The organism is Planktotalea frisia (assembly GCF_001890925.1).
GTDB lineage: Bacteria > Pseudomonadota > Alphaproteobacteria > Rhodobacterales > Rhodobacteraceae > Planktotalea > Planktotalea frisia.
This window is the reverse complement of the sequence record NZ_MLCB01000021.1, coordinates 1-55,452: the sequence shown is the minus strand read 5'-3', so window position 1 is coordinate 55,452 and position 55,452 is coordinate 1. Positions and strand designations below refer to the sequence as shown.

At 54.0% G+C, this 55,452-nt stretch carries 60 protein-coding genes, 1 tRNA gene, 1 pseudogene and 1 riboswitch (1 of these 63 only partly in view); of the genes and pseudogenes, 30 read left to right on the top strand and 32 right to left on the bottom strand.

What is annotated here, in order from left to right; all coding sequences use genetic code 11:
* The 9 genes from PFRI_RS01540 to PFRI_RS01495 all read right to left on the bottom strand — a co-directional run.
* Positions 1-411, bottom strand: the beginning of a protein-coding gene (locus tag PFRI_RS01540; RefSeq protein ID WP_072629003.1) for a 3-hydroxyacyl-CoA dehydrogenase NAD-binding domain-containing protein. 1,794 nt of this gene lie to the left of the window's left edge; the window shows 411 of its 2,205 coding nt (coding positions 1-411); the start codon lies at positions 409-411; its stop codon lies off the left edge, out of view.
* On the bottom strand, positions 408-761 hold the full coding sequence (locus PFRI_RS01535) for a hypothetical protein (RefSeq protein WP_072629002.1): 354 nt from the start codon (positions 759-761) through the stop codon (positions 408-410). The genes PFRI_RS01540 and PFRI_RS01535 overlap by 4 nt, the downstream gene beginning before the upstream one ends.
* 9 nt (positions 762-770) lie before the next feature.
* Positions 771-1,982 (bottom strand): acetyl-CoA C-acetyltransferase, encoded by a 1,212-nt coding sequence (locus PFRI_RS01530; protein ID WP_072629001.1) that lies wholly within the window; start codon positions 1,980-1,982, stop codon positions 771-773.
* A 223-nt stretch (positions 1,983-2,205) separates the two neighbouring features.
* Positions 2,206-2,850 carry a glutathione S-transferase family protein gene (locus PFRI_RS01520; RefSeq protein WP_072628999.1) on the bottom strand — a complete coding sequence of 215 codons (645 nt, stop codon included), beginning with the start codon at positions 2,848-2,850 and terminating at the stop codon, positions 2,206-2,208.
* 288 nt (positions 2,851-3,138) lie between these two features.
* The gene (locus PFRI_RS01515) at positions 3,139-4,278 is read right to left on the bottom strand and encodes an acyl-CoA dehydrogenase family protein (protein ID WP_072628998.1); all 1,140 of its coding nucleotides are present in this window, start codon (positions 4,276-4,278) and stop codon (positions 3,139-3,141) included.
* Positions 4,279-4,291: 13 nt separating this feature from the next.
* Positions 4,292-4,504, bottom strand: a complete 213-nt coding sequence (locus PFRI_RS01510; protein WP_072628997.1) for a hypothetical protein — start codon at positions 4,502-4,504, stop codon at positions 4,292-4,294.
* Positions 4,505-4,552: 48 nt separating this feature from the next.
* Positions 4,553-6,334, bottom strand: coding sequence for an acyl-CoA dehydrogenase C-terminal domain-containing protein (locus tag PFRI_RS01505; RefSeq protein WP_072628996.1), 1,782 nt, complete (start codon positions 6,332-6,334; stop codon positions 4,553-4,555).
* A 97-nt stretch (positions 6,335-6,431) separates the two neighbouring features.
* On the bottom strand, positions 6,432-6,818 hold the full coding sequence (locus PFRI_RS01500; protein WP_072629009.1) for a MerR family transcriptional regulator: 387 nt from the start codon (positions 6,816-6,818) through the stop codon (positions 6,432-6,434).
* A gap of 253 nt (positions 6,819-7,071) precedes the next feature.
* Positions 7,072-7,440 (bottom strand): MerR family transcriptional regulator, encoded by a 369-nt coding sequence (locus PFRI_RS01495; RefSeq protein WP_072628995.1) that lies wholly within the window; start codon positions 7,438-7,440, stop codon positions 7,072-7,074.
* 113 nt (positions 7,441-7,553) lie between these two features.
* Between PFRI_RS01495 and PFRI_RS01490 the strand changes: the two genes are divergently transcribed.
* The 3 genes from PFRI_RS01490 to PFRI_RS01480 are packed head-to-tail and all read left to right on the top strand — an operon-like array spanning position 7,554 to position 9,800.
* Positions 7,554-7,976 (top strand): PaaI family thioesterase, encoded by a 423-nt coding sequence (locus PFRI_RS01490; RefSeq protein ID WP_072628994.1) that lies wholly within the window; start codon positions 7,554-7,556, stop codon positions 7,974-7,976.
* Between the two features lies 1 nt (position 7,977).
* Positions 7,978-8,490 carry a PaaI family thioesterase gene (locus tag PFRI_RS01485; protein ID WP_072628993.1) on the top strand — a complete coding sequence of 171 codons (513 nt, stop codon included), beginning with the start codon at positions 7,978-7,980 and terminating at the stop codon, positions 8,488-8,490.
* Positions 8,487-9,800: an MATE family efflux transporter gene (locus PFRI_RS01480; RefSeq protein ID WP_072628992.1), complete on the top strand. Its 1,314-nt coding sequence runs from the start codon at positions 8,487-8,489 to the stop codon at positions 9,798-9,800. The genes PFRI_RS01485 and PFRI_RS01480 overlap by 4 nt, the downstream gene beginning before the upstream one ends.
* Here PFRI_RS01480 and PFRI_RS01475 read toward each other — a convergent pair.
* Genes PFRI_RS01475 through PFRI_RS01460 form a run of 4 tightly spaced genes read right to left on the bottom strand, consistent with a single transcriptional unit; the run spans position 9,797 to position 12,355 of the window.
* Positions 9,797-10,858: a quinone-dependent dihydroorotate dehydrogenase gene (locus PFRI_RS01475; RefSeq protein ID WP_072628991.1), complete on the bottom strand. Its 1,062-nt coding sequence runs from the start codon at positions 10,856-10,858 to the stop codon at positions 9,797-9,799. The two genes, PFRI_RS01480 and PFRI_RS01475, sit on opposite strands and share 4 nt — an antisense overlap.
* Complete coding sequence (locus tag PFRI_RS01470; protein ID WP_072628990.1) at positions 10,855-11,289, bottom strand: DUF1330 domain-containing protein; 435 nt, start codon at positions 11,287-11,289, stop codon at positions 10,855-10,857. The genes PFRI_RS01475 and PFRI_RS01470 overlap by 4 nt, the downstream gene beginning before the upstream one ends.
* On the bottom strand, positions 11,286-11,624 hold the full coding sequence (locus PFRI_RS01465) for a DUF952 domain-containing protein (protein ID WP_072629008.1): 339 nt from the start codon (positions 11,622-11,624) through the stop codon (positions 11,286-11,288). The genes PFRI_RS01470 and PFRI_RS01465 overlap by 4 nt, the downstream gene beginning before the upstream one ends.
* A 32-nt stretch (positions 11,625-11,656) precedes the next feature.
* A complete protein-coding gene (locus PFRI_RS01460; protein ID WP_139292066.1) occupies positions 11,657-12,355 on the bottom strand; it encodes a gluzincin family metallopeptidase in 699 nt (232 codons plus the stop codon).
* Positions 12,356-12,475: 120 nt separating this feature from the next.
* On the opposite strand from PFRI_RS01460, the gene PFRI_RS01455 reads away from it, so the two are divergent.
* Positions 12,476-14,035, top strand: a complete 1,560-nt coding sequence (locus tag PFRI_RS01455) for a bifunctional metallophosphatase/5'-nucleotidase (protein ID WP_072628988.1) — start codon at positions 12,476-12,478, stop codon at positions 14,033-14,035.
* Between the two features lie 35 nt (positions 14,036-14,070).
* Here the strand turns inward: PFRI_RS01455 and PFRI_RS01450 are convergent, their stop codons facing one another.
* Entirely contained in the window at positions 14,071-14,607 is a 537-nt protein-coding gene (locus PFRI_RS01450; protein WP_072628987.1) for a flavodoxin family protein, read from the bottom strand.
* Positions 14,608-14,720: 113 nt separating this feature from the next.
* Between PFRI_RS01450 and PFRI_RS01445 the strand changes: the two genes are divergently transcribed.
* Positions 14,721-15,386 carry an SOS response-associated peptidase gene (locus PFRI_RS01445; RefSeq protein ID WP_072628986.1) on the top strand — a complete coding sequence of 222 codons (666 nt, stop codon included), beginning with the start codon at positions 14,721-14,723 and terminating at the stop codon, positions 15,384-15,386.
* Here PFRI_RS01445 and PFRI_RS01440 read toward each other — a convergent pair.
* Positions 15,383-15,769, bottom strand: a complete 387-nt coding sequence (locus tag PFRI_RS01440) for a cupredoxin domain-containing protein (protein ID WP_072628985.1) — start codon at positions 15,767-15,769, stop codon at positions 15,383-15,385. The genes PFRI_RS01445 and PFRI_RS01440 overlap by 4 nt on opposite strands.
* A gap of 197 nt (positions 15,770-15,966) precedes the next feature.
* On the opposite strand from PFRI_RS01440, the gene PFRI_RS01435 reads away from it, so the two are divergent.
* The 3 genes from PFRI_RS01435 (at position 15,967) to lysM (ending at position 18,483) form a co-directional block, all read left to right on the top strand.
* Positions 15,967-16,041: transfer RNA gene (locus PFRI_RS01435), tRNA-Gly, on the top strand.
* A gap of 107 nt (positions 16,042-16,148) precedes the next feature.
* Positions 16,149-17,969 carry an ABC transporter transmembrane domain-containing protein gene (locus PFRI_RS01430; protein ID WP_072628984.1) on the top strand — a complete coding sequence of 607 codons (1,821 nt, stop codon included), beginning with the start codon at positions 16,149-16,151 and terminating at the stop codon, positions 17,967-17,969.
* A gap of 67 nt (positions 17,970-18,036) precedes the next feature.
* Positions 18,037-18,483 (top strand): peptidoglycan-binding protein LysM, encoded by a 447-nt coding sequence (gene lysM / locus PFRI_RS01425; RefSeq protein WP_072628983.1) that lies wholly within the window; start codon positions 18,037-18,039, stop codon positions 18,481-18,483.
* Between the two features lie 52 nt (positions 18,484-18,535).
* Here the strand turns inward: lysM and PFRI_RS01420 are convergent, their stop codons facing one another.
* Both PFRI_RS01420 and PFRI_RS01415 read right to left on the bottom strand, forming a co-directional pair.
* Entirely contained in the window at positions 18,536-18,949 is a 414-nt protein-coding gene (locus PFRI_RS01420) for a serine hydrolase domain-containing protein (protein WP_072628982.1), read from the bottom strand.
* Positions 18,950-19,338: 389 nt separating this feature from the next.
* Entirely contained in the window at positions 19,339-19,617 is a 279-nt protein-coding gene (locus PFRI_RS01415; protein ID WP_072628981.1) for a hypothetical protein, read from the bottom strand.
* A 156-nt stretch (positions 19,618-19,773) separates the two neighbouring features.
* On the opposite strand from PFRI_RS01415, the gene PFRI_RS01410 reads away from it, so the two are divergent.
* On the top strand, positions 19,774-21,648 hold the full coding sequence (locus PFRI_RS01410) for an acyl-CoA synthetase (RefSeq protein WP_072628980.1): 1,875 nt from the start codon (positions 19,774-19,776) through the stop codon (positions 21,646-21,648).
* 79 nt (positions 21,649-21,727) lie between these two features.
* Here the strand turns inward: PFRI_RS01410 and PFRI_RS01405 are convergent, their stop codons facing one another.
* The 3 genes from PFRI_RS01405 to PFRI_RS01395 all read right to left on the bottom strand — a co-directional run bounded on the left by PFRI_RS01405 (position 21,728) and on the right by PFRI_RS01395 (position 25,331).
* Positions 21,728-22,960: a mandelate racemase/muconate lactonizing enzyme family protein gene (locus PFRI_RS01405; protein WP_072628979.1), complete on the bottom strand. Its 1,233-nt coding sequence runs from the start codon at positions 22,958-22,960 to the stop codon at positions 21,728-21,730.
* A complete protein-coding gene (locus PFRI_RS01400; RefSeq protein WP_072628978.1) occupies positions 22,957-24,042 on the bottom strand; it encodes a zinc-binding dehydrogenase in 1,086 nt (361 codons plus the stop codon). The genes PFRI_RS01405 and PFRI_RS01400 overlap by 4 nt, the downstream gene beginning before the upstream one ends.
* 77 nt (positions 24,043-24,119) lie before the next feature.
* The gene (locus PFRI_RS01395; RefSeq protein ID WP_072628977.1) at positions 24,120-25,331 is read right to left on the bottom strand and encodes a TCR/Tet family MFS transporter; all 1,212 of its coding nucleotides are present in this window, start codon (positions 25,329-25,331) and stop codon (positions 24,120-24,122) included.
* Between the two features lie 132 nt (positions 25,332-25,463).
* Between PFRI_RS01395 and PFRI_RS01390 the strand changes: the two genes are divergently transcribed.
* Entirely contained in the window at positions 25,464-26,294 is an 831-nt protein-coding gene (locus tag PFRI_RS01390) for a tryptophan 2,3-dioxygenase (protein WP_072628976.1), read from the top strand.
* On the opposite strand, the gene PFRI_RS01385 is transcribed toward PFRI_RS01390, so the two are convergent.
* The 9 genes from PFRI_RS01385 to miaB all read right to left on the bottom strand — a co-directional run bounded on the left by PFRI_RS01385 (position 26,285) and on the right by miaB (position 34,781).
* On the bottom strand, positions 26,285-26,680 hold the full coding sequence (locus tag PFRI_RS01385; protein WP_072628975.1) for a SpoIIAA family protein: 396 nt from the start codon (positions 26,678-26,680) through the stop codon (positions 26,285-26,287). The two genes, PFRI_RS01390 and PFRI_RS01385, sit on opposite strands and share 10 nt — an antisense overlap.
* Before the next feature lie 137 nt (positions 26,681-26,817).
* Positions 26,818-27,999, bottom strand: a complete 1,182-nt coding sequence (metK, locus tag PFRI_RS01380) for a methionine adenosyltransferase (RefSeq protein ID WP_072628974.1) — start codon at positions 27,997-27,999, stop codon at positions 26,818-26,820.
* 6 nt (positions 28,000-28,005) lie between these two features.
* A riboswitch (SAM-SAH riboswitch) is annotated at positions 28,006-28,054 on the bottom strand.
* A 30-nt stretch (positions 28,055-28,084) separates the two neighbouring features.
* Positions 28,085-29,545: an apolipoprotein N-acyltransferase gene (gene lnt, locus PFRI_RS01375; RefSeq protein WP_072628973.1), complete on the bottom strand. Its 1,461-nt coding sequence runs from the start codon at positions 29,543-29,545 to the stop codon at positions 28,085-28,087.
* Positions 29,546-29,548: 3 nt separating this feature from the next.
* On the bottom strand, positions 29,549-30,451 hold the full coding sequence (locus tag PFRI_RS01370; protein ID WP_072628972.1) for a hemolysin family protein: 903 nt from the start codon (positions 30,449-30,451) through the stop codon (positions 29,549-29,551).
* 49 nt (positions 30,452-30,500) lie between these two features.
* Positions 30,501-30,989 carry an rRNA maturation RNase YbeY gene (gene ybeY, locus PFRI_RS01365; RefSeq protein WP_072628971.1) on the bottom strand — a complete coding sequence of 163 codons (489 nt, stop codon included), beginning with the start codon at positions 30,987-30,989 and terminating at the stop codon, positions 30,501-30,503.
* A gap of 92 nt (positions 30,990-31,081) precedes the next feature.
* On the bottom strand, positions 31,082-32,107 hold the full coding sequence (locus tag PFRI_RS01360) for a PhoH family protein (protein WP_072628970.1): 1,026 nt from the start codon (positions 32,105-32,107) through the stop codon (positions 31,082-31,084).
* A 116-nt stretch (positions 32,108-32,223) separates the two neighbouring features.
* Entirely contained in the window at positions 32,224-32,529 is a 306-nt protein-coding gene (locus tag PFRI_RS01355; RefSeq protein WP_072628969.1) for a hypothetical protein, read from the bottom strand.
* An 11-nt stretch (positions 32,530-32,540) separates the two neighbouring features.
* Positions 32,541-32,939 carry an OmpA family protein gene (locus PFRI_RS01350; protein WP_425439433.1) on the bottom strand — a complete coding sequence of 133 codons (399 nt, stop codon included), beginning with the start codon at positions 32,937-32,939 and terminating at the stop codon, positions 32,541-32,543.
* A gap of 519 nt (positions 32,940-33,458) precedes the next feature.
* A complete protein-coding gene (gene miaB / locus PFRI_RS01345) occupies positions 33,459-34,781 on the bottom strand; it encodes a tRNA (N6-isopentenyl adenosine(37)-C2)-methylthiotransferase MiaB (RefSeq protein ID WP_072628968.1) in 1,323 nt (440 codons plus the stop codon).
* Between the two features lie 144 nt (positions 34,782-34,925).
* Between miaB and PFRI_RS01340 the strand changes: the two genes are divergently transcribed.
* A complete protein-coding gene (locus tag PFRI_RS01340; protein ID WP_072628967.1) occupies positions 34,926-35,795 on the top strand; it encodes a hypothetical protein in 870 nt (289 codons plus the stop codon).
* Between the two features lie 94 nt (positions 35,796-35,889).
* Here PFRI_RS01340 and PFRI_RS01335 read toward each other — a convergent pair whose 3' ends face one another.
* Positions 35,890-36,681, bottom strand: a complete 792-nt coding sequence (locus PFRI_RS01335; protein WP_072628966.1) for an enoyl-ACP reductase FabI — start codon at positions 36,679-36,681, stop codon at positions 35,890-35,892.
* Between the two features lie 6 nt (positions 36,682-36,687).
* Positions 36,688-37,917, bottom strand: a complete 1,230-nt coding sequence (locus PFRI_RS01330; protein WP_072628965.1) for a beta-ketoacyl synthase N-terminal-like domain-containing protein — start codon at positions 37,915-37,917, stop codon at positions 36,688-36,690.
* Positions 37,918-38,032: 115 nt separating this feature from the next.
* Here PFRI_RS01330 and PFRI_RS21580 point away from each other — a divergent pair.
* The 4 genes and pseudogenes from PFRI_RS21580 to PFRI_RS01305 all read left to right on the top strand — a co-directional run.
* A pseudogene (locus PFRI_RS21580) lies at positions 38,033-38,689 on the top strand (oxidoreductase); the annotation flags it as partial.
* Positions 38,690-38,863: 174 nt separating this feature from the next.
* Positions 38,864-39,670 (top strand): crotonase/enoyl-CoA hydratase family protein, encoded by an 807-nt coding sequence (locus PFRI_RS21575; RefSeq protein ID WP_072629007.1) that lies wholly within the window; start codon positions 38,864-38,866, stop codon positions 39,668-39,670.
* Positions 39,671-39,781: 111 nt separating this feature from the next.
* A complete protein-coding gene (locus PFRI_RS01310) occupies positions 39,782-40,873 on the top strand; it encodes a Hint domain-containing protein (RefSeq protein ID WP_084649552.1) in 1,092 nt (363 codons plus the stop codon).
* A gap of 87 nt (positions 40,874-40,960) precedes the next feature.
* A complete protein-coding gene (locus PFRI_RS01305) occupies positions 40,961-42,013 on the top strand; it encodes an alcohol dehydrogenase family protein (RefSeq protein ID WP_072628963.1) in 1,053 nt (350 codons plus the stop codon).
* Between the two features lie 47 nt (positions 42,014-42,060).
* Here the strand turns inward: PFRI_RS01305 and fabA are convergent, their stop codons facing one another.
* Positions 42,061-42,570 (bottom strand): bifunctional 3-hydroxydecanoyl-ACP dehydratase/trans-2-decenoyl-ACP isomerase, encoded by a 510-nt coding sequence (gene fabA, locus PFRI_RS01300; RefSeq protein WP_072628962.1) that lies wholly within the window; start codon positions 42,568-42,570, stop codon positions 42,061-42,063.
* A gap of 149 nt (positions 42,571-42,719) precedes the next feature.
* On the opposite strand from fabA, the gene irrA reads away from it, so the two are divergent.
* From irrA to PFRI_RS01225, 15 genes are all read left to right on the top strand, one after another.
* Entirely contained in the window at positions 42,720-43,151 is a 432-nt protein-coding gene (gene irrA / locus PFRI_RS01295; protein WP_072628961.1) for an iron response transcriptional regulator IrrA, read from the top strand.
* Positions 43,152-44,138 (top strand): NADPH:quinone reductase, encoded by a 987-nt coding sequence (locus PFRI_RS01290; protein ID WP_072628960.1) that lies wholly within the window; start codon positions 43,152-43,154, stop codon positions 44,136-44,138.
* Positions 44,139-44,199: 61 nt separating this feature from the next.
* Positions 44,200-44,886, top strand: a complete 687-nt coding sequence (locus PFRI_RS01285) for a haloacid dehalogenase type II (protein ID WP_072628959.1) — start codon at positions 44,200-44,202, stop codon at positions 44,884-44,886.
* The gene (locus PFRI_RS01280) at positions 44,886-45,713 is read left to right on the top strand and encodes an alpha/beta fold hydrolase (RefSeq protein WP_072628958.1); all 828 of its coding nucleotides are present in this window, start codon (positions 44,886-44,888) and stop codon (positions 45,711-45,713) included. The genes PFRI_RS01285 and PFRI_RS01280 overlap by 1 nt, the downstream gene beginning before the upstream one ends.
* Positions 45,710-46,681, top strand: a complete 972-nt coding sequence (locus tag PFRI_RS01275; protein ID WP_072628957.1) for a threonine ammonia-lyase — start codon at positions 45,710-45,712, stop codon at positions 46,679-46,681. Before PFRI_RS01280 ends, PFRI_RS01275 begins: the two co-directional genes overlap by 4 nt.
* Positions 46,682-46,686: 5 nt before the next feature.
* Positions 46,687-47,880, top strand: a complete 1,194-nt coding sequence (locus tag PFRI_RS01270; RefSeq protein WP_072628956.1) for an endonuclease/exonuclease/phosphatase family protein — start codon at positions 46,687-46,689, stop codon at positions 47,878-47,880.
* Between the two features lie 11 nt (positions 47,881-47,891).
* Positions 47,892-48,692 (top strand): 3-oxoadipate enol-lactonase, encoded by an 801-nt coding sequence (pcaD, locus tag PFRI_RS01265; protein WP_072628955.1) that lies wholly within the window; start codon positions 47,892-47,894, stop codon positions 48,690-48,692.
* Complete coding sequence (locus PFRI_RS01260; RefSeq protein ID WP_072628954.1) at positions 48,685-49,398, top strand: alpha/beta fold hydrolase; 714 nt, start codon at positions 48,685-48,687, stop codon at positions 49,396-49,398. The genes pcaD and PFRI_RS01260 overlap by 8 nt, the downstream gene beginning before the upstream one ends.
* Before the next feature lie 10 nt (positions 49,399-49,408).
* Complete coding sequence (trmB, locus tag PFRI_RS01255) at positions 49,409-50,134, top strand: tRNA (guanosine(46)-N7)-methyltransferase TrmB (protein ID WP_072628953.1); 726 nt, start codon at positions 49,409-49,411, stop codon at positions 50,132-50,134.
* A gap of 137 nt (positions 50,135-50,271) precedes the next feature.
* Positions 50,272-51,624, top strand: coding sequence for a 3-phosphoshikimate 1-carboxyvinyltransferase (gene aroA, locus PFRI_RS01250; RefSeq protein ID WP_072628952.1), 1,353 nt, complete (start codon positions 50,272-50,274; stop codon positions 51,622-51,624).
* Positions 51,621-52,130, top strand: coding sequence for a hypothetical protein (locus tag PFRI_RS01245; RefSeq protein WP_072628951.1), 510 nt, complete (start codon positions 51,621-51,623; stop codon positions 52,128-52,130). Before aroA ends, PFRI_RS01245 begins: the two co-directional genes overlap by 4 nt.
* Positions 52,130-52,738: a (d)CMP kinase gene (gene cmk / locus PFRI_RS01240; protein ID WP_072628950.1), complete on the top strand. Its 609-nt coding sequence runs from the start codon at positions 52,130-52,132 to the stop codon at positions 52,736-52,738. The genes PFRI_RS01245 and cmk overlap by 1 nt, the downstream gene beginning before the upstream one ends.
* A gap of 72 nt (positions 52,739-52,810) precedes the next feature.
* On the top strand, positions 52,811-53,326 hold the full coding sequence (locus PFRI_RS01235; protein WP_072628949.1) for a polysaccharide deacetylase family protein: 516 nt from the start codon (positions 52,811-52,813) through the stop codon (positions 53,324-53,326).
* A gap of 57 nt (positions 53,327-53,383) precedes the next feature.
* The gene (locus tag PFRI_RS01230) at positions 53,384-53,914 is read left to right on the top strand and encodes a CIA30 family protein (RefSeq protein WP_072628948.1); all 531 of its coding nucleotides are present in this window, start codon (positions 53,384-53,386) and stop codon (positions 53,912-53,914) included.
* Between the two features lie 390 nt (positions 53,915-54,304).
* On the top strand, positions 54,305-55,452 hold a 1,148-nt coding region (locus tag PFRI_RS01225), incomplete at its 3' end, for a hypothetical protein (protein ID WP_139292064.1).

The window sequence follows — 55,452 nt, the reverse complement described above, 5'->3', positions numbered from 1 at the left end:
GCGGTGCGTACAAAGTGGCAGCTCAAGGCCAATGCCAACAGCCGTGCCTGGAAGCACAGAAGCAATCGGCTTGCCGCCTTTGTTGGTCTTGGGGTCCATGCCCGCGCGCTCGATTTTGCGCATCAGCGTGTGGATTTGCATGATGCCCTCGAACAGACCTTTTGCAGCATCCTCGCCAGCGGCGGCTTTCATGTCTGCAAGCACGTTCAAGTCCATTCCGCCCGCAAAGCTGTCAGGCTTGCCGGACGTGAGGATAATACCCTTGACGGTCTCATCACCTAGCGCGTCGTCGATATGCGCCTCGAGGTCGATGAAACCCTGTTGGTTCATCACGTTCATGGTCTTGCCAATGGCATCCCATGTGATTGTGGCGATGCCATCGGCATCTTTGATCATAGTAAAATCGGTCATGTATCTCTCCTGATACGCGAAGGGCTGCTCATTGGCGCGCTCTTGGCGGCAAAGGGTTTCTTTTTCTGCGAAGCGGTCGAGGCAATTTCGCTTTTGATTTGGTCTAGCATTTCGGCAGGGTCCGCGGCTTTGAGGGTCACATGTTTGTGGTAGTCAAAGCGTTGACGATCCATGGCAGAGCCGGGATCACCCTCAAGCCGAAACACGATATCGTGGCTGGATGTGTAGAGCCGGATCAACTCGCCTTCATAGATGTTCACTATTTCGAGCACATCAAAACCGCTCGCAACTGCAAGAGCTTTGATCGCTACAAAAGGATGTGCATCTCCTATGGGGCGGTTTTGATCCATCTGCTTGTGTTACACTCGCTCGATGATCGTGGCAGCGCCCATGCCGGACGCGATGCAAAGCGTGGCAAGGCCAACGCCTTTGCCTGTGCGCTCTAGCTCGTCCAAAAGCGTGCCGATGATGATCGCGCCCGTCGCACCCAATGGGTGACCCATCGCGATAGAACCGCCGTTCACGTTGACCTTGTCGTGATCCACATTGAACGCCTGCATAAATCGCATAACGACAGAGGCGAAGGCTTCGTTCACCTCAAAAAGATCGATATCAGAGATGCTCATGCCGTTGTCCGCGAGGATCTTCTCGGTCACAGGAACAGGGCCTGTGAGCATGATCGTCGGGTCTGTGCCAATCTTCGCCGTCGCACGGATTTTTGCGCGTGGCTTAAGGCCATGACGAATGCCGAACTCTTTGTTACCGATCAAAACAGCTGCTGCACCGTCTACGATACCGGACGAGTTACCTGCGTGGTGGATGTGATTGATCCGCTCAAGATGTGGGTATTTCATCAGCGCGATCTTGTCGAAACCGGGCATGACTTCGCCCATCGCTTGGAACGCAGGATTGAGCGAGCCAAGGCTTTGCATGTCCGTCTGTGGACGCATGTATTCGTCATGCTCAAGAATCGGAATGCCGTTTTGATCGTTGATGCCGATCACAGCCTTGCTAAAACGGCCTTCGTCCCAAGCAACCTTGGCGCGGCGCTGGGATTCAACCGCGAGCGCGTCTGCTTCGTCGCGTGTGAAACCATATTCTGTTGCGATAATGTCGGCAGAGATACCTTGCGGTACAAAGTACTGATCCATCGCGATGCTTGGATCGACTGCAATTGCAGCACCGTCGCTGCCCATTGCAACACGGCCCATCATCTCTACGCCGCCTGCGATATAGCCGTCGCCTGCGCCGCCTTTGACTTGGTTCGCGGCGAGGTTAACGGCTTCCATGCCGGACGCGCAAAAACGGTTGATCGCGAGACCCGGGATGCGTTCATCGAGATCGGAGGCGAGCACGGCAGAACGCGCAAGACAGCCGCCTTGCTCCATCACTTGCGTGACGTTGCCCCAGATCACATCTTCGACGGCGTGGCCGATCAGATTGTTGCGCTCTTTAACTGCGTTTAACGTTTGCGCAGAAAGGCGCAGCGATGTGACTTCATGCAAAGCGCCGTCTTTGCGGCCCTTGCCGCGCGGTGTGCGCAACGCGTCATAGATATAAGCTTCGGTCATTTATAGGCTCCTGTTTTGAGCAAGTATTGCGTCAGCGGCGTCACGCAGCTGTCTGAGTTCTGTTCGGTCTAATTTGATGAAGGCATTATTGCCGCCACTTTTAATTCTTAAGGCTACGTTCTGGGTTTCCTCGACGTCCCAAATGGTGAGGCGTTTTGTGATCTGATGCTTTCGCCCAAAACGACCGCCGAAAAAGAGCTTTTGCAGCCAACCCCACATGTTTCTAAGCGCGGTCAGCAGGGCTGCCGGGCATTAAATCATATGGGTGTTTCCAGCCTGGTGTCTGCTCGATCCGTGTGAGCCAAGCATCGATATGGGGCCAGTCCGCGCGGTCGAAACCGAAGGGTTCTGGGTAAAACAAGTAGCCGCAGCATGAGATGTCCGCGACCGTGATTGCGTTGCCGACGATCCAGTTTTTGTCCGCAAGGTGGTCATTGAGCACAGCGTAAGCTGCTTTGAGACGTCCTTGGTGAAAGGCGATGACTTCTTTGGGGCGTTTGTCTTCTGGCAGGAAATTCATCAAGAATCGGGTTGGGCCTGCGACCGAGCTTAGCTTGTGATTGTCCCAGAGCACCCAACGCAAGACTTCGCGGCGTTCTTCAGGAGTAGATCCTGTAAGCTTTTGGCTGAGATGAACGACGTAGTCTTGGATCGCGCCGGACTGCGTGATGGTGTAGTCGTGATCCGTGTCAACGAGCGCTGGAACCTCGCCCATCGCGTTGACGTTGGATTTGAAAGCGTCCGAACGTGCTTCGCCACCAAAGAAATCAACGTAGACAGCCTCCCACGCCAGACCTGATAATTCCAAAGTCAGCGCGGCTTTGTAAGCGTTACCGCTTTCGCCAAAACAATAGAGCTTCAATGTCATACGTATGATCCTTTTTGAGAGAGCAGACTGGGGGTTTCACACCCCCAGACCCCCGTGAAGTTTATTTAGAAAGATGAAGGGGGTCGTTTACGCCCCATTAAGGTTAACGCGTTAGCTTTGGTGCGGCATGGCAGACTGGAGAGTTGAGCCTTGTGAAAGGTGAAGCCCCATCGCCCTGCGCAGGTGCCGCCTAGCGAGACTGCGAGGCGGGTGATGGGGTGAACTATCATCGCTTCATCTTTCAAAATAAACTTCTCCCAGGCGGTCGAGATCAAGACGCGCTATTACTTACTTAAAACTACGAGCGATCAACTCTTTCATGATCTCGTTGGTTCCACCGTAAATCCGCTGTACGCGGGCATCAGTCCACATCTCAGCGACGGCATATTCCTGCATGAAACCGTAGCCACCATGAAGCTGTAAGCATTCATCAAGAACTTCGCCTTGCGTGTCGGTTAGCCAGTATTTTGCCATTGCAGCTTTTTCGACAGTGAGTTCGCCTTTGAGGTGTTCCGCGATGCATTCATCCAAGAATGCACGCGCGACGGCTGTTTTGGTTTGGCATTCCGCTAACTTGAATCGCGTGTTCTGGAACTGCATAATTGGACCGCCAAAAGCCTGACGTTCTTTGCAATACTCAATCGTGCGTTCGACGGCGCCTTCCATGGCACCAACGGCACCACAGCCGATGATCAAGCGCTCTTGTGGGAGCTGCTGCATCATCTGATAAAAGCCTTGGTTCTCCTCGCCGCCGAGGATGTTTTCTGGCGCAATCTCTACATTGTCAAAAAATAGTTCAGATGTGTCCGCCGCATGCGCACCGATTTTGTCGAGATTGCGACCGCGCGCGAATCCTTCAGCGCCCTCTGTTTCGACGATTACCAAAGATGTGCCTTTAGAGCCTTCGGAAGGGTCTGTCTTCGCAGCAACCACGATCAAGTTGGCGTGCTGGCCGTTGGTGATAAAAGTCTTTTGACCCGTGAGACGATACGAGTTGCCCTCTTTGATCGCGCGGGTCTTGATCGCTTGTACGTCAGAGCCGCCAGAGGGCTCGGTCATCGCCAATGCGCCGACCAATTCGCCGGAGATCATCTTTGGCAATAGGCGTTTCTTTTGCTCTTCGGTGCCGCATTGCAGAATGTAATGCGCAACGATGCCAGAGTGGATGCCGTGGCCCCAACTCGCCAGATTGGCGCGGGATGCCTCTTTGAGGATCACCGCTTCGTGGCCAAAATCGCCGCCGAGACCGCCGTATTCTTCGGGAATAGAAGGGCAGAGCAAGCCAAGATCGCCAGCTTCTTTCCAGGTCTCGATGTCCATCTGGCCCTGTTTGCGCCATTTGCCGTACTTGGGGGCCCATTCGGTGTTGATGAAGTTCGATGTCATCTCTGCGAGCATCTTGTGCTCGTCCGTCATCCAATGGCTCATAGTAATCTCCCCATTACCGTTTGCGCGCGTCTAGGTCTGCGTTGAACAACCGCAACCGGTGCGGCAGGTTTTCGGCATCTGTGACGCTGTCGAAGTTTTCAAATAGAAAAGACAGCGCTTCTCCGTCGTCCAGTCCTGCTTCGCTCGAAAACCGTTTTAGGCGGCGATAGCCGTCCTCTGTCATAGAGACCGGAAAACGACGAGTGAGGCGAAACCGTTTTGGCAAAGCGTGTCCTTTTCGTAAGGTGCGTGGTTCTTCACGCACCCTCCCTTATCAGAAGTTAGCCGCGTCCAGCGCCATCACTGTATCCGCACCGCTTTGGATGCGTGTCAGATGCAAAGCCGTCGCAGGCAGTTGACGTGCCATATAATAACGCCCCGTCGTCAGCTTCGTCTCGTGGAACGCTACGTCGGATGTGCCACTCGCAAGAGCTTCGCGCGACGCTTTGGCCATACGCGCCCACATCAGACCAAGGCAAACATGACCAAACATGTGCATGAAATCATTCGAGCCAGCCAGCGCGTGGTTCGGGTTTTTCATACCGTTTTGCATGAAATACATGCCCGCAGCCTGAAGATCTTTGGACGCAGCTTTCAGGGGTTCAATAAAATCAGCATCATATGCTTCATCCTGACCTGAGTTGTCTTTGCAGAACGTCTTTACCAGATCGAAGAAAGCCATCACATGCTTGCCGCCGTCTTGTGCCAATTTACGGCCTACGAGATCAAGTGCTTGAACGCCATTCGCGCCTTCATATATCATCGCAATGCGGGCATCGCGCGTATATTGGGACATGCCCCATTCTTCGATGTAGCCGTGACCGCCGTAGACTTGCTGGGCTTTAACAGTCATGTCGTAACCTTGATCGGTCAAGAAGCCCTTAATTACGGGCGTCAAAAGGGACACGAGACCATCGGCGTCTTTGTTTCCGGAACGATGCGCGTCATCGATCATTGTCGCACCCCACAAAAGAAACGCGCGCGCGCCCTCTGTAAAGCTTTTCTGATCCATTAAAGAACGGCGAATATCGGGGTGTACGATCAACGGATCAGCTGGGCCTTCGGGATTTTCGGTACCTGTAACAGCGCGACCTTGCAGACGGTCCTTCGCGTAATCAACCGCGTTTTGATAGGCCGCGTCCGCTTGCGCGAGACCTTGCATGCCAACACCCAAACGCGCTTCGTTCATCATTGTGAACATCGCGCGCATGCCTTTGTGCTCGTCGCCCAAAAGGTAGCCCGTCGCTTCGTCATAGTTCATCACACAAGTGGAGTTGCCATGGATGCCCATCTTTTCTTCGATAGAGCCAACCGCGACGCCATTGCGCGCACCCAAGGAGCCATCGTCGTTCACGTTGAACTTCGGCACGATGAAGAGCGACACGCCTTTGATGCCCTCTGGGCCACCCTCGATTTTGGCGAGAACCAAATGGATGATGTTCTCGGCCATGTCGTGCTCACCCGAAGAGATGAAGATCTTTTGACCTGTAATCTTGTAAGAGCCGTCTTCCTGAGGCGCGGCTTTCGTGCGCATCAGGCCGAGGTCTGTGCCGCAGTGTGGCTCTGTCAGGTTCATCGTGCCTGTCCATTCACAGGACACCATGTTTGGCAGATATTTGTCTTTCTGCGCGTCTGTTCCATGCGCCAAGATGGCGGAAGCTGCGCCATGGGTCAGGCCCTGATACATCGTGAACGCTTGGTTGGAGGCAGAGAACAATTCGCCCACGGCTGTGCCCATGATGGCTGGCATATTTTGGCCACCATACTGCTCTGGCATATCCAGACCGGGCCAGCCGCCTTCTTTCACTTGCTCAAACGCTGCTTTGAAACCTGTTGGCGTGCGCACAACGCCATTTTCTAAGGTACACCCTTCGGTGTCACCGATTGTGTTCAGTGGCTGAAGCACATCAGAGGCAATCTTGCCCGCTTCTTCAAGGACAGCGCCTGTGAAGTCTGCTTCCAACTCGTCGTAGCCCGGGATTCCAGACTCTGTTGCTTTCAAAACATCGTGGATGATGAACTGAAGATCTTTAGTTGGGGCTGTATAGCGAGGCATGGGCCACTCCCTAGTAGGTCAAAAACTGTGGTTTCGTATTTCTTATCTGGTGTCGCTGTTCAAACGGGTCTGACAGCAAGGTGTAGAAACGGCCGTGTTATTCGGCCGCTTTTCGTGCTTGGTTCATGGAGCTGACGATTTTCTCGCCCCATTTGATCTGCTCACGCAAATCATCGATTGCACTGTCGAGTTCGTCGCGTTGACCGATTAGATCGTTCAGACGGTCATGCGCGATTTCGAGTGTGCGGTTCATTTGCGTGTGCTGCTGATCGCCCACATGGTACAGGTCGAGCAGTTGGCGGATTTCCTCAAGGCTGAACCCAAAGCGCTTGCCGCGCAGGATCAACTTAAGGCGCGCACGGTCACGTTTGGTGAACAGGCGCTTCTGGCCGTCCCGCTTGGGGAACAGCAATTCTTTTGACTCATAAAAACGCAAAGTGCGCGGCGTCACATCGAAAGTGTCGCACATTTCACGAATGGTCATTTGTGTCTCAGTCGGTTGCATAATCTCTCACTCATCCTGGCGTTCATGTGTGATCACCTGGGCGTTAGAATCATCGTTACAATGAATGCTCAGGTTTACGTAGTAGGTACGTTACGTCAATTAAAGGTTTACGTAACTTACACCAGCGTAATGCACTAGATGGGTTAGAAAAGAACGGGGAACAACCGTAAGAATGCGTCAAAATCGCCTAAAAATTGTATTTAAAGGACTATAAAAGCGCTTTGAAGGCCAGCTATTGCAGCTTGTTCAAGGTTTGTTGACGTAGAGAGCGCAGTTCTTTGATTGCGTCTCCAAGTTGTAGCGCTTGGTCTTCAAGCTCGACCAACTGGCGATCGGCCATTTCCACAAATGCGGTGCGCTGGGCGTCAGTGCCTTCATTTTCATAGATTTTTAGCCACTGACGAATTTCTTCAAGTTTGATGCCAAACTTGCGCCCACGCAGAATCAGCGTCATCCGCGCGCATTCGCGCGAACTATAAAACCGCGATCGCCCTTCACGTTCAGGCTCGAGCAGTTCTATATATTCATAATAGCGTAAAGTACGCGGCGTCACATCAAAACGCGCGCACATTTCTTTAAAACTGAGCCTGACTTCGGACATTCTTAGCACTCCTGACCCTAACGTTAGGCCTGCTGCGCGCGAAGGGCAACCACTGGACTTGCCCCTGTGTGCGATTGACGCTCATAAAGGGGCCAAGCCGCGAGGAGCCGGATATGTCAGAGCGCAAAGCGCAATTTGCAAAACAGTTCATCAATGCGATTCCGCACGCGGGCGCGCTTGGGATGGAGTTGACGCAGATTGGAGACGGTAAAGCAGAGATCTCTATGCCTTATGATCCAAAGCTGGTGGGGGACCCCAAGACGGGGGTTATCCATGGCGGCGCGGTGTCTGCGTTAATGGACACCTGTTGTGGGGCCGCGGTGATGAGCCATCCGGATGCGCCAGCGGGCACAGCCACGATTGATTTACGCATTGATTATATGCGCCCAGCGACGCCCGGACACAGCATTCGCACGCAAGCGGAATGTCACCACATCACCCGCTCTGTCGCGTTCGTGCGTGCCGTTGCGCTTGATGAAGACGACGACAATCCCGTCGCAATGGCCACTGGCACATTCACTGTGGAGGGTCGCTAAGATGGCGCGCAAACACCCTGAACCGGTCCAAGACGTCAAAAAACGCCGAGACGCAGCTTTGAGTGCTTTGGTCGGTGGTGTGCCCTATATTCAATTCTTAGGAATCCGATTTGATCGGCGCGGTGACGAGCTAACAGCGCTTTTGCCGTTCGATGAAAAACTTATCGGCAACCCGTTTCTGCCAGCCATTCACGGCGGCGTCACGGCGGCGTTCCTTGAGGTGAGTGCGATTATTGAACTCAGTTGGTCGCTCTTGTGGGAAGACATTGAAAGTGGCGCGATCAGTCTTGAGGATCTGCAAGCAGGGACGCTGCCGCGTTTGCCCAAGACGATTGATTTTACCGTTGATTACATGCGCTCTGGCTTGCCGCGTGATGCATATGCACGTGCACGCGTGACACGGTCCGGTCGGCGCTACGCCTCGGTTCAAGTCGAAGCGTGGCAGGACAATCATGATCGCCCCTTTGCCCATGGCGCTGCACATTTTTTGATGCCGAGACGTGAGAGCGAGTGAGCGAAACGCTCCAACTTACTCATAGACGTGTCCTGACAGTCGCACTTCCTGTTGTGCTTTCGAACGCGACGGTTCCCATTCTAGGCGCAGTCGATACAGGCGTTGTCGGTCAAATGGGGCTCGCGGCGCCCATCGGTGCTGTCGGGATTGGCGCGATTGCGTTGACGGCAATTTATTGGATCTTCGGGTTCTTGCGCATGGGAACCGCGGGCTTCACCGCGCAAGCCCATGGGGCAGGGCGCAAGGGCGAAGTCGCCGCGTTATTGTCGCGCGCGATGATCATTGGTCTGTGCGCTGGCTTTATGATCGTGGCGTTGCAATTTCCGCTGATGTGGCTCGCTTTACAAACTGCCCCTGCGAGTGCCGAGGTCGAGACGATGGCGCGCAGTTACATGGGCATCCGTATCTACGGCGCACCTGCGGCAATTGGCATTTATGCGCTGACGGGGTGGATGATTGGTCTAGGGCGGACGCGTTCGGTTCTGATCGTGCAGCTTTGGATGAACGGGCTCAACATTGTGCTCGATCTTTGGTTTGTGCTGGGACTTGAGTGGGGTGTCGAGGGTGTCGCGATTGCCACGCTTATCGCAGAATGGAGCGGTTTGCTGCTGGGGCTTTGGCTGTGTCGCGATGCGTTAAACACGCCCGCATGGAAGGACTGGCCCCGTGTGTTCGAGCGCGCGCAGATGGTGCGCTTTGCCCGCGTAAACCGTGATATCCTGCTTCGCTCTGTCATGCTGCAAGGCATCTTTATGAGTTTCGTTTTCCTTGGGGCGCGCTTTGGTGATGTAACTCTTGCCGCGAACCATGTGCTTTTGCAGTTCCTTGAAATCACCGCTTACGCAATGGATGGCTTTGCGATTGCTGCGGAAACTTTGGTGGGCCAAGCCTTGGGCGCTCGCAGCGTTGCGCGTGTGCGGCGTGCAGCATTGATGACGAGCTTTTGGGGTTTGATAAGTGTGATCCTTACAGCCAGCGCGTTTGCATTCTTTGGCCCTTGGATCATTGATTTGATGACCACCGCCCCTGATGTTCGGATCGAAGCGCGCGCGTATCTGCCATATATGATCGCTGCACCTTTGGTGGGATGTGCTGCTTGGATGCTGGATGGCATATTCATCGGTGCGACGCGCAGCGCGGACATGCGCAATATGATGGCTTTGTCTGCCGTCATATACGTGATCGCGCTGCTTATCTTGATGCCGATGATCGGCAATCACGGTCTGTGGGTCGCGCTGCTGATTTCCTTCGTCGCGCGTGGCATCACGCTCGGCGTGCGCTACCCATCACTGGAGCGCGCCGCCGCTTAAAGCCAATCGCCGCGCTTGCTGCCAATCGCGTCTTTGACCTGCGCATGCCCATCTTTTTCAAGCAATTTGTCCAAGCCACGTACGATATCGCTCGCAAGAGAAAGGCCGCCATAGACCAGCGCCGTATAGAGCTGTACAGCCGACGCGCCGGCGCAAATCTTGGCGTAAGCTTGCTCTGCGTTGCTCACGCCGCCGACGCCAATAAGGGGGAGTTTGCCCTCTGTGAGTTCAGACATTTTCGCCAGAACGTGCGTTGAGCGTTCAAACAAGGGTGCACCTGAAAGGCCGCCCATTTCGCCCTTTTGCGGGCTGTGCAGTCCCTCGCGCGAGAGGGTTGTGTTTGTTGTGATGATGCCTTGAACGCCAGTAGAAAGCGCAACCTCGGCAATCTCAGAAAGCTCAGGATCACTGAGATCAGGCGCTATTTTAAGGAAAACGGGGATCGGCTTGGCAAGCAGCGCACGCGCCTCCATTACGCCGTTCAAAAGCGCGGTGAGCGCGGCAGAGCCTTGCAAGTCGCGTAGCTTTTCGGTGTTGGGCGAGCTGACGTTTACTGTTGCGAAATCCACATGCGCGCCGCAATGGCTGAGCACTTTGGCAAAATCGCTTGCGCGGTCGTCGCTGTCTTTGTTCGCGCCCAGATTCAGGCCGAGCACCATATCTTTGGGTCGCTGCGCGAGGCGTGCACCGATCGCGTCCATCCCTTGATTGTTAAAACCAAATCGATTGATTGCCGCTTTGTCTTCGCTCAGGCGGAATAGGCGTGGTTTTGCATTGCCTTCTTGCGGACGCGGTGTTGCGGCACCGACTTCTATGAAACCGAAACCGGATTTGCTGAGACCGCTCAACGCTTGGGCGTTTTTATCAAACCCCGCTGCGAGCCCGATGGGGTTGGCGAGCGGCAAACCCGCAAGTTCACATTTCAGCCGCGCGCTGGTGATTGTTCCCGGCGCAGGGGCAAGGCCGGTTTGCAACGCTTTGATCGCAAGGCCATGTGCCTGCTCGGGGTCCATTTTGCGAAGGGCTTTCAGGCCAACTTGCTCTAGAATTTGCTTCATCCGAAAGTTGCTCCGTCGTCTAAGCCGTTGGTTCGTATGAGACGGGATGTAAGCACCGCCGCTTGGCGATGCACGACGGCCAGTTGATAATCTGGCGCGGTTACCATTTCGAGAAACGCGTGTGCTGTTGGGTAGCGTGCAATGAACATTGCATCCCATCGCTCGTTCTCTGGGCCAATCAATGTGGTTTCAAATCCGCCACGCCACAGGATCGAACCGCCGACGCACTTTAATATCGCAGCTGTCTCTCGACCGTAGTTTGCATAGGCCTCTGCACCGCTCAGACCTTGGTCGGCAAGCGTATGATCGTTAGGATACTCAGCTGTATCGCGAAAACGCACCAGATTGAGCATTTCGATCGGTGCGTCGCGATTGAGGTTTTTAAACGCTTCGAATTGTGCGCGGGTCGGGTCGAGATGAATGTCGTTCATTCCAGACCTGCGGGGAACTGATGTTTGCCGTTCACAAGCGGCAAAGGCTGGGCCCATTCGACGTCTTCGAGGCGCAGTTCACGGTAAAGATGCGGAAAATCAGCATCCCCACGTGAGACTTCCCACTTCAAGGCATCACCCATCGCATCGGCGTCGCAGCCAAGCAGGAAGAGGCCATCAACACCTGAGAAATGCTTGTCTGCCGTTTCTTGCGCTTGCACGGCTGTCGAGAAATGGACATATCCGTCGGCCACATCAATCGGTGCGCCTGAGGTGACTTTGTTTTTGCGAAGCTGCGCCCATTCGTCAGCGCGAAAGATTTTGTAAATTTTCATGGGAGCCGTGATGCGATAAGCGAACAGCTTGGTCAAGGTTGCGTTTCTAATGCGCGCCACAGCACGTCGAAATCTTCCCCGTTTTCAACACGGCGCACCAAGTCCTGTAGAACTCCAATGCCGTCTGTGTCGGCCACGGCTTTCACCAAGGTCCACGCGGCGCTATAATTCTGCTGCCACGTTTCGGCACTGTTGAGTTTTCTCCACTCTTTTAAATTGCGCGCATTTTTGATGTGATTGGGCTTGGCAACAAAGCTCAACCGCGTGTCTTGCGAAATGTAGCTCGCCAGCCCTTCATCAAACCACTGAGGGAACTTCGGATTGTAGATGTCGCGAAGCCCCATAGTTCTGTGCAACTCGGAGTGCACCAGCTCATGGGTAATGATCGAAACATTCAATCCGCGTGGGCTGATGAAGTTGAAGCGAGACCCATAGTTCAAGCCGCGCGTGCGCAACCCGAACCGCTCGGCGCAGGCTGTTGTCGTACAAAATATATGGCGTGGGTTCGTGGTGAGAGGGCCGAAAAATTCGGCGGCTTGCAGTCGCGCGGCGCTCATCAACGCCAAATGTATAGGCGCTTTGTCAGGGGCGTCGCTGTATGTGTTTGGGGCAATCTTATGCAGGCCAAACAGCAACGGCGTTAAGGCCCGGTGTGGACCGGGCAAGGCAGCATATGCCGCAGTAGCACTGAGTAAGAGTACAGCGAGGCCAATTCGGATCCATCTAAACATAGCTTAAGATTTGGGCACGGGGGCCTGTGGTTTCAAGCTTAGCGTAACGTCCGCCTTTGACTTGAGACGAGCAAAGCGCTTTGATGCGACTCGACGGTTCAACACAAAAGGGATTTCACCATGCTCACGCGTTTATTGACAGGGGCGGCAAGCCTCGCGCTTACCGCTGGGATCGCATCGGCCGACTATTCGCTGACGATTCTGCACACCAATGATTTTCACGCACGCTTTGAGCCGATCAGCAAATATGACAGCGGATGCGGCGAAGAAGACAACGCAGAGGGTAAATGCTTTGGCGGCTCTGCGCGTCTTGTGACGGCTGTCGCCGAGGCGCGCGCGCGTACGAACAACTCGATCCTCGTAGATGGGGGCGATCAGTTCCAAGGCACGCTGTTTTACACCTATTACAAGGGCAAGCTCGCGGCTGAGATGATGAACAAGCTCGGCTACGACGCGATGACGGTGGGCAACCACGAGTTTGACGATGGTCCAGAAGTTTTGCGCGGGTTCATGGATGCCGTCGATTTCCCAGTCCTGATGTCCAACGCGGATGTGAGCGGTGAAGAACTGCTTGCAGGCAAACTTGCGAAGTCCACTGTGATTGAGCGTGGCGGCGAGAAGCTGGGCCTAATCGGCCTGACACCACAAGACACAGATGAATTGGCCAGCCCGGGTCCGAACATCGTGTTCACAGACCCTGTGAATGCGGTTCAGGGTGAGGTTGATAAGCTGACAGAGATGGGTGTGAACAAGATTATCGTTCTGTCGCACTCTGGCTATAAAGTGGACCAAGCGGTCGCGGCGGGCACCATAGGCGTTGACGTGATTGTTGGAGGCCACTCCAACACGTTGCTCTCGAACACGAACGAGCGTGCTGAAGGAGCCTATCCCACAATGGTCGGTGAAACGGCGATTGTTCAGGCCTATGCCTACGGCAAATTTCTGGGTGAATTGAACGTCACGTTCAATGACGCAGGTGAGATTACCGAAGCCAAAGGTGAACCGATCATCGTTGATGGTGGCGTTGCAGAGGACGCAGCGACGAAAGCCCGGATCATGGAAGCGGCCGCGCCGTTGGAAGAGATCCGCAACAAAGTGGTGGCGAATGCAGGGGCCGCGATTGAAGGGGACCGCGCAGTCTGTCGTGTGCAGGAATGTGCGATGGGCAATCTCGTAGCGGATGCAATGCTCGCACGTGTAAAGGATCAGGGCATCGAGGTCGCGATTGCGAACTCCGGTGGTTTGCGCGCCTCCATTGATGCGGGCGATGTAACGATGGGCGAAGTGCTAACTGTGCTTCCGTTCCAGAATACGCTTTCCACGTTCAAGGTCTCTGGCGAAACGCTGATGGCCGCGCTTGAGAATGGCGTGAGCCAGATGGAAGAAGTCAAAGGTCGCTTCCCTCAAGTGTCCGGCATGAGCTTTACAGTTGATGCGTCTGAAGAGGTCGGCAGCCGTGTATCGGACGTCATGGTCGGCGGCATGGCGCTTGATGTGGGCAAAATGTACGGGGTTGTGTCCAACAACTACGTGCGTGGCGGCGGTGACGGCTACAAGATGTTCCGCGATGCGCAGGATGCCTATGACTTTGGTCCCGATGTTGCGGATGTGTTGGCGGAATACTTGGCAGCGCAAGGTCCATATACGCCCTACACGGACGGTCGTATTGCTCTGAAATAAGCTAGATTGGGGCGCAGTGCTGAGGTGCTGCGCCCTTATTTTTCCCAGCGCGTGATCGCTTCACGCATGCGCAGCCCATAGCGCCGCGCTGTTTCCAAATCTCCATCGGTCAAAATTTTGTCGCCACTTTTTGGCACACTCGCGGTTACACCAACCCATGACCCATCTGTGTTGATGCCTTCGTTCTCAGGCACGACTGGCGCGCCTGTTTCAGAGTTGCCGATCCAAACCATCCCCATTTGAGATGCAAAGACAAAGAGACTGATCAAAGCGTTGAGTTTGTCGCCGGCTGGGTGCATCGCTGTTGTGAAACCGCCTGCGAGCTTGTCGCGCCATTGACCTGTGTCCCAACGGCTCGCTGCGGTTTCGATGAATTGTATGAATGGCGAGGGTAATCCACCCATGTAAGTGGGCGCTCCCATAACGATAGCGCTGGCTTGATCCAGGCTTTGCCATTCGGCATCACTGAGTTTCGTGACGTCGAGGACCTGACCTTTGCCGCCTGTTGCTATAGAGTCTGCCATAGCGCGTGTGTGGCCGTCAGCGGAATAAGTGACGATGCAAAGGGTCATGGTGTTGGGCTTTCATAAGTTTGGGGGGCCATATTCTTTAACAAGAATATGGAAGTAGATTTTTTTGATAAAAATCTATTAGCGCGTCTTTGCGGATGTTGTAAGAAAAAGGGATGTGTGGACGTTTAGCTGTGACCTTACCCAATGATGCGATGGCGCAGCTTTTTGCGGCGCAGCCTGCGAATGATTTACCGGATGTTCCCAATTTTAACGTCTGTCCAACGACTCAAATTCACACGGTGAGCAGCGAAGACGGGCGTCGTCGACTTGCCCCCATGCGATGGGGTTTCATACCGCATTGGTATGACACACCAGCAGGTGGGCCGTTGCTTATCAATGCACGCGCTGAGACGATTGCCGAAAAACCTGCCTTTCAAGCAGCCTGTCGCGCGCGACGCTGTCTTATTCCCGCGAGTGGATTTTATGAATGGACCAAAGATGAAGAAGGCGGTCGCGATCCTTGGTACATAAAGCCCAAAGATGCAGCGCCACTGGCATTTGCCGGGATTTGGCAAGACTGGGGCAAAGAGGGCGAAACGCTACGCACATGTGCAATCGTAACAATTGCTGCCAACACAAGCATCAGCGCGATACACCACCGCATGCCAGTCATCCTAAGTGCGCAAGACTGGCCGCTCTGGCTGGGTGAACAAGGAAAAGGCGCAGCACTGCTCATGCAGCCCGCGCCAGAAAACTTGCTTATGTTCCATCGCGTAGATAGAGCGGTCAATTCGAACCGCGCTGTTGGCGCAGCTCTCATCGAGCCAATTACGACTTAGTTCGAGGACTCTGGTGCAGTGCCTTCGCCATTCTCTTCAAATGCGGCATCATCCAAGCTGAGCGGTGCGAGATCGAACGACAATTGGCCAGAAATTTCAGAATCTGCCGCGAGCGAGAAGCCAAGCGCTGTCTCTGGCGATACGGCCAGAAGATAGCTTTGACCGATGCCGAGATCGCCGCTGTCCCAAGTCGAATCGCCTGACACGACTTTCACAGTGCCGCCGTTGTTATTGACGAATTTCACAGAATCGCCGGGGACCAAATAGGTGATCTCTGGGTAGAAAGCCCCTTCTTCGATCTGGATATCATACTCTGTCGCGCTTGCGACTTGCGCAGCGCATAGGCCGAGTGCTGCGATCGAAAACATCAGTGACTTGTACATGGCATTACTCCTTTTGCGCAGGCTTCGCGCATTCTTTGGGAAATCCTTAAGTTTGAGACATGGCGAGATTGAGGCGAAACTTTGCCAAAATCGTATCGAAGGCCGCAAGCGCGCTGGCTATCGCTTTAAGACCTTCACATTTGAATGATCCAGCGACTTGACCCTCGCGAAACGCTGTCTTATGTCAGCGAAAGGTCGCGGGCGTTGTGTAATGGTTAAGACCTCAGTTTTCCAAACTGAAGATGAGGGTTCGATTCCCTCCGCCCGCTCCAAACTCCTTTGAAAAAACTACGTCAAATAGGCGCACACAGGCTTCACATGCTTGACCCGAGCACCCGGGTGAATTTAATGCGCCCAAACTGCGCGATCGAGGACACCCATGGCTGCTGAAACGACTTCAAACACAAGCCAATTGGCCCCTAATCTCACCGACGCGGAGCGCGCAAAATCCAAAGAGCTTGCAACTCTGCGCCGTTTGTGGCCATTCCTTGCGCCTTATAAGAGCTTGGTCGTCTTTGCAGGATTGGCGCTCACTTTGACGGCGCTGGTATCGCTTTTGCTGCCTTTGGCCGTGCGCCGCGTTGTGGATAATTTTGAGAGTGCGGCAGGTGGTTTGCTAGATCAGTATTTCGCTTCTGCGCTGGGCATTACAGCACTTTTGGCCGTAGGCACTGCTTTGCGCTATGCGCTGGTAACACGGCTTGGCGAACGGGTTGTTGCGGATATTCGTAAGGCTGTGTTTGATCGTGTGATTTCCATGAGCCCTCAATTTTACGAAAAAATTATGACGGGTGAGGTTTTGAGCCGGATCACGACGGATACAACTTTGATCCTGTCGGTCATCGGATCTTCCGTCTCAGTGGCGTTGCGCAATGTGTTGATCTTCATTGGGGGGTTGATCCTGATGTTGTTCACATCTGCCAAGTTGACAGGTCTTGTGTTGCTTTTGGTGCCCGCTGTCATCGTGCCGATCCTGCTGATGGGGCGGCGCTTGCGCGTGCTTAGCCGCGAGAACCAAGACTGGGTTGCGGCGTCATCCGGGAACGCTTCTGAGACGCTTGGTTCGGTGCAGACTGTGCAAGCCTTCACGCATGAAACGCAGAGCCAACACCAGTTTTCAGACTTTACTGAAAAGAGCTTTGATGCTGCACGCCGCCGCATCACAGTGCGTGCTTATCTGACGATGATTGTTATCTTCTTGGTCTTCTCTGGCGTCGTGGGCGTTTTGTGGATCGGCGCGCGGGATGTGCGTGCAGACTTGATGACCACGGGCGCATTGGTGCAGTTCGTAATCTATGCGGTGATGGTGGCAGGCGCAGTCGCGGCCCTTTCAGAGATTTGGAGCGAGCTTCAGCGCGCAGCTGGCGCAACAGAGCGTTTGGTTGAACTGCTTGATGCAGAAGATACAGTGACCGATCCGGTTGACGCACTTGAATTGGCGACCCCTGTGCGTGGTGAGATTGCATTCGAAAACGTGTCGTTCCGTTATCCAACGCGGCCGGAAACGGCGGCTTTGGATGATGTGACGCTCAATATCAAAGCGGGTGAAACGGTTGCTTTCGTTGGCCCGTCCGGTGCGGGCAAAACCACGATTATCCAGATGATCCAACGCTTCTACGACCCACAATCGGGTGTGATCCGCCTTGATGGGGTGCCGCTGATGCAGATGGAACGCGAAGCATTTCGCAAGCACATCTCGCTCGTGCCGCAAGACCCTGTGATCTTTGCCGCCTCTGCGCGCGAAAACATCCGCTTTGGACGTCCTGACGCCACTGATGCAGAGGTGGAAGCGGCGGCGAAAGCAGCGGCGGCCTATGACTTCATCGACGCTCTGCCTGATAAATTCGACAGCTATGTTGGTGAGCGCGGTGTGATGCTCTCTGGTGGTCAAAAGCAACGTATTGCGATTGCACGTGCGATTTTGCGCGACGCACCTGTGCTTTTGCTCGACGAAGCGACAAGCGCGCTTGATGCCGAAAGCGAACGCGCGGTTCAGCTGGCGGTGGATGAATTGGCGCAAGGGCGCACGACCTTGATCGTGGCGCACCGCCTTGCCACCGTAAAGAAAGCGGATCGCATTGTTGTGCTCGAAGCGGGGCGCGTTGTGGCGATAGGGACGCATGACGCGTTGGTTGCGGAGGGCGGCCTTTATGCGCGTCTAGCGCGGCTTCAGTTCACGGCTGGCGCTGACGACATCTGAATTCCCCCTTGCACGTTTTGGGCAGGCGCGCGACAGTCGGCGCAACTTATCAAGACGGGAATATAAGATGGGTTTGTGGAGTTTTGCGAAAGACGCTGGCAAGAAATTGTTCGGTGGTGATGATGCGGAGCCGTCCGTTGACGAGCTGAAGAAAGAAGTCGCGGATTTGGGTCTTGAAGCCGAAGGTCTCGATATTCAGGTTGAGGGTGACAAAGTGCGCGTTGCAGGTGTTGGCGCGGTGAGCCCGTCGATCCGTGAAAAGATCATTTTGGCAGTTGGCAACGTGACAGGTATTGGCGCTGTTGAGACGGACGAAGCAGATGACGGCGACGCCGCACCTGTGTTCCACACCGTTGAAAAAGGCGACACGCTCTGGGCAGTTGCGGAAAAAGCGATGGGCAATGGCTCAAAGTACACTGCGATTTTTGAGGCGAATAAGCCTATGCTCAGCCACCCTGACAAAATCTATCCAGGTCAAGTTCTGCGCATCCCGCAGGAAGGCGTTGAAGCGTAAATTTGCTTTGATCTGAGAGTGTTTTGAAGGAGCGGTTTTTCCGCTCCTTTTTTTATTGCAGCAAGTGCTTTGTAAGCGAGAGTAATTTTGCGATCCTTGCATCATGTTTCGCGCCAGTAACCAGCCCACCTGTAGGTGCCGTAAAAACAAAAACTTGGCCTGCATCTGGCGCAATCACGATTGCCTGCCCACCGTAGCCTTCGGCAAATTGCACTTCTTGACCTGCAAGTTTCGTGAGCCACCAACCATAACTATACGCAATCCCGTCACGCCCTGTAACGCTGCGCTGCGGTGTTCTTGATTTTACGATCCATTCCTTCGGGATCAGTTGCTGTCCATCTATCCGTCCGTCACTCAAATAAACCGCGCCAAAGCGCAACATATCACGCGGATGCAGGCGCAATTCACTACCTGTGAAGACGTCGCCATCGCTATTCTTGACCCAACCATCAAGTGTGATGCCCATTGGTCCAAGCACCCTTTTCTGAAGAAGGCTTGCGATGTCGCTACCGCGTCGCTCAGCCAAGGCGATGCCTGCAGATGATATTGGAGCGTGTTGTAGTTGAAACGTGCACCAGAGCGCGCAGTGACGGGCAGCTGCAAAGCACGACAGCCCCATTTGGGGGCCGCGTATATGTCACTGGACACGTTTTCGGTGAAATCAAAACCAGCGGTCATGTTCATCAAAACGTCGTAGCTTAAGGGCTTGAGCGTGTCGGGTGTTGCGCAGCCTGCAAAGGACGCAATAGGTGCGTCTGTTCATAAGCTCGTTTCAATGCCGACGAGCGCTGAGAACAGAGCTTTGGAAACAGATTTGACGTTTGCCGCGTCAGTTTTTGAGATCCCGTTCGCGTACTACTCCGTTACACCAGCACTGGGGTGCAACCAAAGGAACGATGTAAAGCCGCTCGACTTTAGCTCTGCCCCGATGTGCGCATTCGTCAGTGCTTTGTTTTCGTAATACGGGACGGTCTCGTCGCCAAGCGCAATGCGCTCGATTGAGGTTTCATAGGCGATCACATCTGTAAGCCTTGTGCAGGCAGATACGCAGAACAAGCAAAGAATTAGAAAAGGCAAAATGAGGCGCGTAATCGCAAGGATATGTGCATGGCGTGGTTTGACAAAGCGGTTCATCAGGCTTTTGACAGCTTTTATGCAGTTTGAACTGTTTTTATAGAAGCAAACGTCAAATCTACGTTTGGGAATGCTTGCGTTTGCGCCTTCGCGCGCACATCTTGCACGTAAGCGCGCGAAACGAGCGCGATATTATGGTTCAGGGGAGGAGTAACCATGCCATTTGCATCCGTTGCAGACAAAAAGGCGCTCGAGGCGCAAATGCCATGGTCGGAGCGCGACGTGCCCGTCACGCTTCACCAGTTGCTCAGTAAAACTGCCGGTAAATTCCCGGATCGTCCTGCTGTCAGCTACCAGCTGTTTTCTGGACCGAAGGATCCTGCGGAAACGCTTAGTTGGTCGGAGTTGCTGAATAAGACAGTGCAAACTGCAAACCTTTTGCGCAAGCTAGGCGTGGGTGAAAAAGACGTGGTTGCTTACGTTTTACCTAACGCGAACGAGACGATCTTGGCGCTTTTGGGCGGGATGGTCGCAGGGATTGTAAACCCGATTAACCCATTGCTCGAAGCGGACCAGATCGCTGCAATCTTGCGTGAAACGAAAGCAAAAGTTGTTGTAACGCTCAAAGCGTTTCCAAAGACGGACGTGGCTCAGAAAACGGCTGAAGCGGTGCGTCATGCGCCGAATGTGAAGACGATTTTGGAAGTGGATCTCAACCGTTATTTGACGCCGCCGAAAAGCTGGATTGTGCCGCTGGTACGCCCGAAGAACCCTGTGTCGCACCACGCCAAAGTTATGAACTTCGTCAAAGAGGTGGCCAAGCAGAACACCACGCTTGATTTTCCTGACAGCAAAGGTGATCGGGTCGCTGCGTATTTCCACACAGGCGGCACGACTGGCATGCCGAAAGTCGCGCAGCATACCTATAATGGGATGATTTATAACGGCTGGCTCGGACACGAGTTGCTCTACACTGAAAAAGACAACGTGATCTGTCCGCTGCCGCTGTTCCACGTTTTTGCGGTGCATGTCATCTTGATGTCCGCAATTTCGAGCGGCGCGCATGTGGTCTTCCCGACGCCGCAAGGCTACCGCGGCGAAGGTGTGTTTGATAACTTCTGGAAGCTGATCGAACGTTGGCAGATTAGCTTTATCATCACCGTTCCGACTGCGATTTCAGCGCTGATGCAACGCCCAATTGATGCGGATGTGAGTTCGGTGAAGAATGCGTTTTCTGGTTCTGCACCGCTTCCTTTGGAGCTGTTCAAACGGTTTGAAGCCGCGACTGGCGTGCAGATCGTTGAGGGTTATGGTTTGACCGAGGCCACATGTCTGGTTTCGATCAATCCTGTGGATGGTGAAAAAAAGGTTGGCTCGATCGGGATCACCTTCCCTTATACGGATGTGAAAATCCTCAAAGACACGCCGGATGGGCCGCTTGAATGCGCGCCTGATGAGGTTGGTGAAATTTGCATTTCCAACCCCGGCGTTATGGTCGGTGCGACGTACACGGAAGAAGACAAAAACGTTAACCTCTATCATGGGGATTATCTGCGCACGGGTGATTTGGGTCGTTTTGATGAGGATGAGTATCTGTGGATCACGGGTCGTGCGAAAGATTTGATTATTCGTGGCGGTCACAACATTGATCCGGCAGAGATCGAAGAAGCGCTTCTTGGTCACGAGGCTGTTGCTTTTGCAGGTGCGATTGGTCAACCCGATGCCCATGCGGGTGAGGTGCCCTGTGCCTTTGTCGAGCTTGTCGCGGGTGCGAAAGTTACCGAGAAAGAGTTGATGGCGTTCTGCAAAGAGCAGGTCCATGAACGCGCAGCGCAGCCCAAGCACATGACTATTTTGGATGAATTGCCCAAGACCGCTGTGGGTAAGGTGTTCAAACCAGACTTGCGCAAATCTGCGATCACGCGGGTCTACAATGGCGCGCTTGAAAAGGCGGGTCTTGAGACGCGGGTTGTGTCTGTTGTGGATGACAAAAAGCGCGGTTTGGTTGCGCAGCTTTCCGCGAGTTCAGAGGATGATAGTGCGGTGACAGAGGTTCTTGGGTCCTTCATTCGGCCATGGGAGCGTGTTTAGAGCGGTGTGCGAATTTTCTAGAAAATTCGGGTGCCGGCCCAAAGGGCCGGAAGTTTATTTAGAAAGATGAAGCGATGCGTCAGTCCTTTGGGGCTGGCGCACCTCCCTCAAAAGCGTTGCCATTGGCATAATCACAGGGCTCTTCTTGCATTTGCAGGTGGAGCCCTTTTCCATTGTAGGGATGTGCGCGTGCGAGCGCCTCGTCAACGTCGATGCCGAGTCCGGGTGTCGTCGGCGGTGTAATGAAGCCTTGCTCAACTTTGATAGAGCTTTTGATCAGAGCGTCGTGGAAAGGTGTTTCAATTGTTTCCGCCATCAAGATGTTTGGGATCGACGCCGCGAGGTGGATATTGGCTGCCCATTCTATAGGACCTGCATAAAGATGCGGCGCCATTTGCGCGTTGAAGACTTCGGCAATAGCTGCCGTCTTTTTCATTTCCCAAATGCCGCCTGCACGACCCAAGGCGGGTTGCAGGATTTCGGCAGCACCTGCACGCAAGACGGTCGCAAATTCTGACTTGGTCGTCATGCGTTCGCCTGTGGCCACAGGAATGCGTACATTGCGTGCGACGCGCGCCATGTCTTCAACGTGATCGGGTGGGGTGGGTTCTTCGAACCAAAGCGGTGAGTAGGGTTCAAGCGCTTGGCCAAGGCGGATCGCGCCAGCGGTATTAAACTGGCCGTGCGTACCGAACAAAAGGTCTGCTTTATCACCCACAGCTTCGCGGATGGCTTTGCAAAAGGCGACGGATTGACTGATGTCGCTCATGGCGGGCATGTGCCCGCCGCGCAATGTGTAGGGGCCAGCGGGATCGAATTTGACGGCTGTATAACCGCGTGCAACGGCATCCGCGGCGCTTTCGGCGGCCATTTCTGGAGAGGTCCAGAATGCAGCCATATCGTGATGAGGCAGCGGATAGAGATACGTATAGGCGCGGATGCGTTCGTTCATCTTGCCGCCGAGCAGCGCATAGACCGGGCGTTCGCGTGCTTTGCCGAGGATATCCCAGCAAGCAATCTCGAGACCAGAGAATGCTCCCATAACCGTCAAGTCAGGGCGTTGTGTAAAGCCCGAAGAATAGGCGCGCCGGAACATGAGTTCGATGTTTTCAGGGTTCTCGCCTTGCATGTGCCGCTCGAAAACGTCCTCTATCACGGGGCGCATCGCTTCAGGTCCGATGGAGGAGGCGTAGCATTCGCCCCAGCCTGTTATGCCTGTGTCTGTCGTGACTTTAATGAGGATCCAGTAGCGGCCACCCCACCCAGGTGCGGGGGGGGCTGTGACGATGATGTCGAGATCTTGCAGCTTCATTTGAACATGATCACATTGCGTTTGGCAGAGCCGGATTTGGTGTCTTCAATCGCTTCATTGATTTGATCCAAAGACCAGCGGCCTGAGATCAACTCGTCAAGTTTCAAGCGCCCTTGTCCATACAGGTCGACCATCCAAGGGATGTCGCGCTGGATGACTGCATCGCCCATTTTAGAGCCGATCATAGATTGACCAACAGCTGCGAAGTTGGCGGCTTCGTATTCGGACTTGGCACCTGTCGCGGGCATGCCGACCATGATGACCTTGCCACCATAGGCCAGATATCGCGCCGCATCAGTATAGGCTGCGGCAACGCCAACAGTGACGATAACAGCATCTGCGCCGCGACCAATTGCATTTTTCGCATCACGCCATGGTTTGCCAGAGGTCGCGAGGACGCCGTCAGTTGCGCCAAATTCGCGCGCGATGGCGAGCTTTTCTTCGCTCATATCAACAGCAACGATGCGGCGGGCACCTGCGATGCGCGCACCTTGGATTGCATTCAGGCCAACGCCGCCCGCACCGATCACAACCACATCTTGACCCGCTGTCAGCTTGGCGGCGTTCACCACAGCACCAACGCCGGTGATCACGCCACAAGCAAGTAAGGCGGCGGCGTCTTTGGGAATGTCATGAGCGATTTTGACGACTTGGCGTTGATCGACGACGACTTTTTCTGCAAAAGCTCCGCAGGCCATAGCTTGGTGGAGTTTGCCACCATCGGCGGTTTTCAAAGGACCATGATCGCCATCATAGGGCGTTTCGCACAATGTGGGCGCGCCGCCTGCGCAGGAGACGCAGTTTCCACACGCACGGATGAGTGTGACGACGACGCTGTCGCCTTCATTCAGACCACGTACACCACCGCCGACATTTGTGATTATGCCTGCTGCTTCATGACCGTAAACCGCAGGAAGTGAACCGCCCCAAGCACCGCCTGCATAGGAAATATCGGAATGACAGATGGCGCATGCGTCAAGCGTGACTTCGATTTCACCCATTTCAGGGGCGCGCAATTGCACGTCGTCGATGGACAGAGGGGCACCAAATTCATGGCAAACGGCGGCTTTGATAATTGGCATAGTATTCTCCTAGACTTGGCATCAGGGTTGACCAAGCAAAGAGAACAGACAAGCCCGTTTCCGACATTTCGCGGAATTTATGACGTGGCGGAAGAGCGTTTGCGCATTTGAAAAATCACCACTGAGATCAGCATCAAGACCGCTGCGATGATAAAGGGTGCGCCGGGCAGATAGATGGGGGCATCCGGTTCTGTGAAATATGCAAAACTTCGCGTAAGAACCAAAGGCGCGATGATGGCTGCAAGCGAGTTGACCGAAGTGAGCACGCCTTGCAATTCGCCCTGTGCGTCGTCGCTGACGCGGCGCGACATGATCCCTTGGAGCGCAGGCATGCCGATAGCGCCAAGGGCAGCGAAGGGGATACACCAGAGCAAAACATTGCCAGACCAAATGACTGCGATGAGCGCGAGGGCGGCGGCCTCTAGGATTAACCCGACGATGACTGTTTTGCGATGGCCCATAAGTTTGATCGAAGGCGCGACCAAGAGGCCTTGGACCAGCGCAAATGAGATGCCGAAGATTGCAAGCGACAGGCCAATGGTGCCGGGCGACCATGCAAAACGCTCGGCCGTGAAGAACGACCAAACGGCGGGATAGACGACGCTTGAGACTTGGTAAAAGAAGTAGACCAAAAGTAATGCGCCGAGGCCGGGGAAGCTGCCGATGGATTTGAAGGCGCCAAAAGGATTGGCGCGTTTCCAATCAAAAGCGCGGCGATTGGCGTCGGTGACACTTTCTTTCAGCACGTACCAACCGAAAATTGCATTCGACAATGCAAGGACCGCAGCAGCCCAAAAGGGCGCGCGCGTGCCAAATTCAGCGAGCAAACCGCCGATGACAGGGCCAAAGACGAAACCAATGCCAAAGCCAGCACCGATGAGGCCGAAATTTGCGGCCTTTTCTTCAGGTTTGGACACATCAGCGATATAAGCAGCGGCGGTGGCGTGTGTTGATGCAGTAATTCCGCCAATGATGCGACCAATCAGAAGCAACCAAATCGTACCCGCGAAAGCCATTAGCACGTAGTCGAACGCCATAATAACGAGCGAAAAAACCAAGATCGGTTTACGTCCATAACGATCACTGAGCGAGCCGACCACAGGGCCAAAAAGGAACTGCATCGCCGCGAATGTTGTCGCCAAAATACCGCCCCAGATCGCCGCATCGCTGAGGTTGCCCCCATCCACTTCACGTAGCAGATCGGGCATCACAGGCATGATCAACCCGATACCCATCGCGTCAATTGCGACCGTGGCGACGACAAATATGATAGGAAGGCGAGGCGACATGTAAGGGGCCTGTCTAGTTTACTTTACACCTGCATACGCTTCTGGAGGGTGATAGCAAGCTTGGCGTTGACCTTGTCGCAGATTAAGCGAACTCTATCAAAGGCGCGCAAATATTTTATTGGAGACATCGCTATGGCTGCATACGATCCTGAGCGTGAGGGCGCAAAGATGTCTTTCGCCAAAGACATGAGTTACATTGATTATCTGTCGCTCGACCCCATTCTAGGCTCACAGAACCTTCAGTCGAATGCGCATGATGAGATGCTGTTCATCATTCAACATCAAACCTCTGAATTATGGATGCGTCTTGCTTTGCACGAACTTGCGACGGCGCGCGAACATCTTGCGCGGGGTGATTTTCCTCCAGTGTTCAAAATGTTAACCCGTGTTGCGCGAATTTTTGAGCAGTTGAACAATGCTTGGGATGTTCTGCGCACGATGACACCCAGTGAATACACCGAGTTTCGTGATGATCTCGGGGCGTCGTCTGGGTTTCAATCGCATCAATATCGCTTGATCGAGTTCATTCTAGGCAATCGTAATCGCGCTATGATGAAGGTCCATGAGCACCGCGCTGAATTGCATCACATGTTGGGTCAAGAGATGGAGCGCCCATCGCTTTATCATATCGCGCTCGACAATCTTGCGCGCGAGTTTGACATAACGTTTCCTGCAAATGCGTATTGTCTGGATGGGCCACATGTGGCGTGCACAGAAGTGATGGATGCATGGACGCGTGTTTATCAAAATCCGAAAGAGCATTGGTCGCTTTACGAATTAGCCGAAAAGCTTGTTGATCTTGAAGACTATTTTCGCCGTTGGAGATTCAATCACGTCACAACTGTGGAGCGGATCATCGGGTTCAAGCGGGGAACGGGTGGCACGTCTGGCGTGAAGTACTTGCGCAAAATGCTCGAGGTAGAGTTGTTTCCTGAGCTTTGGAACATGCGTGGTCAGTTATAAGAATTGATCGGCTCATCGACGGGTGTCACGAGCCAATTTTCGGCTATGGCGCGTTCATTTAGATGAAAACTCTTGATCTCGACCCCCGGCAGCAGAAAACCTTCAACTTCGCCTGCGGTCCTAATAAAGGCGCTGTCGGAGAGAATTGCGACTTTTTGAAACTTGCTTAGCAAGCCGAACAACTGCGGAAGCTTTGTGAATTCCACGCCTATTGCACCAAGTGTCGGCATGTCAAAATTTGTTATCGTGTAGAGCGAAACTCCGTTTTTGATGTCCTTGGACGCATCAAACAACTTATCAAGTGCAGCTGTCATGATGTTCGCATCGATGCCGCCGTCAAAGGTAATATCAACACGATTATCGGATGGTTTTGTGATCGTAAGCATGGGCATGATCTCCTAAGCTTGGGGTCACCTAGAAGCTAACATTTGCTGGCGTATCGTGCTTTGATGCAGATCAAGCACAATCAAAAAACCCCCGCAAAAATCTGCAGGGGTTTCTGTTGAGGTTGTAAGATCTCGTCTTAGACAGCTTTTTTCAGCGCCTCGCCTAGATCGGTTTTTTCCCAAGAGAAACCACCATCCGCTTCAGGCTCACGACCGAAGTGGCCGTAGGCTGCTGTGCGCTCATAGATTGGGCGGTTCATGCCCAAATGCTCGCGGATGCCGCGTGGTGTTAGGTCCATGCATTGATCAATCGCGCGCTCGATCGCGGCGTCGTCAACCTGGCCCGTGCCAAACGTGTCGCAATAGATCGACAGGGGCTTGGACACACCAATCGCATAAGAAAGCTGGATCGTGCAGCGTTCCGCCATGCCAGAGGCAACGACGTTCTTTGCCAAATAGCGCGCAACGTAAGCGGCAGAGCGATCGACTTTGGTCGGATCTTTACCAGAGAATGCACCACCACCATGCGGAGCTGCGCCGCCATAGGTGTCTACGATGATCTTGCGACCTGTCAGGCCCGCGTCTCCGTCAGGGCCACCAATCACGAATTTACCCGTCGGGTTAACATGCCATTCTGTTGCATCGCTGACCCAGCCATTCGGGAGGACTTCGAGTATATAAGGCTCAACAACTGCGCGTACGTCGGCAGATGTCATGTTCTCATCAAGGTGCTGAGTGGACAGAACAATTGAGGACACGCCAACCGGCTTGCCGTCTTTGTAAACCACGGACAGCTGGCTTTTCGCATCAGGGCCAAGCGTTGGCTCGGTGCCGTTCTTGCGCACCTCTGCAAGGCGACGCAAAATCGCATGGCTGTACTGGATGGGGGCGGGCATAAGCGCGTCAGTTTCATTTGTCGCGTAGCCGAACATGATGCCTTGATCGCCAGCGCCTTCTTCCTTGTCGCCCGTTGCATCAACGCCTTGCGCGATGTGTGCGGATTGTTCATGCAGCAGGTTGGTGATCTTTACTGTTTCGTGGTGAAACTTTTCCTGCTCGTAGCCGATGTCTTTGATGCAAGCGCGGACGATGCTGTCGATCTTGCCCATGTATTCTTTGAGTTTGGACTGGTCAGCAAGACCAACCTCGCCACCGATTACAACGCGGTTCGTTGTGGCAAATGTTTCTGCGGCAACGCGTGCCTCAGGCTCTTCGCGCAGGAAGGCATCGAGAACAGCATCAGAGATACGGTCGCAGACCTTGTCTGGGTGGCCCTCAGAAACGGATTCTGAAGTGAAAGTATAGTTTTGACGTGACATGTGTAGTGCTCCAGTAGGGTTAGTCCGCCACGTCAGGAAGCCGTTGTGACGGTCATATAATGGGCGAGGCCCTTGTGTGTCTTAGTCACTCTTTCGCGGAACGGTAAGGCAAAATTGTGGCACAAAGCAGAAAGAGTAAGGCCAATAACGCAAGATTGTCGCCAAATCGTGCATAAAGCGTACGCTCTAATTCTGGCGGCAATGCGGTATCTATGTACCCTTCCGTTCCGAGTAGCAAGCTTTGCAAAACGCGCCCATGGGCATCAATGGCGGCGCTGATCCCTGTGTTTGCGCTTCGCAGCAGCGGCAATCCTTGCTCGATGGCGCGAAACCGCGCTTGAACAAGATGCTGTTGTGGGCCTGACCGTGTGCCAAACCACGCATCATTGGTGACATGCAAAAGGAAACGCGGACGACCCTCTGCGCTATTCATTTGATGGGGAAACACAGCCTCATAACAGATGAGTGCGAGAGCTTTGCCCAGTGGTCCAAGATCTATCAGTTCAGGACCTTTGCCTGCGGTAAAACCACCGAATGTCTCAGTCAACGTGCTCATGCCCAAACGACTAAGGAGGGCGTCAAACGGCAGATATTCGCCAAAAGGCACAAGGTGATGTTTGTCGTATATATGTTTAACGTCGCCAGAGGTGCTCATATACACAAGGCTGTTGTATGCACGTAGCCCTTCGTAACGCTGTGCGCCGAAAAGGACGGGCGTGTTATTGGCTGCGTTTGCAATAATGCCGAGCGCGCGATCCGCATCGTTGAGCCATGTAGGTAGGGATGTTTCAGGCCAGACAATGAGATCAGGTTTGGGGCTGGCTTTGCTCGCATCTATGAGGCGGGTGAAAAAGATCGGGGCAAAGGCTGGATCCCACTTTTGATGCTGTGGCGCGTTCGGTTGGATAAGGCGAATGGTCGGCGCATCTTGCGCTATTTCAGGCGCGTTCGAGAGGCGCATTATGCCAAGTGCGGCGAGTGCGGCGAACCCTAGGAACGCGATTGCTGTGCCTTTGCGCATGTCCCACAGAATGGGCAGCGCTGCGAACGTTAGGGTCAATGCGCCAAGACCATGTGGTCCGATCCATGCCGCGATCTGCGCCAAGGGTGTGTCGATCCAAGCGTAGGCATTGAGACCCCAAGGGAAGCCTGTGAAAAATGTACTGCGCGCATATTCGGCAAGCGGCCAAAGTGCGAGCAGTGAAGAAGGTTTGCCTAGGCGGATAGCGAGCCAGAAGGGCAAGGCCCAAAACAATGCAAGGCCACCCGCCATGCCGATGAGTGCAAAGGGGGCCATCCAGCCTGTTAGAGCAATATCGACCAAGAACGGTTCAACGATCCAGAGCAAAGACGCAGCGAAATAGCTCGCGCCGATGCTCCACCCGGTCCAGCCTGCGCGGCGTGGTGTTTCGGATGTCTTCAGCAGCCAAACCGACAATGCAAAACCGACAACGACCAAAGGCCAAAGGCCTAAAGGTGCTTGCGCTGCAGCAAAACAAAGGCCTGCAAGGATGCACAGCGCAAAGTGTCGCCGCTTCGGGCTCATCGCTTATTCAGCAGGCGGCGCGAGACGCACGCGTAGGCGTTTGATGCGGCGTGGATCTGCATCGATCACTTCAAACTCATAGCCTGCTGGATGACGGACGACTTCGCCGCGGGCTGGAACGTGGCCTGCGAGCATAAAGACCAGACCACCGAGTGTTTCGATCTCTTCTGCATCGATTTCGTCGTCTTCTGTCAGATGAATGCCAATCGCGTCTTCGAATTCATCAAGCGGCGTTTTGGCCTGTGCCAAGTACTGCCCAGATTTTTCAAGCGTCCAAAGTTCTGCTTCTTCTGTGTCGTGTTCATCCTCGATCTCGCCAATGACCTGTTCGATCAAATCTTCAATCGTGACCAAGCCGTCCACACCCCCGTATTCGTCAATGACGAGGGCCATATGTCGACGTTCGGTCTGCATTTTTGTGAGCAGAATGCCGATGGGCATAGAGGGTGGAACAAAAAGCAGCGGGCGCAGCATCGCGGTCAGATCGAACGCTGTTTTTGCACTGTTAAAGCCGTATAAAAGCGCAAAATCTTTCAAGTGCGCAAAGCCCAGCGGTGTATCAAGGGTACCATCATAAACGGGCAGGCGGGTTAGCCCGCTTTCGCGAAAAACCGAGAGAAGCTCGTCTTTGCTGGCTGTATTGGCAACACATGTGATGTCTGCTTTGGGTATGGCGACGTCTTCGATACGCATGCGGCGCAGGTTGATCATTCCGTGCGGTTGGGTCCGCGCAGGCGCTGGTGCTGGTGTTTGCTCTGGTGCGCCGTCTTGGGACGGACTTAGGGCAGAGATGACGCGTGAAAAAAAGCCGCTCTCAGGTTGAGAGGGCTCGGGGTGTGGTTTGGTTTGCTCGTCTTCGAGCTGCGCGCTTTGCGCTGCTATAGAGGAGCCGTCTTTGTCGCCCATGGCGCGCTGTATTCCTTATAAGTGGCAGCGTCTTGTGCACTGCGTTGTCTTAATATGGGGTATCTATGCCTAAAGTGCCAAGTATCAACACCTCTGTTTCTTCCATCAAAGTGGCATCAAGGTCACGGATATGATCGTATCCAAGCAAATGTAGCACGCCGTGGATGACTAAGTGGGTAACGTGATTGCTCATGCTCTTATCTGCCGCGCACGATTCCCGCTCACATGTATCGTAACTGATGGCGATATCACCGAGTTCTGCATCCATCGGGAGCGTAGGTTTTTGCGGGGCTGCACCGTCCGTGCTGCTTGCGCGCTCATCCGAGGGCCACGAGAGGACGTTGGTGGGGGTTGGTTTGTCTCTGAACTCTGTGTTGAGTTCTGAGATGCGTGCGTCATCGCAGGCAAGGATGGCGATCTCAAAGGCATTTGGATCAAGGTTCAAGTGGGTGAGTGTTTGTCGCGCTGCTGTTTCAGCAAGCGAAGAAATATCCAAGCTTTGCCAGCGGTCGTCTTCGATAATGGTGTCCGTTAGCAAGGTACTGCTCGCTGGATGTCAGCCCCCAGACGCAGGTTAAGCTGGGGGCCAGCCCCCAGACCCCCGAAGTTTATTTGGAAAGATGAAGGCATTCAGGTTTTCTTACGTGCAAGCATAGCTTCATGATCTGCTTCATAAGCTTCGATGATGGCGGCGACGAGAGGGTGGCGCACGACATCTTTGGATGTGAAATAATTGAAGCTGATTGAAGGTATTTGATTGAGCAGGCGTTCGGCATCAGCAAGGCCGGACGGAACACCGCGCGGAAGATCGATTTGCGTGCGATCCCCTGTGATGACCATACGAGAGCCTTCGCCAAGGCGCGTGAGAAACATCTTCATTTGCATCGTCGTCGCGTTTTGCGCTTCATCAAGAACGACGAACGCATTGGATAGTGTTCGTCCACGCATGAAAGCGAGCGGCGCGATTTCGATGCGTTTGTCTTCGAGCAGTTTGGTGAGTTGTTTGGCAGGCAAGAAGTCGTTTAGCGCATCGTAGAGTGGCTGCATATACGGGTCGACCTTGTCCTTCATGTCACCGGGCAAGTAGCCGAGCTTTTCGCCAGCTTCCACGGCTGGGCGCGACAGGATGATCTTGTCTACATGTCCACCAATGAACATCGAAACCCCAACTGCAACAGCGATATAGGTTTTGCCTGTGCCAGCAGGGCCGATTCCAAAGGCGAGCTCATTATCAAAGAGCGCTTTTGTGTAGGCTTTTTGCGCGTCTGTGCGAGGTTCTACGAGTTTCTTGCGCGTCTTAATCTCGATGATGTCATTGGCGGACGGGGACTGAGGGCTGTCGTCTGCAGACGGCGCACGCGGGGCCAGGCCCATACGAAGTTCACGATCGATGTCCGCAGGTTCCACAGATTTTCCAGCTTCGAGGCGCGCATAAAGCGTGCCAAGAACTTCGATGGCAGCTGCGCGCGCATCGGGTTGGCCCATGATGACCAAGCGATTTCCCCGACGGATGATCTGAACGTCTGATCCCGTCTCGACATGAGCGAGATTCTTGTCGTACTCACCGCATAGATCAATCAGCAGACGGTTGTCTGGAAAGTCCAACGTGGCCTCTGCCGCAGTTGGCAGGTCTGGAGATAAGTCAACTGTGCTCACTCAGGGCATTCCTTATTAGGTTCGATTGGTTACTTAGAGCGTTGCTTTACGAAAAAAACCGCAGGTGTGAAACCTGCGGTCTAATTTAGATGTTTTCAAGTCGTTGTGATCAAAGATCACTTCGCGAACAAGTCAGTCGCACCACCGCGCCATGGGCCGGTTGCAACGTTCGCAGGTGCTGCGCCGGAGCATACTGGCTTGCCGTATTTGTCGAGACGTGCCGAGAGGTAGCCCTCAAAGCCATCGTCGATGATCCAGTTGTCACAGCCGTTCGGGTCGACCCAGATGCCAGCGATCAATGTACTGAGATCTTTTTTGTCTGTACCGAAGTCTGTGCCTTTGTCAGGGCTACGACCGCCGCCTTCACAAGCCGCTAGACCAGCAACAGCGACAAGCGCGAGAGAGAGTTTTGCAAATTTCATGTGTCTATCCCTCAGCGAATGCAGATGATTTCAACGCGGCGGTTCTTGGACATGCCGACGCTGTTGTTGGATGCGATTGGCATACGCTCGCCGTAGCCACGTACGTCGACGACGCGTGCGCCAACGCTGCTTGCAATGCTCGCGATTGTTGCCGCGCGATTGTAAGACAGACGCATGTTGTAGTCATCAGATGCGCGGCTGTCCGTGTGACCTGCGATCACAAATGCAGATGCACTTGCGCTGCGGAAGAAGTTTGCAACGCTGTCGCGACCAGAGCGGCTGATGCTATGACTGTTGGTGGAGAAGAACTGATCAGAGTTCATCACACCGCAGACGTTACCACGACGGCAGACCGGGATGCCCTGGCGGCTGACGTGGGGTGTCATGTAACCCTTAACGCCGTCGTCCATTACCCAGTGCTCGCACCCATCGGGGTCAACCCAGATGTTTGGAATGTAACGCTCGCCTAGTACAGTGCGTGTGTTACCTGTTGCAGCGCCTTGAATGGCAGTCGCGACGCCTTGAGTATTTCCGTATTGCTGGGTGCCGTACTGCTATGCTGCGGCGGAAGAACTGAGAGCGAAGGCACTCAAACTAACAATCGCGGCGCATTTTGTAACGGTACCAAGTGCTTTGGAAAGTAAATTTACCACAGCTTTCGTCCTTCGTCCTAAATCCCCCCAGAGCGCCACCATATACGCGGTGTTGTCACTCTGCATCCCACTAGATATTGCCATCATAACAAATCCTAGCCCCGTGTGAAGCGTATTGTGGCCAAACCAAGGCATATTAGCGCGTGAAATGCCCCTCGGAAGGGTAAAGATCGTGATTGTATATCAAATGAGATGTATTCAGCGGAAAGACACTCTCTTTAAAGGTGCATCTAAAGAGGGTCCCACACATACGATTCGTAAGTTTCGGCCGCTGGCTTAGATTTGAGCGCCAGCAAGGGAATTGCGCACGGCTTCTGTAATGCGCGCATTTACCAGATCACCGGGCTGCGCTGTGCAGTCATTGATGTGGACCGCGTGCAAATACTCTGACTTGCCAACCATCTGACCGGGATCACGCCCTTGCTTTTCAACCAAGACAGTTACATCGCGCCCAACCATGCCTTGTTGGATCTCAGTTTGCTGGCGCGTGATCAAAGCTTGCAAGCGTTGCAACCGCTCTGATGCAACGGCGTCTTCAACCTGCGCGCGCTCAGCGGCAGGTGTACCTGGGCGGGTCGAGTATTTGAAGGAATAGGCGTAGCCGTAGCGCACCTCTTCGATGAGATCGAGTGTGGCTTGGAAGTCTTCTTCGGTTTCCTCTGGAAAGCCCACGATGAAATCGCCGGACATAAGGATGTCAGGGCGCGCTGCGCGAATACGCTCGATCAGGCGCAGGTAGCTGTCTGATGTGTGGCTGCGGTTCATGCGCTTGAGGATGCGGTCAGAGCCGGATTGCACAGGTAAATGCAAATATGGCATCAGCTTGGCGCAATGCGCATGAGCGTCGATCAAGTCATCTTGCATGTCATTGGGGTGAGATGTGGTAAAGCGGATGCGGGCAAGACCGTCGACTTTATCAAGTTCCCATATGAGCTGAGCCAACCCCCACTCGTTCCCATCAGGCCCTGTTCCGTGATAAGCATTCACGTTTTGACCAAGCAGAGTAATTTCGCGCACGCCGCGTTCCACGAGGTCTTTGGCTTCGTCAACTATGCGCTGCACGGGGCGCGACACTTCGGCACCGCGCGTATAAGGAACGACGCAAAAGGCGCAGAATTTATCGCAGCCTTCTTGCACCGTCAGAAAGGCCGCAGGTGCGCGCCGCGCTTTGGGGCGGTTTTTCAAGGCTTCGAATTTGTCTTCTAAAGGGAAATCCGTATCGAGCGCTTTTTCGCCGCGACGGGTTTTGGCTTCCATCTCTGCAAGGCGGTGATAGCTTTGCGGGCCGACAACCAGATCAACCGCAGGCTGGCGGCGCATGATTTCTTGCCCCTCAGCTTGCGCCACGCATCCGGCGACACCAATTTTCAGGTCTGGCTTATTGGCTTTGAAGGCCTTCATACGGCCAAGTTCAGAGTAAACCTTTTCCGCCGCTTTTTCACGAATGTGACAGGTGTTGAGCAGGATCATGTCGGCATCGTCGGGTGTTTTGGTCTCGACGTAGCCTGATGCGCCTAGTGCTTCGCTCATGCGTTCACTGTCATAGACGTTCATTTGGCAGCCGTATGTTTTGATAAAGAGTTTTTTAGTCTCTGACATGATAAGCAGCCTTTGGCGGTTTTACGGAAGCGTTGCGCTGAATGCGCTCTGTTTGGCGCGTGTTACATCAAAAGCGAGGGCGCTTGCAATGCGCGCGCAAATGACCGATTCTAGGGAAAACAGTATGGGCAAAGGAAACACTCGGTGGCACGCTATTCATCCTTGAAGAAATTCATCTCTGCCGCGAATGAAGTGCTGCTCAAAGGGCATGTTGCACTGATTTTTGTGGAAGATGATATCGAGGTTGGCACAACCCTGCGCCATCACATCGATTGTGGCTTTAAACATGTTGTTGTCTTTATGCCTGATGCGTTTGAGTTGCCCAAAGACTTGGCTGATCGCGTGCACCGCGTAAGTTATGACATGAGCGCGGATGCTGCTTTGGAAAAAGCGGTAAATGCCGTGATCAAAGCGGTGCCTGATATCTGGCTCTATTATTGTTACAATGCAGAATATCTATTTTACCCATTTTGCGAAACGCGCACTGTGGGTGAAATGATTGCGTTTAATGTTGAAGAGCGCCGTTCGACGATAATGACTTATGTTGTCGATCTTTATGCGAATGACTTAGAAAAGTTCCCGAATGCGGTGTCGCTCGATCATGCGCATATGGATCGCTCTGGGTATTATGCGCTGGCACGAATGAAACCTGGAACCGAGTGGCCGGAAGAACGGCAACTGGATTTCTTTGGAGGTTTGCGGTGGCGTTTCGAAGAGCATATTTCAGAAGCAAGCCGCAAGATTGATCGTGTTGGCTTGTTTAAATCCTCTAAGGAATTGGTGCTGCGCGGGAACCACACGTTTAACGAGCCGGAATACAACACGTATTCTTGTGAATGGCACCACAATTTGTCTGCGGCGATTATGTCGTTTCGAACTGCAAAGGCGCTAAAGCGTAACCCGGGATCGGCTTTTGATATTCAATCGTTTCAATGGCACAACTCCGCACCTTTTGAATGGCACTCGCGGCAATTGTTGGATCTTGGTTTGATGGAGCCAGGACAGTGGTTCTAGGTGCTCGAATTTTCTAGAAAATTCGAAGGCGGGGGCGCTGCCCCCAACTCAGCAAGTTGAGTTTCCCCCGAAGTTTACTTCGAAAGATGAAGCATTAGAGGTTGTCTTGCTGAGGCATACCGAGAACGTGAAACCCGCCATCAACACGCAGGATTTCTCCAGTTGTGCACGCACCCACGTCCGAGGCGAGGAAAACGGCGGCACCGCCAACAGCTTCGAGTGTTGCATTAGAGCGCAAGGGCGCGTTTTGATCAGTGTGTTTATAGGTCTTGCGTGCACCGCCAATGGCAGCGCCGGCGAGCGTTTTCATTGGACCCGGTGAGATCGCGTTGACGCGAATGCCCTCGGGGCCAAGGTCATTAGCAAGATAGCGAACTGTGGATTCAAGCGCGGCTTTTGCAACGCCCATGACATTATAGTTAGGTGTCACACGCGTGGAACCCATATAGGTCAACGTCAAGATCGTACCGCCGTTTGCTACCATCATGGGGTGCGCGCGCCTTGTGACTTCGATCAGGCTGTAGGCTGAGATATCCATCGAGTTTTTGAAGTTCTCGCGCGACGTGTTCAGGATCCGGCCTGTGAGTTCGTTTTTGTCTGAATAGGCAATCGCGTGGACCACAAAGTCGATGGTGTCCCAGCGCTGGCCAAGTTGTTCGAACGCCGTGTCAAGGGACGCATCATCGGTGACATCGACATCAACCATAAAGTCGGAGCCAACGGAAGCGGCGAGCGGCTCTAGGCGTTTGCCGAAAGCTTCGCCTTGGTAGGTGAAAGCCAGCTCTGCGCCTGCTTCAGCCATCGCTTTGGCGATACCCCATGCAATGGAGCGTTCATTCGCGACACCCATGATAAGGCCGCGTTTTCCGTGCATGGAACCTGTCATATTCTATCACCCGTGAAATTTAGAAAGCAGCATGGAGCCATTGGTGCCGCCAAAGCCGAAGGAGTTCGTCATTACCGTATCAAGGCCAGCGTTATCGATGCGCTGCGTCGCGATCTCAGCTGGGTTCAGCGCGGGATCGAGGGTCTCGACGTTGATCGAGGGAATGATGAAGTCATGCTCTAGCGCGAGCAGGCAGTAGATCGCTTCTTGCGCGCCTGTGGCCCCTTGGGAGTGACCCGTCATCGATTTGGTCGAGCTGACGGGCGGCGTGGAGCCGGTCCCGAACACGCGACGGACCGCTTCGATTTCGCCCACATCGCCGACGGGCGTGGATGTGCCGTGTGCGTTGATGTAGCTGACTTTGCGATCTGAATTTAGTGTCTTCAAAGCACCAAGCATTGCACGCTCGCCGCCTTCGCCGGAAGGGGCAACCATATCTGCACCATCGGATGTGGCAGAAAACCCTGTGACTTCGGCGTATATTTTCGCACCACGCGCTTGAGCGCTCTCGAGGGATTCCAGCACGATCATGCCGCCACCGCCGCCGATCACGAAACCATCACGGTTTGCATCGAATGCGCGGGAGGCTTTTTCGGGTGTGTCGTTATATTTGCTCGACATCGCGCCCATTGCGTCGAACAGGCAGGACAGGGTCCAGTTGAGTTCTTCGCCGCCACCTGCGAACATCGTGTCTTGCAAACCAAGTGCGATTTGCTGGGCTGCCATTCCGATGCAGTGCAAGGACGTAGAGCATGCTGACGTGATCGAAAAGTTCATGCCTTTGATCTGGTAGGCTGTCGCGAGGTTGGCAGACACAGTCGAGGACATCGTCTTTGGAACTGCGAAAGGGCCAATACGCTTGGTCGCGCCTGTCTTTAGAACAACCTGATGTGCGGCGAGCATGGCAGAGGTGGAAGGACCGCCAGAGCCTGCAATCAAACCTGTCATCGGGTTGATTATTTCTTTCTCAGTAAGACCCGCATCCGCAATCGCCTGACCCATCGCAATATGCGCATAAGCCGCCCCCGGGCCCATAAAGCGCAACGTGCGCTTGTCCACGTGATCGGCTACATTGAGATCAACAGAGCCTGCGATCTGGCTGCGAAAGCCATGCTCTTTCATATCTTCATTGGCAGTGATGCCGGAGCGGCCTTCCTTCAACGAGGACAGAACCTCATCTGCGTTGTTACCGATACTGGAGACAATTCCCAAACCTGTGACGACGACACGGCGCATAGCGCACTCCCTTTAATTAACTTGCGACCTATGTAGGGCAGAGCGGGGCAGGGGTGCAAGGGGGCGGCGCTTGACACTTTGTTGCGCATCGCCTTGCTTGCGCAGAGATTTTTGAATCGTACTTGAGGAATTCCTAGACACGTCGCTGCTTTTCACCCCGCTTCAGATCAACGACGTCACTTTCAAGAACCGGATCGGGACGTCGCCAATGTGCCAGTACAGTTCAGACGATGGCGTCGCACGCGATTGGCACATGGTGCATTTGGGGGCACGCGCTGTTGGCGGTGCAGGCCTGATCATGACCGAATGCACAGCAGTGTCGCGATAGGGCCGCATATCAAATGGTTGCGCGGGACTTTGGGGTGAAAAACATGCTCAGGCTTTGAAGCCTGTTGTGGCTTTTCAGCGGTCTTTCGGGGCCTTAGCAGGTATTCGAATTGCGCATTCTGGCCGAAAAGGGAGCGCTGCTGATGCTCTCAATGGGGGCAATCACTTGGATGGAGATGATCCTTTGGGCTGGGAAACCGTCGCGCTGACGGGCGACGCGTTTGATCCAGATGTCACGCGACTTTGGAAAGCGCCGCGGGCGTTGAGCATTGCAGAGATTGGAGAGGTGCAAGCGCAGTTCGTGCACTCTGCCAAGCTTGCGCTTGAGGTCGGTTATGATCTTTTAGAGGTTCATTGTGCCCATGGGTATTTGCTGCATTCTTTCCTCACCAATCTCGTGAATACACGTTCGGATACTTACGGCGGTGATCTGAAAGGGCGTGCGCGCTGGGCGCTGAAACGCGGCATGTTTTGGCAGAGCAATACGGGTTCTTTGTGGGCAGTTAGTTTTGAGTTCTCAAAAAGTGACGGTGCGTCCAACTTTGCGCTCACTTCTTGTGGCAACGAATTTGCGCCTTTACGCAAATGCACAAAGGTTTCGCGTTCAAAGGACACACCCATGTCGATCCAGATCAATCCTACCGATTTTACAAATCTCTCCTTAGAAGCGCATGACGATGGCGTTTGGGTGGTGACTTTGAATCGTCCGACGAAACGCAATGCTCTAGATATCAACACGATTGAAGAGTTGGTCACTTTCTTTTCTGCGGCCCCACGTGCTGGTGTGCGTGCAGTTGTTCTTGCCGGTGCGGGGGATCATTTCTGCGCTGGGCTTGATTTGATCGAGCATCACGATGAAGACCGATCGCCCGCGGATTTCATGCATGTTTGCCTGCGTTGGCATGAAGCGTTCAACAAGATGGAATATGGTGGCGTGCCGATCATCGCCGCTTTGCAAGGCGCTGTTGTGGGCGGTGGTCTGGAATTGGCCAGTGCTGCACATGTTCGGGTGATGAATGAGACGACCTATTTCGCATTGCCAGAAGGTCAGCGCGGGTTGTTCACAGGCGGCGGTGCGACGATCCGTGTGACCGATCTGGTCGGCAAGGCGCGCATGATCGACATGATGCTAATGGGGCGTGTCTATTCGGGTGCGGAGGCTGAAGAGGTTGGCCTTGCGCAGTATCGTGTTGAAGGGTCCAGCTTTGATGAGGCTTTGCGTTTGGCTCGTCGCGCAGCAGAGAACCTGCCATTGTCAAATTTTGCGATCTGTTCAGCGGTGAGCCACATGCAAAACATGTCAGCGATGGATGCGGCTTATGCAGAGGCGGTTGTGGCTGGTGTGGTGAACACGCAGCCTGATGCGCGCGCGCGCTTGGCGGCGTTCGCGGATAAGAGTGGCGCGCGGATTCGGCGCAACGACTGATATTGATTGTTCAAACTCCGTAAACAATCCTGACTAAATCGCATTATTGCCCCAATGACGTCAGGAACGTCCTGCATTTAGCTCAAAGTAAGTGTTATTTGTGTTGGTTAAATGCCGGATCCGGTCATATCAGAGATAAAGTACTTAGGCGGTGGGCCTTTGGACTACTTGGAGGTCAGGGTTCCTGACGACTATCCTGATCCTGGCAACCTGCGCTTGGTGATTTATGATCTATCGCACAATGGCTCGACCACAGCATCGCCCGCTTCCAGCGATATTTACACCGTCACAAGTGGACTGCTCTACACCGAAGACGTCGATTTAGACGGAAATGATGATGACGGCGTGCTTCATTATACTTTCGGATCTTCTGAGGACGGCACGAACATCCGTTTGCACGCAAACGACGCGGTTGGACTTTATAATGTGGTCACGGGCGAGACCTATGGCCTCTATAACTGGTCCAATACAAACTACACGGTTTCGACAAATTCCGGCGATCCTTTCGCTGGTGAAACCGCGACGCTGCTCGACAATACAGGTCAGGTCAACGGATCCAGCTCACTCGAGCGGCAGCAAGATGGTAGCTACACGCTGCAAACCACACCAAGCGCGGGTGCGAGCTACATTTGCTTCACTTCTGGCACGCAGATCATGACACCTACGGGCGAGCGCGCAGTTGAAAAGCTGTGTATCGGCGATGAGGTCATCACCAAAGACTTAGGCGCGCAGAAAATCCGCTGGATTGGTTCGCGTCAGTTGGGTGGGTTAGAGCTTGCGACGATTAGCAATCAACCTATCACGATCAAAGCACATGCGTTTGGTCAGGGCGTGCCCCGTCGCGATACCAAGTTGTCACAAAACCACACCATTCTGAACGATCATTGGAAAGCGTCGATGTACTTTGGCGAGGATGAAATTTTAACTCCTGCCAAGAGTCTGATCGGTGCAGATTATGCGTTTCACAGCTCTGAACGTGCGGTGACTTACTATCATATCTTGCTTGATCAACACAGTTTGGTCCTTGCCAACGGCATGTGGGCAGAAAGTTTGTATTTGGGGTCTGAATGTATGGAAATGCTCTCGCCTCGTAACCGCCTAGAAGTGTTTGATGCGTTTCCAAATGTGTGGGCGAATCTGGGTGCTTACGGACGAACTGCGCGTCAGCAAGTGCGTGTTCGAGAAGCGCGGCTATTGATGTAGACGTTTGCTGTTGGCGTGTTGGCTTTTGCATTGACAGAGCGCCTCGCTTTCATGAAGTGTCGCGACTTCCCGATCTAGGAGACTGCGATGACGACCCCCGAAAAAATGAGCGGCATGGTTATGAATGGCCATGGTGGTCCTGAAATGCTGGAATGGCGCGATGATTTGACTGTTCCAACGCCTGGAAAAAATGACGTTATCGTTCGGGTGAAAGCCGCAGGTGTGAACAACACAGACATCAATACGCGCATCGGCTGGTATGCGAAGACGGATGTGGACGTTGACGGGGATGAGGCCGGATGGTCCGATACTCCGCTCACATTTCCACGAATCCAAGGCGCCGACGTTTGCGGCGAGATTGTAGCTGTGGGTGACGCAATTGATGCGTCGCGGATTGGCGAGCGAATTTTGATCGAACCTTGCCTCTGGGAAGTGAACGGGACCACGCGGGAGATTCCTTGGTATTTTGGGTCTGAATGTGACGGCGGATTTGCACAATTCACCCGTGTCGCAGCTGTCCACGCACATAAGGTAGAAACCGACCTGAATGACTTGGAATTAGCGTCGTTTCCTTGCTCTTACTCAACTGCTGAGAACATGTTGACACGCGCCAACGTAAGTGAGGGTGAAACAGTCTTGGTCACAGGCGCGTCTGGTGGCGTAGGATCAGCGGCTATTCAACTTGCGCAAGCGCGCGGTGCGAAGGTCATCGCAGTGACAAGTGCATCAAAGGCGCAAGCTCTTCTCGATCTGGGGGCGATCAAAACGCTGGATCGCAACGACGATTTCGTCGCCGAGATTGGTGCAAATAGCGTTGATGTTGTCATTGATTTGGTCGCCGGTGAGAAATGGCCAACTTTGCTTGACGTGCTTCGTCCGAAAGGACGCTATGCCGTTTCTGGAGCCATCGGCGGACATTCTGTCGAGTTGGATGTGCGCACCCTTTATCTCAAGGATCTTAGTTTCTTCGGCTGCACCGTGCTTGAGCGAGAGGTCTTTGGAAATCTAGTCAAGCGTATCGAGCGCAAAGAGATCGCACCATTGGTTGCCGAAACGTTTGCGCTGCGTGACATTGATGAAGCGCAAAAAGCCTTTAACGAAAAAGCGCATATTGGGAAGATTGTACTAAAGGTCGACTGAATAGGTTGGTTCAAATGTCACTGAAACATGACATTTGAACCAAAAACTTAACTCTCGCTCAAAGCAACCTTCATCCCCGTCACCTCGTAGATCACTTCGCCATCCGCTTCGACGATCCCATCAGCAACGCCCATGGTCAGTCGCCGTGTTTGGATCGCCTTGGTGAAGTCAATCTTATAGGTCAACATTTTGCGATCTGGGCGCACCATGCCCTTCAGCTTCACTTCGCCAACGCCAAGCGCATAGCCGCGTCCTTGCCAGCCGCGCCAGCCGAGGTTGAAGCCCGTCAACTGCCATAGACCATCTAGGCCAAGACAACCGGGCATGATTGGATTGCCCGGGAAGTGGCAGTCAAAGAACCACAAATCAGGCGTGATATCGAATTCGGCCATGATGTGCCCTTTGCCATGCGCGCCACCATCGCCAGAGCAATCGGTGATGCGGTCCATCATCAACATGGGAGGGGCTGGAAGCTGGGCATTGCCTTCACCAAACAGCTCACCACGGGCGCATTTGAGAAGGTCGTCTTTGTCAAAGCTGCTAGGGAAATCGGACATGTTGGCTCCAGTATGAAGGATGTTTTGCTACCTCTATCATCCACGCCCGAGCGCGTGCAAGTGAACCAAAGTGCACAACTGCGCAGGAGATGATTGAAAATGGCGCGCAAAATGGCATATAAGAAGGGTATCCAACAGTAGGACGACCCATGACAGATGTTTTGAGCCAGCCAGAAAACCGTGCAGCAGATTGGCTTTCGGGTGGTGGACTTCGCCCTACCCGGCAGCGTTTGGCATTGGCCGACCTCTTGGTGGGTGACGGCAAAAACCGTCATGTGACGGCTGAGAGCTTGTTTGCGTCTGCGAAAGAGCAAGGCGAGAGCGTATCGCTCGCGACCGTTTACAATACCTTGCGCGCGTTTTGCGATGTGGGGCTGGTGCAAGAAGTCACCGTTGACGGCTCCAAGAGCTACTTTGACACCAACACCCATGATCATCCCCATTTCTATTGGGAAGATGAGGGACGTTTGAGCGACGCACATGCGAGTGATCTGGTCATTGCCGCGCTACCTGATGCCCCTGAGGGGATGGAAATTGCCAAGGTTGATGTGGTGATCCGTTTACGCAAGACCGGCGCTTAAATGCGCGCGATTGGCTATGATGCCTTTGGCGTAGCGCACGATGTTCTCGCGCTCCATAATATCGAACTGCCTGAACCGAGTGCGGGCGAAGTGCGGGTCAAGCTTACCTATTCCGGTGTAAACCCTTCTGATGCCAAAGCGCGGTCCGGCTCACGGCCCGGCGTTTTAAAACCTGCGTTTGATCTTGTGATTCCCCATTCTGACGGCGCTGGCGTGATCGATGCGATTGGTGCTGGCGTTGACCCTGCGCGCATTGGTGAGCGGGTCTGGATCTGGAACGGACAATGGCAACGTGCGCATGGTACGGCTGCACAAGCGATGTGTTTGCCGTCCGAGCAAGCGGTTCTGTTGCCTGATGGTGTCAGTAATGAAGCGGGCGCAACGCTCGGCATACCGGGGCTGACGGCTGCGCATTCTGTGTTTGGCGGTGGCGATATTGCAGGGCAAGTCTTGCTGGTTTCCGGAGGTGCTGGCGCTGTGGGGCACAATGCTGTGCAACTGGCGAAATGGGGTGGCGCGACGGTGATCGCGACGGCTTCGCCAAGTGCATTCGAGCGGGTCAAAGCGGCGGGTGCTGATCACGTTATTGACTACCGCGCGGCTGATTTGGCCGAGCAAATCCTGAGCCTGACCAATGGCAAAGGTGTTGATCGCGCCGTGGAAGTTGAATTCGGCGTCAACGCGGCCTTGTTGGCAGGGGTGGTGCGCGCGAACGGCGTTATTGCGGCCTATGGCTCTCAGCTTGATATGGCCCCGACTTTGCCGTTTGGACCTTTCTTGTTCAAAGCAATCACGATCGACATTGTACTCGTCTACATTCTCGAAGCGGCCCCACGCGCTGCTGCGATTGAAAAGCTGCATGCGGCTCTGATCGAAGGCGCGCTCAAACCTGCGATACACGAGATCCTTGCGTTAGAAGACGCCGCCCGCGCGCATGAACGTGTCATGACCGCTGGTCGCAACGGCGCGGTTTTGCTGAAAATCTGAAACCTCGCCCCTTGCCCCCTAACCACGCGCGCGCCATGGTGACGCAAATTGGGGGACGTTTATGTCTATTAAAGTCTGTGTATTTGATGCCTATGGCACATTGTTTGATGTTGGCGCTGCTGCGCGTATCGCAGCGGGGGAAGAAGGGCGCGACGCGCTCGCTGCCAAGTGGATGGATGTTGCGGAATTCTGGCGTCAAAAACAGCTGCAATACACATGGTTGCGCGCGATCACAGGCGATCACACAGATTTCTGGACGGTTACACAAAACGGGCTTGATTGGGCGCTGGAACGCACGGGGCTTGATGGCGATCTAGAGCTGCGCGAACGTCTTTTGGCGCTCTATTGGGAGCTTCAGGTTTATAAAGACGTGCCGATGATGCTTGCTCAGCTCAAAGCGGCGGGATTGCAAACGGCAATCTTGTCGAATGGCTCCCCTGATATGCTCGATGGCGCGGTAAGTTCTGCTGGGATTGAGACCTTTCTGGATGAAGTTTTGTCAGTGCAAGACGTTGGGGTGTTTAAGCCAAACGCGAAAGTCTATCAGATGGTTCTGGATCGCTTTAGCTGCACTGCGGATGAAGTGCTCTTTGTGTCCTCAAACGGATGGGACGCTGCGGCTGCTTCTGGATTCGGGTTCGAGACCGTTTGGGTTAATCGCAGCGATGAACCAATGGATCGCTTGTTCGCGCAGCCACAACATGTGCGCAGCGATTTGACGGACATTCCAAAGCTGGCGGGCGTTTAATGCCGCGTTTTGAAACCTCTGATGGGCCGTCTTTGTACTACGCGGATGAGGGCGAAGGCCTGCCGCTTTTGTGCCTGTCTGGCCTGACGCGCGACAGCCGCGATTTTGACTATGTGATGCCGCACCTGAAAGGCTGCCGCGTTATTCGCCTTGATTATCGGGGACGTGGCAAGTCGGGTTGGGCGGATGATTTTCTGTCCTATAACATTATGCGCGAAGCGCAGGACGCGGTTGAGCTGCTTGATCATCTTGGATTGGAAAAGGCGGCGATCCTTGGCACGTCGCGCGGCGGAATTATCGCGATGGGTTTAGCGGCGACGGTGAAAGTGCGTTTGATCGGTGTCGCGTTGAATGACATCGGCCCAGAGCTTGATCCCAAAGGGCTAGAAGCGATTATGGTATATTTGGGTGTGAAGCCCAGAGCTAATACACTCGCAGAGGCATCGGCGGGGCTGGCTTACGTGATGCGAGAAAAGTTCGTGAACGTGCCGCAAAGCCGCTGGGATGAAGAGGTTGCGAAGTTTTTCGTGCAAACCGATGATGGCCTCGCGCTGAGCTATGATCCCAAACTGCGCGAAGCAGTGGAGGTCGCGAGCCAAGCGGAAATGCCTGATCTTTGGCCGTGGTTTGATGCCCTTAACGGTTTGCCTTGTGCAGTTATTCGGGGTGCGAATTCTGATTTATTGGCGCAAGACACCTATGATCAAATGATGATCCGCCTGCCGAAAGCGCATGGCGCTGTGGTGAAAGATCGCGCGCATGTGCCGTTCTTGGATGAACCAGAAGCTGTCGAAGCTTTGCGCAAATGGATTGGGGACATGCAATGAACATCGAGATGATCCGCGCCGCTTATGTGCGTGGCAAAGGCCATGTGCGCCGCACGCCATTGCTGTCTTCGCCGTTTTTGGATGAGATTGCAGGGCGGCGCGTATTCCTGAAAGCAGAGTGTTTGCAGCACACTGGTAGCTTTAAATTCCGTGGTGGCTGGTCGGCGTTGTCAGCCATGAACCCCGAACAGCGGGCCAAAGGCGTGATCGCGTTTTCCAGTGGCAATCACGCGCAAGGGGTCGCGTTGGCAGCGCGGATGCACGGCACAAGTTCGGTGATCATCATGCCTGCGGATGCTCCACGCGTGAAGATCGAGAACACTAAAGCGCTGGGCGCGGAAGTTGTGCTTTATGATCGAGGGTCGCAAGACCGCGATGTGATCGGGGACAAGCTGTCCCGAGAACGGGGCCTGACCTTGGTGAAACCTTTCGACGAGCCTTTGGTGATTGCAGGGCAGGGAACGTGTGGACTGGAGATTGCTGAACAAGCGGTTGAAGAAGGTATCGTGGATGCAGATGTGATTACCTGTTGCGGTGGCGGTGGTCTGACCTCTGGCATCGCGATGGCATTGGAAGCCGATCAGCCGGGTTTCAATGTGCGTCCCGCCGAACCCGAAGGGTTTGATGATGTTGCGCGTTCGCTTCGCGCAGGGGCAATCCAACGCAATGATGCGATGACAGGTTCCATCTGCGATGCGATCATCACGCCGCAACCCGGCGATCTGACCTTCCCGATTATGAAGCGCTTGTGCGGTGACGGGATTGTTGTGTCTGAGCATGATTGCCTGCGCGCAATGGCGCTGGCGTTTGAGCGTTTGCGCGTTGTGATTGAGCCGGGCGGCGCGGTTGCGCTGGCGTCTGCGCTGTTTCACGGCGATCAGCTTAGCGCCGACACTGTGATCGTCACCGCATCCGGTGGAAATGTAGACAAGCCCGTGTTCGAGCGTGCTTTGGCAACTTTGGAGTAGTGCATATGCAACGCGCACGCGTAGCGAGTTTTAATGTCAAAAACCTTATTGGGGCGGACAAAGAATACTATAAATTCCAGCAGTATACGGAAGAAGAATACGCGTGGAAATCTGACTGGCTCGCAGAGCAAATCGTGACTATGGATGCCGATGTCGTTGGGTTCCAAGAGATTTTCGAGGAAGCTGCGCTGCGCGATGTGATCGAAGAAGCGGACGAGATTGGTGAAGAGAGCAACGAAGTCTCCGTGCCGGATCGCTCCAAACGCTATCGCAAACGCGCCATTTTTCGCAAGCTCAGCTACACGGGGTACAAGGATGCCGCGCTCGCGTTTGCACCGAATGTAAATGATGGTGAGGCAGGTCATCGCCGCCCGGGTGTCGCGATCCTGTCGCGGTTTGGTTTTGAAGGCACACCAGAGGTGATCCAAGATCTGTCCGAACCGCTTGATATACCGTTTCAGGACATGGGTGGCGGCGATGGGGGGCATTATCGAATTTCACGACTGTCGCGTCCTATTATTAAGGCGCGCGTCCCGATGGGGGGCGATGTGGTGACGGTATTTAACACGCACCTCAAATCCAAGCTTGGTGAATTTGTGCGTCCTGAAGCTGCTGAATTTGCACCTGAATTTGACCTCGCGAATTATGATGCTGTTGGTCGTGCACTCGGGTCAGCACGCGCGGCGTTGCGCAGAATGGCCGAAGCCTGGGTGCTGCGCGGTGAGATTGTTGCGGAGCTCAAAGCAGGTCATCCCGTCATCGTCATGGGTGATTTTAACGATAGCGAACACGCTGTGAGCAGTGAGATTATTGCGGGCGAGAAGGCGTTCAAGAACTACTCTTGGATGTTGCGGCACAACGCCAAAGCCTCCAATGACCGCTATTCGCGCGAAGAAAACGAGCAAATCCAAGAAGCAATTGGATCGGTGCAGCTTCACTCCGCCGAAAAACTCTTCGTGAAAAAATCGCTACGTGATATGGTTTATACATCGGCCTTTGGAGGCGTGTTTGAGAGCATTGACCAGATTTATCTGTCGCGCCATTTTGTCCCCGAAGCGGGCGGAAAATTCGGTGAGATGGAATATTTCAGCGTTCTCAATGACCATTTGACCGACGGAAGCCATGCAGAGGCACCGTATAACAAGCTGGCCTCGGATCACGGTCAGATCATGGTGCATTTGGCGTTAAATGATGAGTGAGGAGACAAGCGATGAACTGGTTTGATGCAGGCGACGCGCAGCTTCATTGGCGCGAGGATGGTGACCCTGATGGTGCGCCTGTGGTCTTTTCCAACTCGCTTGGAACCGACCTGCGGCTGTGGGATTTTGTATTGGAACGGTTGCCGAAAAAGGGTTTGCGTTACATTCGCTATGACACGCGCGGGCATGGTTTGTCGTCTAGTCCCGACGGCCCTTATGGTATGGGCGCGCTGATCACTGATACAGAGCGTTTGATGGACCACCTTGAGCTGAAAGACGCGGTGTTTGTCGGTTTATCGATGGGTGGAATGATCGCGCAAGGCTTGGCAGTGAAGCGGTTGGATCTGATCCGCGGGGTCGTTTTGTCCAACACGGGCGCAAAGATCGGCAACGCGGACATGTGGAATGAACGCATTGATGCGGTAACGGCTGGCGGGATCGAAGCGGTCGCGGATGCAACGATGGAGCGGTGGTTTTCCAAAGCCTTCCATGAAACGGCTGAGTTGCAGATGTGGCGCAATATGCTGACGCGCCAATCAGCAGAAGGCTACAACGCCTGCATGTCCGCGATTGCGGGGACGGATATGATCACAGTAACCTCTGGCTTGCGCTTGCCTGCGATGGGGATTGCAGGGTCTGAGGATGGTTCCACCCCGCCTGATATGGTGCGTGAGTTGATGGGGCTTATTCCGGGTGCGGGGTATGAGTTGATCCGTAAGGCGGGGCATCTGCCTTGCGTGGAGCAACCTGATCTTTACGCGCAACATTTGATGCGTTTCCTAGATAGCATCGGTCACGGCACGGATGGCTGAATTTCTATTGATCCACGGCTCGTGCCATGGGGCGTGGTGCTGGCGGGACGTTTTGCCAGAACTTGCGCGCTTAGGTCACTCTGCCCGTGCTATCGATTTGCCCTCACATGGGGTTGATCAAACGTCGATCAAAGATGTGACGCTCGACCTTTATCGCGATGCGATTTTGGCGGCGATTGACGCGCCTGTTGTGCTTGTAGGGCATTCCATGGCGGGTTTTCCGATCGCGGCAGCGGCAGAGAAGGCGCCGGAAAAAATTGCGCGCTTGGTGAACCTATGTGCTTACGCGCCGTTCTCTGGCTATTCTTTGGTTGAGATGCGCAAATTGGCGAAACGTCAGCCCTTGCTGGATGCGATAGAAAAGAGCGCGGATGGATTGAGTTGGACACCGATTGTGAGCAAGGCGCGCGAGACGTTTTATCATGATTGTTCAGATGAAGTTGTAGCGTTTGCGCAGGCGCATTTGACACCGCAAGCGATCTTGCCTCAGGCGACCAAGTTGGAGTTGGGCGCGAACTACAACAGCGTCGCAAAGTCCTATATTCGCTGCGCTGATGATCGCACGATTCCACCTGAATTTCAGACGGAAATGGCAGCGCGTTTTGCCACTGAGGATCGCCACGAGATGCAAACATCGCACTCGCCCTTCTTTGCGGATCCGAAAGGTTTGGCGCATTTACTCGACAAGATCGCGCGCGCGGGCTAACAGGCGCGCCATGAGCGATGAAAAACCTGATCTTAAGCACCCGTCCGGCGCGCCTTGGCGTAATTTTTATGGCCGTTTTAAAGGGCATACGCTGCGCGGGTCTCAGCAAGTCTATCTGAAAGAAGATCTTGAGAGCCTCTCACCAGGTGCGGTGGGGTGGGAAGAAAACCCCGAGCGTGAAAATCTTGACCTCAAGGGCTTGTTCGGAGATCGGCCCCTGTGGCTTGAAATTGGGTTTGGCGGTGGAGAGCATTTGATCCACCAAGCAGTGCAAAATCCTGATGTGGGATTGATCGGTGCGGAGCCTTATATCAACGGCGTGGCGATGTTGCTTGGCAAGATCCGTGAAGCGAAAGTGTCAAACCTACGCGTTCACGCAGGTGACGCGCGCGATGTTTTTGATGTTTTGCCCGCGGGCTCAGTGTCGAAGGTCTTTCTGAACTATCCCGATCCTTGGCCGAAGAAACGTCATCATCGGCGTCGGTTCGTGACGCCTGAGCATTTAGAGGCATTGGCCGTTGTGATGCACGCGGGCGCAGAGTTGCGTGTGGCAACGGATATTGAGGACTATGTGCGTCAGACTTTGGAAGAGGTTCCGCGCGCTGGATTTACTTGGACCGCTGAGACGAGCGCTGACTGGAAAGAACCATGGAGCGATTGGGTGTCCACGCGTTACGAGCAAAAGGCGCTGCGTGAAGGTCGTGTCCCGCATTATCTAACATTTACCCGTAAATAGAGGTTTGATTTGAGTACGCCTTGCGCACTCAAGCCTCCGGCGGAAGTTTATTTAGAAAGATGAAGGGGCGGCTCATGGACGGCGCAACGGGCTTGCGTTATCAGGCTTGAAACAGCTTTTCGAAGAGAGTCCCAAGCATGTCCTCACATGGTGTTCCTGTCCCGATGTCGTCCTCCAAATGTGGACCATTGAAGGGGCGCGCTGATGTTCCCGGTGATAAATCCATTTCACATCGCTCGCTCATTTTGGGCGCGATGGCGGTGGGCGAGACGCGGATAACCGGCTTGCTTGAAGGCGAAGACGTGCTCGACACGGGGCGCGCGATGCGCGCGTTTGGGGCTGAGGTCACGGATCATGGCGGCGGTGAGTGGTCGGTTCATGGTGTGGGTGTTGGCGGCTTTGCAGAGCCTGAAAATGTGATTGATTGCGGTAATTCTGGTACTGGTGTTCGCTTGATCATGGGCGCCATGGCAAGCACGCCGATTGTGGCGACTTTTACGGGTGATGCGAGCTTGAATGGGCGTCCAATGGCGCGTGTGACGGATCCTTTGGCGCTATTTGGGGCTGAGGCGGTTGGTCGGACGGGCGGGCGTTTGCCGATGACCATCGTTGGCGCGAAAGAACCCGTCCCTGTGCGCTACGTCACGCCTGTGCCATCGGCTCAGGTGAAGTCGGCGGTTCTTTTGGCGGGCCTGAATGCGCCTGGTCAGACAGTTGTTATCGAGAAGGAAGCGACGCGCGATCATACAGAGCGGATGTTGCAAGGGTTCGGCGCTGAGCTGACGGTTGAGGACACCGACGAAGGTCATGTGATTACGCTAACGGGACAGCCTGAGTTAAAACCGCAAGTCATTACAGTGCCGCGCGATCCTTCTTCCGCGGCGTTTCCCGTTTGTGCCGCACTGATCACTGAAGGGTCGGATGTTTTGGTGCCTAACATCGGCTTGAACCCAACACGCGCCGGGTTGTTTGAGACGCTTCGCGATATGGGAGCGGATCTGACATATGAGAACGAGCGCACTGAGGGCGGTGAGCCGATGGCCGATCTGCGTGCACGCTATTCGCCAAACATGAAGGGTATCGAGGTCCCGCCTGCGCGTGCAGCTTCGATGATTGATGAATACCCGGTGCTTTCGGTGGTTGCTGCGAATGCGAGTGGGCCGACAGTGATGCGCGGCGTGAAAGAGTTGCGCGTGAAAGAGAGTGACCGGATTGACGCGATGGCCACAGGTTTGCGCGCCAATGGCGTTGAGGTTGAGGACGGTCCTGATTGGTGGATCGTGCAAGGGCGCGGCATGGGCAATGTGCAAGGCGGGGCAGAATGTGCGAGCCATCTCGATCACCGGATTGCGATGTCTTTTCTTGTGCTTGGAATGAGTACGATAGATCCTGTGCGCGTTGATGATGCGGGTCCGGTTGCGACGTCCTTCCCGATTTTCGAGCCGCTCATGGCAAAGCTTGGGGCGAAAATCACACGGCGCAACGCGTGAACAACCCACTGAGACTTGTGCGTGTGCTGGGTTTCAGCGCGCTCGCTCTTTTTATCATTTTGGCTGGAGTTTTGCAGCTCAAGATCGCACCTCAGGTAACATTCCTGCCGCAAGCGGAACAGAGCGCATATCCAGATAGCGCCTTGGCGTCTTTGGCAATAGAGTTGCGCCAAGCTGGTATTGATGAGCTTTATAAAACGTTGTTCCTAATTGTCGATTTCCTCTTCATTTTGGTTTTTGGTCTGTGGGTGATGCTGGTGCATATGATGCGCAGTGCTGTGCTTTGGCGGTTCTGGGGCGTTGCGATTGCTGCGCTCTTTATGGCGCTGGATTTCAGCGAAAACATGATGCTCGCAGTGCGTATGGGACTGGCGAGCAAAGGCAATCTTGACCCTGCAATCTTGACGGCTGAGGTCAGTGCGGTGCATTGGGTCACATTGGCGAAATTTTCGGTAGCGGCGATTTGTTTGATCTCTGCATTCTTAGCATCAAGGAAACGCGGATAATGGGATTTACCATTGCGATTGATGGGCCTGCTGCGGCTGGTAAAGGCACGCTATCCAAAGCGATTGCGGCACATTTTGGCTTTGCGCATCTCGATACGGGACTTTTGTATCGCGCGGTTGGCGCAAAAACGTTGCTGGGGGTTGAGCCAATCGAAGCGGCCTTGAAACTTGTCGCGTCCGATATGGACGACACGGATCTGCGCTCGCCCGAAGTCGCGCAAGCGGCGAGCAAGGTGGCCGTAATCCCTGAGGTGCGTGCCGCATTGGTGGATTTCCAACGTGCGTTTGGTGCGCGTGCAGGTGGAGCGGTGCTGGATGGGCGCGACATAGGAACGGTGATTTGCCCGGATGCGAAGGTAAAGCTCTACGTCACGGCCTCTGCCGAAGTGCGCGCGGAGCGGCGTTATTTGGAGTTGTCCGCCAAGGGCGATGCGAGCACGCGGGAACAGGTTCTGGCTGATGTGAAAGCACGTGACGCGCGCGATATGGAGCGCGTTGAAGCGCCTTTGAAACCAGCTGATGATGCGGTGCTGATTGATACGTCGGAAATGAGCATCGAAGACGCGATCGCCAAAGCCCTCGCTGCGATCGAGGCGCACACGGCGTAGTCACGTAGCCGTGGTTCGACAGAACACACGCGCCCTGTTTATGCTGAGCCAACCCTAGCGAAAGGCTCAACGATGCGTATTTTGATGATCTGTTTAACGATGTTGGCGAGCCCTTTGCTTGCACAAGACAGCGAACCTGCGATGACGGGTGCGCGGATGAACTCAATTCTGTTGGCGATTGACCCAGAAGCCGTGCAGCGCGGGATTACAACGGAACTCACAATTGATGATGTGCCGATCATGGTGATCGTCGATGAACCCTCTGACCGTATGCGCGCGATGGTGCCTATTCGCAGTGCCGACGGGCTGGAGCCCGAAGAACTGCAACGCATGATGCAGGCCAATTTCGACACCGCTTTGGATGCGCGTTACGCTGTTGCGCAAGGGCGCGTGTGGGGGGTGTTTATCCATCCGCTCTCGCCGCTGGAGCGCGAACAACTGGTGTCGGGCCTGATCCAAACTGTGAACCTCGCGCGCTCTTACGGGCAGGCCTATACGGGCGGTGCGCAGCATTTCGGCGGTGGGGATAGCAACGGGATTTACCGAGACTTGCTGGAAGAACTGCTGAAAAAGGGCGAAGCGCTTTAGCGCCTTGCCTTGCTGCCCTTTTGCGCCAATTAGAGCGGTAACGAAGGAGCAAACAAGATGAGAATTCTCGCATGTATATTCGCTTTGATGGCCACCATGAGCAGCGCTGAACCTGTGCAATTGAACGAACGTTTCGATGCCGGAGCCGAGGCGCGCTGGCGCTATATCGGGGACAACGTGATGGGCGGCGTGTCAGCGGGGCAAGCTCAAATCACGGCACAGGGGTTGAACCTGACGGGGCAGGTGAGCACGGACAACAACGGTGGTTTCATCCAAGTGCGGCGTGAATTTGAGGACGGTTTGAGCGCGGATGTGTCGGCTTTGGTTCTGAAGGTGCGCGGCAATGGTGAACGCTACACGGTCTTTTTGCGCACCCGCCAAGCGCGCCTGCCTTGGCACAATTACAAAGCGTCTTTTGTGGCGGGTCAGGCGTGGTCAGAGGTGCGTTTGGAGCTGAGCACGTTTGAACGCTCGACCGGATTGCTGCCCGCTACGATCTCGCCTGAAGATGTGCGCAGCGTGGGCTTGGCGGCCTACGGCGCGGATTATGAGGCGGATTTGTGGGTTGGTGCGGTTCGGGCGGAGTGACGCGAGGGCACGCCAAACGGCGGCGAGGCTGATTGCCCTGCCGCGTTGGTGTTTGATTTAATTCTAAAAATGGCGGCCGCCATGAAGCGGATCGTTGGAAGGTCTCGGGGGTTTTTAATCCCTTTGCTCGCTCTGGGGGCTGTTCACCCCGTCGTCTTGCGCAAGATCGAAGGCGCTCGCATTGCTACGAGTCTGTGATCCTGATTTCAGTGGTTAACCGAGGAGGAGAATGCGGGGAGTTGGTTAAGGATTGGTGAGGGGTGAGTGCGGTGGGGGCAGATTGAGTCACTATGTCGAGTATGTGAAATTGTTCTTGAAAATAGATGTACTGGTATTGTCAATTCAACACTAAGGTGAAAGCCTACACTCTAGGCGAGTGATTGGGTTAGCATGAAGTACCGGAATCTAAAAAATTGGACCAACCTGAACGAATGTAAAGGTTTGCTTTTTTTCGCTCAAAGGATGGATGAATTAACATTCAGTTACACTCTGGACAGCTATAGGGCGCCAACAACCACGGCTCCCTTCCTTGTACAAGAGGCAATAAATTCATTTGTCTTATGCGAAAAATTGGAAACTTCGCCGAATAGTTCGTTTCATATTCTTGATGAACTAGAAGAACGCTTGAAGTCCAACTCAATCGTCAAAAAAATGTTGAATCTACATTTAGAAAGTTATATCAAGTACGATCGTAATCAAGTAAGCGCGATAATCCGAAAGCTACGCGTCTTGGAGCGCGAGCTTGATTCGAGAACCTATACGCTAACTGGATTAGAGCTGCTGAAGGTTGCGATAAAGTCTGGCAAGAAGTCGGAGATAGATTTTCTTGCAAAAGAAATTTCTTCAAGCTTACAAAATCTCAAAGTCAGCGGACAGCACTTAAATGAAATGGTAGTTGAGACGTTCTTCTCGGAATCGAAGGTGGAGGGAGAGGAGGTTTTGGAAGAGTTTTTTCGAAAACTTTTTCCTCATTCCCACAACTATGATATCTTGGTGAAGATTGAAACGAGTATAGGGAATGTTCGCAAAGAAGTGCTTCGAATGTTTAAGATGGAACTTTCCAAAAAAATTCCAGAGCATATCTCTGAAGATGAACTCCGACATTCCTTCGTGACACTTAATTCGAAAGAAGATTTTTTTCTCCTTAGAGAGATTCGAGCACCCGATAAGTTCTCTGCGATGGCAAGTGCGATAGATAAAATTGATCGCCTATACGATCTATTTGGGCTTTTTCATCATAAAGGATCATACACTCTTAGTGAGTTTGGCATAGCAGTTAAAATATGCTGTGAAAAAACTCAAGATTCAATTAGAACTTCTGTGAACCGCATGCATTTTGTAAGCGATAATCGGCCGCTTAAAGCCGCTCGAAAACTTGATAGTATGATGGAGCAAGTGAACTTTCCACGAGGAGTTGATAAGGCTAAATTTTTCCGTGCGATAAGTTTCCACGGAAAGTGCATGCAAACTGAATCGGTATACCGCTGCTACCCCAAAACCCGAATTTTTTCATGGGTTATGACGCGGAAATTGTCTGA

Bases quoted from the DNA above. Each gene is read 5' to 3' on its own strand.
- PFRI_RS01460 (WP_139292066.1), bottom strand. From the start codon at position 12,355: ATGTTTAGATGGATCCGAATTGGCCTCGCTGTACTCTTACTCAGTGCT.
- aroA (WP_072628952.1), top strand. From the start codon at position 50,272: ATGTCCTCACATGGTGTTCCTGTCCCGATGTCGTCCTCCAAATGTGGA.
- pcaD (WP_072628955.1), top strand. From the start codon at position 47,892: ATGAACTGGTTTGATGCAGGCGACGCGCAGCTTCATTGGCGCGAGGAT.
- lnt (WP_072628973.1), bottom strand. From the start codon at position 29,545: ATGAGCCCGAAGCGGCGACACTTTGCGCTGTGCATCCTTGCAGGCCTT.
- PFRI_RS01285 (WP_072628959.1), top strand. From the start codon at position 44,200: ATGTCTATTAAAGTCTGTGTATTTGATGCCTATGGCACATTGTTTGAT.
- PFRI_RS01445 (WP_072628986.1), top strand. From the start codon at position 14,721: ATGTGTGGACGTTTAGCTGTGACCTTACCCAATGATGCGATGGCGCAG.
- PFRI_RS01465 (WP_072629008.1), bottom strand. From the start codon at position 11,624: ATGAAAATTTACAAAATCTTTCGCGCTGACGAATGGGCGCAGCTTCGC.
- PFRI_RS01450 (WP_072628987.1), bottom strand. From the start codon at position 14,607: ATGACCCTTTGCATCGTCACTTATTCCGCTGACGGCCACACACGCGCT.
- PFRI_RS01420 (WP_072628982.1), bottom strand. From the start codon at position 18,949: ATGGGCATCACACTTGATGGTTGGGTCAAGAATAGCGATGGCGACGTC.
- miaB (WP_072628968.1), bottom strand. From the start codon at position 34,781: ATGTCAGAGACTAAAAAACTCTTTATCAAAACATACGGCTGCCAAATG.
- PFRI_RS01430 (WP_072628984.1), top strand. From the start codon at position 16,149: ATGGCTGCTGAAACGACTTCAAACACAAGCCAATTGGCCCCTAATCTC.
- fabA (WP_072628962.1), bottom strand. From the start codon at position 42,570: ATGTCCGATTTCCCTAGCAGCTTTGACAAAGACGACCTTCTCAAATGC.
- PFRI_RS01260 (WP_072628954.1), top strand. From the start codon at position 48,685: ATGGCTGAATTTCTATTGATCCACGGCTCGTGCCATGGGGCGTGGTGC.
- PFRI_RS01500 (WP_072629009.1), bottom strand. From the start codon at position 6,818: ATGACCATTCGTGAAATGTGCGACACTTTCGATGTGACGCCGCGCACT.
- PFRI_RS01535 (WP_072629002.1), bottom strand. From the start codon at position 761: ATGGATCAAAACCGCCCCATAGGAGATGCACATCCTTTTGTAGCGATC.
- lysM (WP_072628983.1), top strand. From the start codon at position 18,037: ATGGGTTTGTGGAGTTTTGCGAAAGACGCTGGCAAGAAATTGTTCGGT.
- PFRI_RS01370 (WP_072628972.1), bottom strand. From the start codon at position 30,451: ATGGGCGACAAAGACGGCTCCTCTATAGCAGCGCAAAGCGCGCAGCTC.
- PFRI_RS01400 (WP_072628978.1), bottom strand. From the start codon at position 24,042: ATGCCAATTATCAAAGCCGCCGTTTGCCATGAATTTGGTGCCCCTCTG.
- PFRI_RS01395 (WP_072628977.1), bottom strand. From the start codon at position 25,331: ATGTCGCCTCGCCTTCCTATCATATTTGTCGTCGCCACGGTCGCAATT.
- PFRI_RS21575 (WP_072629007.1), top strand. From the start codon at position 38,864: ATGTCGATCCAGATCAATCCTACCGATTTTACAAATCTCTCCTTAGAA.
- irrA (WP_072628961.1), top strand. From the start codon at position 42,720: ATGACAGATGTTTTGAGCCAGCCAGAAAACCGTGCAGCAGATTGGCTT.
- PFRI_RS01230 (WP_072628948.1), top strand. From the start codon at position 53,384: ATGAGAATTCTCGCATGTATATTCGCTTTGATGGCCACCATGAGCAGC.
- PFRI_RS01495 (WP_072628995.1), bottom strand. From the start codon at position 7,440: ATGTCCGAAGTCAGGCTCAGTTTTAAAGAAATGTGCGCGCGTTTTGAT.
- PFRI_RS01280 (WP_072628958.1), top strand. From the start codon at position 44,886: ATGCCGCGTTTTGAAACCTCTGATGGGCCGTCTTTGTACTACGCGGAT.
- PFRI_RS01385 (WP_072628975.1), bottom strand. From the start codon at position 26,680: ATGCTTACGATCACAAAACCATCCGATAATCGTGTTGATATTACCTTT.
- PFRI_RS01305 (WP_072628963.1), top strand. From the start codon at position 40,961: ATGACGACCCCCGAAAAAATGAGCGGCATGGTTATGAATGGCCATGGT.
- PFRI_RS01330 (WP_072628965.1), bottom strand. From the start codon at position 37,917: ATGCGCCGTGTCGTCGTCACAGGTTTGGGAATTGTCTCCAGTATCGGT.
- cmk (WP_072628950.1), top strand. From the start codon at position 52,130: ATGGGATTTACCATTGCGATTGATGGGCCTGCTGCGGCTGGTAAAGGC.
- PFRI_RS01310 (WP_084649552.1), top strand. From the start codon at position 39,782: ATGCCGGATCCGGTCATATCAGAGATAAAGTACTTAGGCGGTGGGCCT.
- PFRI_RS01355 (WP_072628969.1), bottom strand. From the start codon at position 32,529: ATGAAATTTGCAAAACTCTCTCTCGCGCTTGTCGCTGTTGCTGGTCTA.
- PFRI_RS01440 (WP_072628985.1), bottom strand. From the start codon at position 15,769: ATGTACAAGTCACTGATGTTTTCGATCGCAGCACTCGGCCTATGCGCT.
- PFRI_RS01290 (WP_072628960.1), top strand. From the start codon at position 43,152: ATGCGCGCGATTGGCTATGATGCCTTTGGCGTAGCGCACGATGTTCTC.
- trmB (WP_072628953.1), top strand. From the start codon at position 49,409: ATGAGCGATGAAAAACCTGATCTTAAGCACCCGTCCGGCGCGCCTTGG.
- PFRI_RS01530 (WP_072629001.1), bottom strand. From the start codon at position 1,982: ATGACCGAAGCTTATATCTATGACGCGTTGCGCACACCGCGCGGCAAG.
- PFRI_RS01520 (WP_072628999.1), bottom strand. From the start codon at position 2,850: ATGACATTGAAGCTCTATTGTTTTGGCGAAAGCGGTAACGCTTACAAA.
- PFRI_RS01275 (WP_072628957.1), top strand. From the start codon at position 45,710: ATGAACATCGAGATGATCCGCGCCGCTTATGTGCGTGGCAAAGGCCAT.
- PFRI_RS01505 (WP_072628996.1), bottom strand. From the start codon at position 6,334: ATGCCTCGCTATACAGCCCCAACTAAAGATCTTCAGTTCATCATCCAC.
- PFRI_RS01335 (WP_072628966.1), bottom strand. From the start codon at position 36,681: ATGACAGGTTCCATGCACGGAAAACGCGGCCTTATCATGGGTGTCGCG.
- PFRI_RS01475 (WP_072628991.1), bottom strand. From the start codon at position 10,858: ATGAAGCAAATTCTAGAGCAAGTTGGCCTGAAAGCCCTTCGCAAAATG.
- PFRI_RS01270 (WP_072628956.1), top strand. From the start codon at position 46,687: ATGCAACGCGCACGCGTAGCGAGTTTTAATGTCAAAAACCTTATTGGG.
- PFRI_RS01410 (WP_072628980.1), top strand. From the start codon at position 19,774: ATGCCATTTGCATCCGTTGCAGACAAAAAGGCGCTCGAGGCGCAAATG.
- PFRI_RS01235 (WP_072628949.1), top strand. From the start codon at position 52,811: ATGCGTATTTTGATGATCTGTTTAACGATGTTGGCGAGCCCTTTGCTT.
- PFRI_RS01350 (WP_425439433.1), bottom strand. From the start codon at position 32,939: ATGGACGACGGCGTTAAGGGTTACATGACACCCCACGTCAGCCGCCAG.
- PFRI_RS01515 (WP_072628998.1), bottom strand. From the start codon at position 4,278: ATGAGCCATTGGATGACGGACGAGCACAAGATGCTCGCAGAGATGACA.
- PFRI_RS01470 (WP_072628990.1), bottom strand. From the start codon at position 11,289: ATGAACGACATTCATCTCGACCCGACCCGCGCACAATTCGAAGCGTTT.
- PFRI_RS01455 (WP_072628988.1), top strand. From the start codon at position 12,476: ATGCTCACGCGTTTATTGACAGGGGCGGCAAGCCTCGCGCTTACCGCT.
- PFRI_RS01390 (WP_072628976.1), top strand. From the start codon at position 25,464: ATGGCTGCATACGATCCTGAGCGTGAGGGCGCAAAGATGTCTTTCGCC.
- PFRI_RS01485 (WP_072628993.1), top strand. From the start codon at position 7,978: ATGGCGCGCAAACACCCTGAACCGGTCCAAGACGTCAAAAAACGCCGA.
- PFRI_RS01405 (WP_072628979.1), bottom strand. From the start codon at position 22,960: ATGAAGCTGCAAGATCTCGACATCATCGTCACAGCCCCCCCCGCACCT.
- PFRI_RS01490 (WP_072628994.1), top strand. From the start codon at position 7,554: ATGTCAGAGCGCAAAGCGCAATTTGCAAAACAGTTCATCAATGCGATT.
- metK (WP_072628974.1), bottom strand. From the start codon at position 27,999: ATGTCACGTCAAAACTATACTTTCACTTCAGAATCCGTTTCTGAGGGC.
- PFRI_RS01415 (WP_072628981.1), bottom strand. From the start codon at position 19,617: ATGAACCGCTTTGTCAAACCACGCCATGCACATATCCTTGCGATTACG.